At 56.9% G+C, this 57,671-nt stretch carries 50 protein-coding genes, 1 tRNA gene and 1 pseudogene (1 of these 52 only partly in view); 32 read left to right on the top strand and 20 right to left on the bottom strand.

The window, feature by feature from the left end; genetic code table 11:
- Positions 1 to 238 precede the first annotated feature (238 nt).
- The 10 genes from ABIE60_RS14255 to ABIE60_RS14210 all read right to left on the bottom strand — a co-directional run bounded on the left by ABIE60_RS14255 (position 239) and on the right by ABIE60_RS14210 (position 13,763).
- On the bottom strand, positions 239 to 1,891 hold the full coding sequence (locus ABIE60_RS14255) for a TIGR02391 family protein (protein ID WP_354470186.1): 1,653 nt from the start codon (positions 1,889 to 1,891) through the stop codon (positions 239 to 241).
- Positions 1,888 to 2,937: a DNA cytosine methyltransferase gene (locus tag ABIE60_RS14250; protein ID WP_354470185.1), complete on the bottom strand. Its 1,050-nt coding sequence runs from the start codon at positions 2,935 to 2,937 to the stop codon at positions 1,888 to 1,890. Before ABIE60_RS14250 ends, ABIE60_RS14255 begins: the two co-directional genes overlap by 4 nt.
- Positions 2,938 to 3,053: 116 nt before the next feature.
- Positions 3,054 to 3,695: a restriction endonuclease subunit S gene (locus ABIE60_RS14245; RefSeq protein ID WP_354470184.1), complete on the bottom strand. Its 642-nt coding sequence runs from the start codon at positions 3,693 to 3,695 to the stop codon at positions 3,054 to 3,056.
- A 264-nt stretch (positions 3,696 to 3,959) separates the two neighbouring features.
- Positions 3,960 to 4,835: an SDR family NAD(P)-dependent oxidoreductase gene (locus tag ABIE60_RS14240; RefSeq protein ID WP_354470183.1), complete on the bottom strand. Its 876-nt coding sequence runs from the start codon at positions 4,833 to 4,835 to the stop codon at positions 3,960 to 3,962.
- A 121-nt stretch (positions 4,836 to 4,956) separates the two neighbouring features.
- Positions 4,957 to 6,564 (bottom strand): FadD3 family acyl-CoA ligase, encoded by a 1,608-nt coding sequence (locus tag ABIE60_RS14235; protein ID WP_354470182.1) that lies wholly within the window; start codon positions 6,562 to 6,564, stop codon positions 4,957 to 4,959.
- 1 nt (position 6,565) lies between these two features.
- The gene (locus ABIE60_RS14230; RefSeq protein WP_354470181.1) at positions 6,566 to 7,324 is read right to left on the bottom strand and encodes an SDR family oxidoreductase; all 759 of its coding nucleotides are present in this window, start codon (positions 7,322 to 7,324) and stop codon (positions 6,566 to 6,568) included.
- Between the two features lie 11 nt (positions 7,325 to 7,335).
- Positions 7,336 to 9,021 (bottom strand): FAD-binding protein, encoded by a 1,686-nt coding sequence (locus ABIE60_RS14225; protein WP_354470180.1) that lies wholly within the window; start codon positions 9,019 to 9,021, stop codon positions 7,336 to 7,338.
- On the bottom strand, positions 9,018 to 10,751 hold the full coding sequence (locus ABIE60_RS14220; protein ID WP_354470179.1) for an FAD-dependent oxidoreductase: 1,734 nt from the start codon (positions 10,749 to 10,751) through the stop codon (positions 9,018 to 9,020). Before ABIE60_RS14220 ends, ABIE60_RS14225 begins: the two co-directional genes overlap by 4 nt.
- A 206-nt stretch (positions 10,752 to 10,957) precedes the next feature.
- The gene (locus ABIE60_RS14215; RefSeq protein WP_354470178.1) at positions 10,958 to 12,652 is read right to left on the bottom strand and encodes a class I adenylate-forming enzyme family protein; all 1,695 of its coding nucleotides are present in this window, start codon (positions 12,650 to 12,652) and stop codon (positions 10,958 to 10,960) included.
- Positions 12,653 to 12,686: 34 nt separating this feature from the next.
- Positions 12,687 to 13,763 carry an MBL fold metallo-hydrolase gene (locus ABIE60_RS14210; protein WP_354470177.1) on the bottom strand — a complete coding sequence of 359 codons (1,077 nt, stop codon included), beginning with the start codon at positions 13,761 to 13,763 and terminating at the stop codon, positions 12,687 to 12,689.
- A gap of 166 nt (positions 13,764 to 13,929) precedes the next feature.
- Here ABIE60_RS14210 and ABIE60_RS14205 point away from each other — a divergent pair.
- The 5 genes and pseudogenes from ABIE60_RS14205 (at position 13,930) to bktB (ending at position 20,896) form a co-directional block, all read left to right on the top strand.
- Positions 13,930 to 15,261: pseudogene (locus tag ABIE60_RS14205) on the top strand (spinster family MFS transporter).
- Between the two features lie 146 nt (positions 15,262 to 15,407).
- The gene (locus tag ABIE60_RS14200; protein ID WP_354470176.1) at positions 15,408 to 16,502 is read left to right on the top strand and encodes an aromatic ring-hydroxylating dioxygenase subunit alpha; all 1,095 of its coding nucleotides are present in this window, start codon (positions 15,408 to 15,410) and stop codon (positions 16,500 to 16,502) included.
- A gap of 215 nt (positions 16,503 to 16,717) precedes the next feature.
- On the top strand, positions 16,718 to 18,109 hold the full coding sequence (locus tag ABIE60_RS14195; protein WP_354470175.1) for a DUF1329 domain-containing protein: 1,392 nt from the start codon (positions 16,718 to 16,720) through the stop codon (positions 18,107 to 18,109).
- 18 nt (positions 18,110 to 18,127) lie between these two features.
- The gene (locus ABIE60_RS14190; protein ID WP_354470174.1) at positions 18,128 to 19,630 is read left to right on the top strand and encodes a DUF1302 domain-containing protein; all 1,503 of its coding nucleotides are present in this window, start codon (positions 18,128 to 18,130) and stop codon (positions 19,628 to 19,630) included.
- Between the two features lie 87 nt (positions 19,631 to 19,717).
- Positions 19,718 to 20,896: a beta-ketothiolase BktB gene (gene bktB / locus ABIE60_RS14185; RefSeq protein ID WP_354470173.1), complete on the top strand. Its 1,179-nt coding sequence runs from the start codon at positions 19,718 to 19,720 to the stop codon at positions 20,894 to 20,896.
- Between the two features lie 97 nt (positions 20,897 to 20,993).
- On the opposite strand, the gene ABIE60_RS14180 is transcribed toward bktB, so the two are convergent.
- Together ABIE60_RS14180 and ABIE60_RS14175 are read right to left on the bottom strand one after the other, a co-directional pair.
- The gene (locus tag ABIE60_RS14180) at positions 20,994 to 21,737 is read right to left on the bottom strand and encodes an enoyl-CoA hydratase-related protein (RefSeq protein WP_354470172.1); all 744 of its coding nucleotides are present in this window, start codon (positions 21,735 to 21,737) and stop codon (positions 20,994 to 20,996) included.
- Positions 21,738 to 21,744: 7 nt separating this feature from the next.
- Complete coding sequence (locus ABIE60_RS14175; protein WP_354470171.1) at positions 21,745 to 23,190, bottom strand: coniferyl aldehyde dehydrogenase; 1,446 nt, start codon at positions 23,188 to 23,190, stop codon at positions 21,745 to 21,747.
- Positions 23,191 to 23,393: 203 nt separating this feature from the next.
- On the opposite strand from ABIE60_RS14175, the gene ABIE60_RS14170 reads away from it, so the two are divergent.
- The 8 genes from ABIE60_RS14170 to ABIE60_RS14135 all read left to right on the top strand — a co-directional run bounded on the left by ABIE60_RS14170 (position 23,394) and on the right by ABIE60_RS14135 (position 31,550).
- Positions 23,394 to 24,362, top strand: a complete 969-nt coding sequence (locus ABIE60_RS14170) for a flavin reductase (protein ID WP_354470170.1) — start codon at positions 23,394 to 23,396, stop codon at positions 24,360 to 24,362.
- Positions 24,363 to 24,408: 46 nt separating this feature from the next.
- Positions 24,409 to 25,179: a glucose 1-dehydrogenase gene (locus tag ABIE60_RS14165; RefSeq protein ID WP_354470169.1), complete on the top strand. Its 771-nt coding sequence runs from the start codon at positions 24,409 to 24,411 to the stop codon at positions 25,177 to 25,179.
- A gap of 10 nt (positions 25,180 to 25,189) precedes the next feature.
- Positions 25,190 to 25,981 carry a fumarylacetoacetate hydrolase family protein gene (locus tag ABIE60_RS14160; protein WP_354470168.1) on the top strand — a complete coding sequence of 264 codons (792 nt, stop codon included), beginning with the start codon at positions 25,190 to 25,192 and terminating at the stop codon, positions 25,979 to 25,981.
- Between the two features lie 34 nt (positions 25,982 to 26,015).
- Positions 26,016 to 26,927, top strand: coding sequence for an acetaldehyde dehydrogenase (acetylating) (locus ABIE60_RS14155; protein WP_354470167.1), 912 nt, complete (start codon positions 26,016 to 26,018; stop codon positions 26,925 to 26,927).
- 14 nt (positions 26,928 to 26,941) lie between these two features.
- Positions 26,942 to 27,970 (top strand): 4-hydroxy-2-oxovalerate aldolase, encoded by a 1,029-nt coding sequence (dmpG, locus tag ABIE60_RS14150; RefSeq protein WP_354470166.1) that lies wholly within the window; start codon positions 26,942 to 26,944, stop codon positions 27,968 to 27,970.
- A gap of 37 nt (positions 27,971 to 28,007) precedes the next feature.
- The gene (locus ABIE60_RS14145) at positions 28,008 to 29,306 is read left to right on the top strand and encodes a spinster family MFS transporter (RefSeq protein ID WP_354470165.1); all 1,299 of its coding nucleotides are present in this window, start codon (positions 28,008 to 28,010) and stop codon (positions 29,304 to 29,306) included.
- 94 nt (positions 29,307 to 29,400) lie between these two features.
- Positions 29,401 to 30,168 carry an SDR family oxidoreductase gene (locus tag ABIE60_RS14140; RefSeq protein WP_354470164.1) on the top strand — a complete coding sequence of 256 codons (768 nt, stop codon included), beginning with the start codon at positions 29,401 to 29,403 and terminating at the stop codon, positions 30,166 to 30,168.
- Between the two features lie 26 nt (positions 30,169 to 30,194).
- Complete coding sequence (locus tag ABIE60_RS14135) at positions 30,195 to 31,550, top strand: serine hydrolase domain-containing protein (protein WP_354470163.1); 1,356 nt, start codon at positions 30,195 to 30,197, stop codon at positions 31,548 to 31,550.
- A gap of 110 nt (positions 31,551 to 31,660) precedes the next feature.
- Here ABIE60_RS14135 and ABIE60_RS14130 read toward each other — a convergent pair whose 3' ends face one another.
- Both ABIE60_RS14130 and ABIE60_RS14125 read right to left on the bottom strand, forming a co-directional pair.
- The gene (locus ABIE60_RS14130) at positions 31,661 to 33,730 is read right to left on the bottom strand and encodes a putative bifunctional diguanylate cyclase/phosphodiesterase (RefSeq protein ID WP_354470162.1); all 2,070 of its coding nucleotides are present in this window, start codon (positions 33,728 to 33,730) and stop codon (positions 31,661 to 31,663) included.
- A 22-nt stretch (positions 33,731 to 33,752) separates the two neighbouring features.
- A complete protein-coding gene (locus ABIE60_RS14125) occupies positions 33,753 to 35,330 on the bottom strand; it encodes a methyl-accepting chemotaxis protein (RefSeq protein WP_354470161.1) in 1,578 nt (525 codons plus the stop codon).
- Between the two features lie 343 nt (positions 35,331 to 35,673).
- Here ABIE60_RS14125 and ABIE60_RS14120 point away from each other — a divergent pair, with 343 nt between their 5' ends.
- From ABIE60_RS14120 to ABIE60_RS14100, 5 genes are all read left to right on the top strand, one after another.
- Positions 35,674 to 36,309, top strand: coding sequence for a TorF family putative porin (locus ABIE60_RS14120; RefSeq protein WP_354470160.1), 636 nt, complete (start codon positions 35,674 to 35,676; stop codon positions 36,307 to 36,309).
- A 144-nt stretch (positions 36,310 to 36,453) separates the two neighbouring features.
- Positions 36,454 to 37,275 (top strand): symmetrical bis(5'-nucleosyl)-tetraphosphatase, encoded by an 822-nt coding sequence (locus ABIE60_RS14115; protein WP_354470159.1) that lies wholly within the window; start codon positions 36,454 to 36,456, stop codon positions 37,273 to 37,275.
- Positions 37,276 to 37,278: 3 nt separating this feature from the next.
- The gene (gene glpE / locus ABIE60_RS14110) at positions 37,279 to 37,596 is read left to right on the top strand and encodes a thiosulfate sulfurtransferase GlpE (RefSeq protein WP_354470158.1); all 318 of its coding nucleotides are present in this window, start codon (positions 37,279 to 37,281) and stop codon (positions 37,594 to 37,596) included.
- Complete coding sequence (locus tag ABIE60_RS14105) at positions 37,596 to 38,717, top strand: tRNA nucleotidyltransferase/poly(A) polymerase-related protein (protein ID WP_502914968.1); 1,122 nt, start codon at positions 37,596 to 37,598, stop codon at positions 38,715 to 38,717. The genes glpE and ABIE60_RS14105 overlap by 1 nt, the downstream gene beginning before the upstream one ends.
- A 4-nt stretch (positions 38,718 to 38,721) precedes the next feature.
- Positions 38,722 to 39,459: a pteridine reductase gene (locus ABIE60_RS14100; protein ID WP_354470156.1), complete on the top strand. Its 738-nt coding sequence runs from the start codon at positions 38,722 to 38,724 to the stop codon at positions 39,457 to 39,459.
- Here ABIE60_RS14100 and folK read toward each other — a convergent pair.
- Both folK and folB read right to left on the bottom strand, forming a co-directional pair.
- Positions 39,445 to 39,969, bottom strand: coding sequence for a 2-amino-4-hydroxy-6-hydroxymethyldihydropteridine diphosphokinase (gene folK / locus ABIE60_RS14095; protein ID WP_354470155.1), 525 nt, complete (start codon positions 39,967 to 39,969; stop codon positions 39,445 to 39,447). The genes ABIE60_RS14100 and folK overlap by 15 nt on opposite strands.
- Positions 39,969 to 40,325 carry a dihydroneopterin aldolase gene (folB, locus tag ABIE60_RS14090; protein WP_091822198.1) on the bottom strand — a complete coding sequence of 119 codons (357 nt, stop codon included), beginning with the start codon at positions 40,323 to 40,325 and terminating at the stop codon, positions 39,969 to 39,971. The genes folK and folB overlap by 1 nt, the downstream gene beginning before the upstream one ends.
- Before the next feature lie 144 nt (positions 40,326 to 40,469).
- Here folB and plsY point away from each other — a divergent pair, with 144 nt between their 5' ends.
- On the top strand, positions 40,470 to 41,042 hold the full coding sequence (gene plsY / locus ABIE60_RS14085) for a glycerol-3-phosphate 1-O-acyltransferase PlsY (RefSeq protein ID WP_354470154.1): 573 nt from the start codon (positions 40,470 to 40,472) through the stop codon (positions 41,040 to 41,042).
- Here the strand turns inward: plsY and tsaD are convergent.
- A complete protein-coding gene (tsaD, locus tag ABIE60_RS14080; protein ID WP_354470153.1) occupies positions 41,039 to 42,067 on the bottom strand; it encodes a tRNA (adenosine(37)-N6)-threonylcarbamoyltransferase complex transferase subunit TsaD in 1,029 nt (342 codons plus the stop codon). The two genes, plsY and tsaD, sit on opposite strands and share 4 nt — an antisense overlap.
- 183 nt (positions 42,068 to 42,250) lie before the next feature.
- Between tsaD and rpsU the strand changes: the two genes are divergently transcribed.
- The 13 genes from rpsU to ABIE60_RS14015 all read left to right on the top strand — a co-directional run bounded on the left by rpsU (position 42,251) and on the right by ABIE60_RS14015 (position 55,721).
- Complete coding sequence (gene rpsU / locus ABIE60_RS14075) at positions 42,251 to 42,466, top strand: 30S ribosomal protein S21 (protein ID WP_091822206.1); 216 nt, start codon at positions 42,251 to 42,253, stop codon at positions 42,464 to 42,466.
- A 46-nt stretch (positions 42,467 to 42,512) separates the two neighbouring features.
- A complete protein-coding gene (locus tag ABIE60_RS14070; protein WP_091822209.1) occupies positions 42,513 to 42,956 on the top strand; it encodes a GatB/YqeY domain-containing protein in 444 nt (147 codons plus the stop codon).
- 37 nt (positions 42,957 to 42,993) lie between these two features.
- Positions 42,994 to 44,835, top strand: coding sequence for a DNA primase (gene dnaG, locus ABIE60_RS14065; RefSeq protein ID WP_354470152.1), 1,842 nt, complete (start codon positions 42,994 to 42,996; stop codon positions 44,833 to 44,835).
- A gap of 177 nt (positions 44,836 to 45,012) precedes the next feature.
- Positions 45,013 to 46,866, top strand: coding sequence for an RNA polymerase sigma factor RpoD (gene rpoD / locus ABIE60_RS14060; RefSeq protein WP_354470151.1), 1,854 nt, complete (start codon positions 45,013 to 45,015; stop codon positions 46,864 to 46,866).
- Between the two features lie 61 nt (positions 46,867 to 46,927).
- Positions 46,928 to 47,004 (top strand) — tRNA-Ile (locus tag ABIE60_RS14055).
- 246 nt (positions 47,005 to 47,250) lie between these two features.
- Positions 47,251 to 50,046: a monovalent cation/H+ antiporter subunit A gene (locus ABIE60_RS14050; protein ID WP_354470150.1), complete on the top strand. Its 2,796-nt coding sequence runs from the start codon at positions 47,251 to 47,253 to the stop codon at positions 50,044 to 50,046.
- Complete coding sequence (locus ABIE60_RS14045) at positions 50,046 to 50,411, top strand: Na+/H+ antiporter subunit C (RefSeq protein WP_354470149.1); 366 nt, start codon at positions 50,046 to 50,048, stop codon at positions 50,409 to 50,411. Before ABIE60_RS14050 ends, ABIE60_RS14045 begins: the two co-directional genes overlap by 1 nt.
- The gene (locus tag ABIE60_RS14040; protein ID WP_354470148.1) at positions 50,408 to 51,916 is read left to right on the top strand and encodes a monovalent cation/H+ antiporter subunit D; all 1,509 of its coding nucleotides are present in this window, start codon (positions 50,408 to 50,410) and stop codon (positions 51,914 to 51,916) included. Before ABIE60_RS14045 ends, ABIE60_RS14040 begins: the two co-directional genes overlap by 4 nt.
- On the top strand, positions 51,913 to 52,407 hold the full coding sequence (locus tag ABIE60_RS14035; protein WP_354470147.1) for a Na+/H+ antiporter subunit E: 495 nt from the start codon (positions 51,913 to 51,915) through the stop codon (positions 52,405 to 52,407). Before ABIE60_RS14040 ends, ABIE60_RS14035 begins: the two co-directional genes overlap by 4 nt.
- On the top strand, positions 52,401 to 52,670 hold the full coding sequence (locus ABIE60_RS14030) for a K+/H+ antiporter subunit F (protein ID WP_354470146.1): 270 nt from the start codon (positions 52,401 to 52,403) through the stop codon (positions 52,668 to 52,670). Before ABIE60_RS14035 ends, ABIE60_RS14030 begins: the two co-directional genes overlap by 7 nt.
- 8 nt (positions 52,671 to 52,678) lie before the next feature.
- The gene (locus ABIE60_RS14025; RefSeq protein ID WP_354470145.1) at positions 52,679 to 53,056 is read left to right on the top strand and encodes a Na+/H+ antiporter subunit G; all 378 of its coding nucleotides are present in this window, start codon (positions 52,679 to 52,681) and stop codon (positions 53,054 to 53,056) included.
- A complete protein-coding gene (gene mnmC, locus ABIE60_RS14020; protein WP_354470144.1) occupies positions 53,049 to 55,019 on the top strand; it encodes a bifunctional tRNA (5-methylaminomethyl-2-thiouridine)(34)-methyltransferase MnmC2/FAD-dependent 5-carboxymethylaminomethyl-2-thiouridine(34) oxidoreductase MnmC1 in 1,971 nt (656 codons plus the stop codon). The genes ABIE60_RS14025 and mnmC overlap by 8 nt, the downstream gene beginning before the upstream one ends.
- 42 nt (positions 55,020 to 55,061) lie before the next feature.
- A complete protein-coding gene (locus ABIE60_RS14015) occupies positions 55,062 to 55,721 on the top strand; it encodes a CBS domain-containing protein (RefSeq protein WP_354470143.1) in 660 nt (219 codons plus the stop codon).
- Here ABIE60_RS14015 and ABIE60_RS14010 read toward each other — a convergent pair whose 3' ends face one another.
- The 3 genes in view from ABIE60_RS14010 to ligA are tightly spaced (at most 24 nt apart) and all read right to left on the bottom strand, a layout consistent with a single transcriptional unit that may run on beyond the window.
- Positions 55,722 to 56,426 (bottom strand): DUF4126 domain-containing protein, encoded by a 705-nt coding sequence (locus ABIE60_RS14010; RefSeq protein ID WP_354470142.1) that lies wholly within the window; start codon positions 56,424 to 56,426, stop codon positions 55,722 to 55,724. It lies immediately after the preceding gene.
- A gap of 24 nt (positions 56,427 to 56,450) precedes the next feature.
- Entirely contained in the window at positions 56,451 to 56,678 is a 228-nt protein-coding gene (locus ABIE60_RS14005) for a YheU family protein (protein WP_354470141.1), read from the bottom strand.
- A protein-coding gene (ligA, locus tag ABIE60_RS14000) for an NAD-dependent DNA ligase LigA (RefSeq protein WP_354470140.1) crosses the window boundary here: on the bottom strand, positions 56,675 to 57,671 show its final stretch. 1,364 nt of this gene lie beyond the right edge of the window; 997 of the gene's 2,361 nt are visible here — the last part of the coding sequence; its start codon lies beyond the right edge, outside the window — the gene reads right to left on this strand; its stop codon occupies positions 56,675 to 56,677. Before ligA ends, ABIE60_RS14005 begins: the two co-directional genes overlap by 4 nt.

Below are 57,671 nucleotides of genomic sequence, written 5' to 3'. Positions count from 1 at the left end.
TGGGAATGAAACAAGAAATCGAGCATTGTCCCGACTCATCAACTTCTCTTTAGCATGGATAACCTTCACCACAATACACCGAACTATCCACACAGACTGGAAAAGTTAGATTGGTATAAACGCAAATACCGTATTTCACCACCACTGGCGATTACAGCTAGCTTCTGTGTTTCACACGCCCGCTTTAATTTGTGCGTTAGTACATAAACTATATTTAGGTCTATTGAAAGCTTTCAAGTCATTCAATATCTTCAAAGTCTTCCTTTTTTTCTATATTTACATAATCTAGCCGAGTTGTTAAATACGAGATGAGGCTAAGGATATTCAAGCAATCTAAGCGCGAAAAAGTACCAGGAACAAGGATATCAAAGGGCTGATGATTCATCGGATTCCTGAATCCAGCCATAAGTCCTCGCGTCATATGACCTTGGCCTTCTTGTATATTCCATCCACTATCTGTACTTATATCTGCAATCTGAATACAGGGAGTGGAGGGATTTTGTCTACTACCTGCTGAAAAAACCTGTGCTAAAGCAGTACCATCTTCCAGTTTACCACTAAGTTCACGAAGAACCTGTGCGTAAATTTTTGTTCCTTGGTCTGCTGCTTCTGCAAATTGTTCGTTCTCATAATATACCTTAATTCTTTCTCTAATTTTATCATGCAGGTGCCGCCAATGAAGCTCTGGGTACTCTGGTATAATATCATGAAGAGCCAAAACAACAGGATTGAATGACTCATCCACCCCTTCGTCTTTACTTAAGGTGCTAATGATTTTTTCTGCAGCACCTTTGATGTCAGAAGGAAGAGTAGACATCCACTTTTCTTTATCTATTCCAGTTCTGTCTTCAAAGTCTTTATCTTTTTTATCCTTTCTTTTTTTACTCCAATCTGATTTTACCTTGGCAATCAAATCCTGAAGCCATTCTCTAAACACAAGCATTTCTTCATGTTCCCAGTTCAGAGATTGCCTGTTAGTAGAAATAACATCTTCGTCCAAAAGGTCAATAAAATCAGCTTTAATCCAACCAGTGAGGTACTGAAAAACATGGCTAGACGTGCTATCTGAGAAAAACTCAGGAGCGTTAACAAGCTTTCCTCTTGAGAAAATAGTTATCCCACGGAGCCCCGAGTTTGGTTTTATTGGCTTCTCACTTGTAATAAATTGGAATTCAACATCATCAGAATGCTCGTATTCACTAATTTCCAAGTCATCCTTGTTCCAAAAGAACTGTTTATCTATCTGACCATAGCGGCGACCACTATCAACATCGATGACTTCATTTCCCACTCCTCCCGTTTTAACCAACCGTATTTTAAAATCATCCTCTGTAATAAAAATTCTCGCCAAACCATCAGCTATCGAATCGATATCAAATTTAGATTTCCTTTTCAGCCCTTTTAACTTAATAATCGTCCCGACACCCCGATCGGTAATCTCATTAGAAATTTCGACCCTAGGATTATATTGGCCTTCAGATGAATATAAAGTATCCCAGTCTAAAATAAAACGATTTCTCTTACCGTCTTTGACAGTATCGATGGTGATTTCTTTAGCAATACCAAAGAGAGCGAGTTTTCCCAGCCCTTTTTTTCCCGTAGGGAGTCTGCCATATTTAGGTGAGGGTATATCACCATCCTTTTCTCTTCGATCCCGTCCAATGGAAAGAAACTTATTCTGAATATCCTCAAAGCTCATCCCACAACCATTATCCTTAACGGTAATTGAAATCGGAGTTCCATTTTGCTCGTGGAATCCCACATCAACTTCGCTTGCGTCAGCATCGTAAGAATTTGAAATAAGCTCCGCCAATGCAGGAGGAAGTGTTGAATACATCTTGACACCCAGATGCTCAATAGTTTTTGGCTCAAATTTTAAAACCAATGTCATTTTTTACACCCCATTTCCTTCAAGTGTTTAACTAGCATGGCTGCCTGACTTTTGATAAAAACAGGCGGTAATGCATTTCCAATCATCAGGGCAATTGCATCCTTGCCTTTCGATGTTGAAAATTTATAATTTTTTGGAAATGTTTGAAGTATCGCTGCCTCTCTCAGAGTGATTGCACGATTAAGTTCAGGATGCACGAACCGTCCCTTTGACGGATTGTGGCACCCGCCTGTAATGGTTGGAGCAACATCATCCCATGACATTCGGCCATATACATCTTTGTAACTTTTCGGATTTCTTTTGTGACAATCCAACCAATACTCTTCTGGTATATCAGAGCGGGAACCACCATTTTTAGGAACTAGAGAAATTATTTCCTGCACCTTTTCACTTCGTTTTGTTACCCAATCATGAAGAATATCACCACTTTTTCCAACTTCCGGCAGGCCCTCAAGAGCGTCCCTTACCTTTTTGACGGAACTTGTTTTCTTAGGCTCATCAATAGAGCCGAGCCTTGATGCCATCATTATCATTCGACTTCTTCTTTGAGGAACTCCGTAATCGGCGGCATTCCGGACAGCCAGAGAGTGATCCTCAAAAATATATCCCATAACTTTCAGACTCGCGATAACTTTTTGAATTCTTTCATCTTTATAAAGACCTGGAACATTCTCCATCATAATAGTCTTTGGCAACATTCCCTCAACAAACCGTACGAATTCAAAAACTAGGTCATTCCTGTCGTCCTCCACAGCAACACTTTTATTTCTTGTTCGATGTGTGGAGAAGCCTTGGCATGGTGGGCACCCTGCCAACAAATCCAGCTCACCTTTTTTAATACCCAAGTCCTGCATGATATTTTCGGGTGACAGGCTCCTAATATCGCTCTCATAGAGCAGGTGATTTTTATGGTTAAGCATATAGGTCTCGACAGCAACAGGATTTAGCTCAACCCCGGCAATGACTGCAAACCCGGCTTTCTTAAGTCCTACTGTCAGACCGCCAGCACCGCAAAACAAGTCAATAGCTTTGAATTTATTCGTCATATTTTATCCGTACCCAGGAAAATACTTCCCCAGTTGCAATACCAAATAAAAGGCTCAAAAAAGGTTTATTAAAACTTAATTTCTTTTTGATTTCGACCATTATGATTAATCATGCGTCACTTCCAGACCAGGAAATTCTGCCGCATCAGTTCTTTTCTTGGGGCCTTTAAAGTATAAAATTTCCCCGTGCGCGCGGTGATTAATGCATCGAGGGAAAATAAGCATTCGGTGATTTTTTTCTTAAGAATCTGGAAAAAAACCAAGGGCTTTGAAATACCACCTTTCATAAAGCCTGTTATGGCTACGCTTTGTCCAAGACATGCGAGTGCATATGAGTTTTCCTTCAGAAGGAGGCTTAGGAATTCAAGGTCATCATTGCAAGGGATTAGATTAGTTAAATTCTGACTGGTAAAAACCACTGTTTTTGTTATAGTAAGCTTCCCCACCACTAGACGATAAACGAGAAGGATACTACCTTCAGGTACCAATTCTTGGTCTAAGCTTTTTGTCGCCTCCTCAGTGATGAACCAGCTGATCATTAGTTCGTATATAGAGTCTTCTGATATCCCTGAACTGAAAACCCAAGGAACGCTGCCCTTCCAAAAAGAGTCGTTGCTTTTGGTTGATGTACCAACACCTGTCAATTCCCCCAGCTCTCCAAGCCGAGTCTCGCGCCACTCCCCCGCATTCCGAAACTCGGAAAACCACAACTTTGACATCAATCCTTTGCCCTTATTTTCGTGTCTTTCGTGGTTCATCATTCATCCTTGAATAAATCTGTATCCGCTAGTCCGAAAGATGCGCCTCAGAGCTCTGAAGGTGAGACATCGCTTCTCCATCTCCCTTCCATTGAAAATGAGCTGCTCATGAGTAGAGTTTTGTGTGCACCTCGGTACACTCGAAATCCATTAAGGCTTAATCCTGTCCTAATGCTGCCTATTTTTCCAGAGCTTCATGACCATTTTTGCGCAGAAAAACCCGGTACTATCGCCGGTCGTTCGAGTTTCACTCATGGCGGGCTGTTATTTCACGCAGGCAGGATGCCATTGCTGCGGTGCTCCCAGCATCTGCCGATAGCTGAGAGGCTGGCGATTACCATCGGTCACGCCGTAATCCTGCGCCAATTCGGCACTGATCAAGGTCTTGCCGGAATACGCCTCAAGCTGGGGGTCCTGCAGCAGCGCCAGAATCACCCTCCCGTTGAATTCGGGGCTTTCACCGATCTCCATGATGTCGCCGTAGGAATCCGGCCTGGCGACGGCAGCGACCGCCGAGCGTTCGGTCTTTTGCGGTCCCAGCCACAGGGAAACACAGCTGACGCCAGTCCCTTCAAAGTCCACCGCCATATCGGCCGCCATCTTGTCGCCACCGGCCTTTTGCGCACCATACGCAGGACCGTGCATGTAACAGGCACCGCCATAGGAGGAGGTAAAGACAATCAGCGCCTGCTCACTTTTCAGCAGCAGCGGCGCGGCGTAGTAACTGGCGACATAGGAGGAGCGCAATCCCACATCGATCAGGTTGACCAGCTCTGGCGGCTTTTCCCAGAAGGGGCCTGGGTCTATCAGGTTGTCATGCAGGGCGATGGCATTGTTGACCAGCAGATCGAGCCGCCCCTGCTCACACTCCACCTGATCAAACAGCGCCTTGACCTGCTGATCATCGGCATGATCACAGGCAACCGCGATACCCTGCCCTCCGGCACGCGTAACTTCTTCTGCGGTTTCCAGCAGCGTACCGGACAGCACCTGTCCCTTGACTGACGCCCGACTCTCGGTGACAGAGCGCCCGGTAACATATACCGTCATGCCTGCCGAGCCCAGGGCTATAGCGATGCCCTTGCCGACGCCACGACTGGCTCCGGTGACCACCGCCACGCCTTTCGTTGTATCCGTCATATGCTTTTTCCCTTTAATCTCGATCTTCGAACGGGCGACCGCTGAAACCAAAAGGGCCGGTGAGAGTTCCACCAGCCCTTGTCTTACTCAGTCTCACCCGGTTAGTGCCAGGCTCACAGGCTCAGGCCCCCTCAAAGTCACGCTTGAGCGCCAGCTTGTCGACCTTGTTGGACGCATTCACCGGCAGGGCCGACACAAAGCGCACCATGCGCGGCACCTTGTAGTTGGCCATGTGGTCTCGGGACCACTGGATCAGGTTTTTTTCATCCAGCCGGCTGCCATGACGGCGTACGATAAAGGCGCAGCCCACCTCGCCCATGCGCTCGTCCGGTACGCCGATCACGGCCGCTTGAGCCACTTCGGGGTGCTCCACCAACGCCGCTTCGATCTCCGCCGGATAGCAGTTGAACCCGCCGACGATGAACATGTCCTTCAGGCGACCGGTGATACGCAGGTAGCCGTTCTCGTCCAGCGAGCCCACATCACCAGTGTGCAGCCAGTTGTCAGCATCGATCGCTTCGTCCGTTGCCTCCTTGTTCCGGTAGTAGCCCAGCATGATGTTGGGGCTGCGGATGCAGATCTCGCCATCCTCGTTGGGGCCCAGCTGCTGGCCGTCCTGGTCGAAGATCACCACTTCGGTGCCGGCTATGGCTTTGCCACTGGTTCCGGCGATCACTTCGGCGGGATCATCAGGATCACAAATGGTGGCTATGCCACTGCACTCGGTCAGGCCATAGGCGGTGGTCACTACCTTGAAGCCCAACTCGTTGCGCATCCGCTCGATCAGGATGGGCGGGATGGATGAGGAACCGGTGGATGCCGCACGCAGGCTGCTCAGGTCTTTCTGCGCCAGCTGCGGGTGGGCCAGCAGCGACAGGTAGAGCGTCGGCGGCCCCGGCAGAACCGATACCTTGTCGCGCTCGATCCGCTCCAGCACCTCATCGGCATCGAACACCGGGTGCGGCAGAATGGTGACACCGCACATCAGACTGCACAGCCATCCCGCCTTGTAGCCGAAGGTGTGGAAAAACGGATTCACGATCAGGAAACGGTCACCCGGAACCAAACCCAAAATCCTGGCAAACTCGGCAAAAGCACGCAGGCCCGCGCCATGGGCACTCATGACGCCCTTGGGCTTGCCCGTTGTACCGGAGGTAAACATCAGATCGGACAGGCTGTCGGCGGTGAGTTCTACGGCACGTACCCGTGCGGCGGATTCACTGACCACCTGTCCCTGCTGGATAAACTCATCCCACTCCAGACTGTTAGCCAATGGAGTGCCACTGCGCGGGCTCATGACGATGGTCATGTCGAGCAGGTCGGCATATCGCTCGCTCAATTGAGCCGGATAGTCGATACCGAGAAAATCACCTACCGAGAACAGAATACGGCTGCCGCTGCGACTGATGATGTCCTGGGCTTCAGCGGCTTTCATGCGCGTATTGATCGGTACCAATACTGCTCCGGCCATCTGCAGACCGAGGGTTGCCAGTATCCAGCGGGCGCAGTTCGGAGCCCAGACCGCTACCCGATCTCCCGGTTTGACCCCCAATCGCATTAAACCGCGCGCGACCTCCAGTACACGGCTGGAGAGATCGGCATAATCGATCTTCTCGTCGTGGTCTTCGATGGCAACCCTGCCTGCAAACTGCCTCGAGGCCTGAAAAACCAGTTCCGGCGTGGTCTGTGCCATCAGGGGTATGTTCAGTTTTGTGTGCATGCTGGTCATATCAAATACTCATGATGAATTGGCCGCTGTCTATCCGCAGCTCGATACCGTTGATCGCCCGCGCCTCGTCCGATGCCAGGAACGCCACCGCAGCGGCCACGTCTTCCGGCTGACACATGCGGTTCATCGGGTCCTTGTCGATGGTGAAGTTGTTCGGATCGATGCCTTCCGGATAGGAAGCACGGGTCATTGGCGTCAACACGCCATCGGGGTGTACCGAGTTGCAGCGCACCCGGTATTTTTCACGTCGGCAATGCGCGGCCACTACGCGTGTCATGGCTGCAACAGAACCTTTGGATGCGCTGTAGGCCAGATAATCAGGCCGCCCCGCCAGAGCCGCGATGGAGGACACATTGATGATCGAACCTCCCTGCACCTTTAATAACTCCAGCCCTTTCTGGCAGCCCAGAAACACGCTGTCCGAGTTGATGCGGTGCAGCAGTTTCCAGTCGTCATAAGAGGTGGTTTCAATGCTGCCGGGCTTGAGAATAGCGGCGTTGTTGACCAGCACATCCAGCCTGCCTTCCTGCTCACGGATGCTGCCCAATACGCTGTCCCAGTCATCGGGATCAGCCACATCCATGGTCATGAAGCGCACATGTTTGCCCAGCGCTTCGGCTTCCGCTCGGCCACGGCTTTCCTGCAGATCGGTCATGATGACGCGAACACCCGCTGCAACCAGCGCATGTGTCACGGCCAGACCCACACCGCTGGCGGCACCGGTCACCAGTGCTATCTTGTTGTCCATTGAGTTGTTCATGTATGAAATCCTTAAGCTGTTGCCAGTGACTCGGTGCCCGTTGCTGCATGTTGTTCAGCTGCGGCAGCTGCACCGGCACGACGGCCTGAAAACACGCAGTCCGCCAGTGAAAGCCCACTGATATAAAGATTGGAAGGAATGCCCACAGCCGTGCGGCCCGCCGCATACAGACCCTGAATAGGGGAGGCATTGGCATCCAGTACCTGACCGCTGTTTTCGTCCACTTTAAGCCCGCCCAGTGTCAGCGCTCCCAGCGGCAGAACCCCGGAGCTGACGGAGATATCCAGTGCATAAAACGGCCCCTGGCGCAGGGCCTGACAGGACTCGGCGGACTTGCCCAAGGGATCAGTCTGGCCGCTGCTGATCGCCTGGTTGTAGGCACTCAAAGAAGCCTCAAGCGCAGTGGTGTCCATGCCGGTTTTGCGTGCCAGCGCGGCTGGAGTTGCTCCTTTTTTGGCAGCGAGTAACATCATGACCAGTGCCGGCACCGACTGGAACCACCAGTATCTGCCAAACAGGGCCTGTCGAATCGACTGTCGACGCAGTGGCTTATCGAGGATCAGCCAGGCCTTGCCGTTTTGCTCTTCACAGATCGCATGCCCCAGGGTGGCGCCGTACACCTCTTCATTGCAGAAGCGTTCGCCTCGAGCATTCACGGCAATACCTTTGGGCCATTTCTGCGGCGGATTGATAAAGCGCCAGGCGGATACGGTATCCAGCCTGTCCGCCGCCGCACCCACCGACAGTCCAAGCCGCAGGCCACTGCCGTCACAGCCGGTCGCGCCAATCTTGAAGTTGCGCCGATATTTGGGTGCAACCTCTTTAATCAGCTCTTTATTGAAAATAAAGCCGCCCGTACTGAGGACCACCCCCTTATGCGCCCTTACCAGCGCGGGGCAGGCGTATTTGAACTCCAATGCCGCCAGCTTTTGCCTTAAGCGGTTACAGTAGCCGGGGGCCAGGTTCTGCAGTTTTTCGGCCCTTTGGGCCCAGCGCGCATGCAGACTTGCCGCCTTGGTGTCGGCGGGGATCGTCCAAACCTCGGCACCGATGACCTGATTTTCACCATTCACCACGAGCCGACGCACCGACGACTGGGTCAGACTGCGGATGCCGCGCTGACGACAGGCCGCCTGCAGATGGGAGTACAGCACCACGCCACCATGTCCCTTGCCGACAGTACGGTGTCCTCGCGGTGGCGGCGGCAATTCGCCGCGATAGGCAGGCACCAGCTCATTGCCGGAGTAGTAGAGGTAGTAGCCATCCTGGGGATAGGAGGTTTTGCCACCGGGCGGCATGGTATGGCTATAGGGTGTCCCCATCGCCTCGAGCCATTTCAGGTTGGGAACGCTCGCATCGCAGAAGCGTTTAAGATTGGCGTCACTGACGACCCCCTGAGTTTCGTGTTTGAGGTAGTCAAACATCGCCTCGGGGCTATCGGCAAAACCGGCGCGCTGCTGCTGGTCAGTACCACCTCCGGCGTAGACGACACCTCCGCTCTTGGCGCTGGCACCGCCCCCCTGGAAACGGTCCACCACAATGACATCTGCACCCTTGTCATGGGCCTCAATGGCAGCACAGGCACCGGCTGCGCCCCACCCCACGACCAACACATCACACTCTTGTGCCCAGCGTTGCTGTTCGGGTTCCAGTAAGCGCAGTGGTGCGCTGATTTGAGTTATGCTGGCTGCACTCATGCCGGTACCTTTTGCTTCGCTTTCTGCTGAACCAGATCGTTGACGGCAATATAGGCAAAGGTCATGGCCGGTCCCAGCGTTGCACCCGCTCCCGGATAGGACGTTCCCATCACCGAAGCGGAACAGTTGCCGATAGCGTAAAGCCCCCGGATTTCGCCACCGTCCTCACGCACAACACAGCCCTTCTCATTGGTCAGCAGGCCGCCCTTGGTACCGATATCCCCGGCATCCAGACGCATGGCGTAAAAGGGACCTTTCTTGATCGGTGCGAGGCAGGGGTTGGGCTTGACGTTGCTGTCGCCGTAGTAACGATCGAACACGTTGCCGCCGCGCTGGAAATCCTCATCATTGCCGGTGGCCGCGAAGCTATTGACCCGTTCGACGGTATGCTTGAGGCCTTTCGCATCCACTCCAATTTCAGCCGCCAGCGTCTCAAGGCTGTCAGCCTTCCAGTACACGTTTTTATGCCAGGACTTGGGCATACGGCTATCAGGCATAACCTGCGAAGGCATCAACGGTCCCATGGCATAGTTGAAGCGGAAATGGGCATCGAAAATGACCCAGGCCGGTACGGTCTTGCCGTTGGTCTTGATGTTGTCCTTGTACATTTCGTCAACAAACTCAAGGTAGCCCACCGCCTCGTTGACGAAGCGTTTGCCTTCGCCGTTGACCACAATGGCACCCGGGAAGGCACGCTCGGCAAACACGCCACGCGCCTTTTCTTCCTTCGGTACGCTGATGGTCGGGGCCCACCAGGCCCAATCCAGCATGGCGGTCGCGGCCCCTATCGCCTGACCGGCCTCAAGCGCAGCACCTGTGTTACGACCCGGCGGTGTGGCGCTCCACTCTACCCTGGTCGGTTTGGGCAGATACTTGTCACGCAGCGCCTGATTCTGCTCGAAACCGCCAGAGCCCAGAATCACACCCTGACGCACATTGATCAGTTGCTCCTGTCCGTTACGCTTGACGATCAGGCCAGTGACGCGACCGCTGTCATTTTGTACCAGTTCGCGGAAATCGGTGTTGAGCCAGAGCGGAACGTCCCGGTCCATCAGCGAAGCACGCAGCGAGGCGATCAGGGCGTTACCCAGTGCCGCACGACGGTCACGTTTGGTTTTGCGGCGCTGTTTGAAGTCCAGCTTGTAGCGCAGCATCAACCAGATCAGCAGCAGTCGCCAGCCACGCTCACGCGCCATCGCCTTGTGCGCATGACGGGCGGTCCAGGCGATCTTGCCCATCAACAGTGTTGTCGGTGAAGCCGGCTGCAGGTTCTCGACCTCATCACCCAGCGCACTGGTGTCGAAGAGTTCCGGGTCAAGTGTACGCCCACCCGGTGCCGCGCCAAGCAGGTGCTGATAGTAGTCCGGGTAGCGCTCGGCCACGGTGTAGTTCAGGCGGGTGTTTTCCTGCAGGTAGTGCATCATCTCGGGAGCGTTATCAAGGTAGGCCCGCTGGCGTGTCTCATCAACCTGATCACCCACCGATGCTTTCAGATAGGTCAGTGCCTTTTCGTAGCTGTCATTGCCCCCTTTGGCCTTGAAATAGTGGTTATTGGGAACCCAAATACCGCCACCTGACAGCGCTGATGTACCGCCGTACTTGTCGCTTTTTTCGACAATCAGCACACTCATTCCCTTGTCGGCGGCAAAGATCGCCGCCGTCAGTGCACCGGCACCGGACCCTACCACCACTACATCATAGGTATCGGTGACTTTAGCCTGTGAAGTCATCTGCTATCTCCATTTTATTATTTTCAATCCGGGGCAGCCGACCGACTGCGACCTGATGCCAACGCCATTGGCACTCATGCACCATCATGCGCAAGGGCCACAGGGTCAGGCATCGTCAAAGCGGACTAAGCGAAAATGGCGTACAGGCCAACATGAAAATGCGGATACCCGAAGGCATCCGCACTGAAGGAAGAAAGGAAGTAGATTTAGAGGAAAAGCTGTTTCTTGATCTGTTGCTTGAGCAGTTTGCCGGCCGGATTGCGTGGCAGTTTCTCCTGCTGCACGGAGATCATGGACGGCACCTTGTAGGCGGCCAGGTGCTCAGCGACAAAGGCCTGCAGTTCAGCTTCTTCCAGCTCTTCGCCCGGCTGAATCGCGACAACGGCGACAACAGCTTCACCGGTTTCTTCATCGGGGACACCCAGCACAGCGGCCTCTCGTACCAGCGGGTGACGCATCAGACAGGACTCGACCTCTGCAGCGGCTACATTTTCACCGGCGCGGTTGATCACATCCTTGAGACGGTCAACGATGTAGATGAATCCGTCATCATCCAGATGCCCCAAATCACCGGTATGCAGCCAGCCACCTCTCAGGGCTTCTCGCGTGGCTGACTCGTTGCCGAGATAGCCATCCATCAGGGTAATGGAGCGCAAACAGATCTCGCCATCCTGATCCAGCGGCAGCTCAGTGCCATCCGGCGCCATCACTTTCACTTCCATAAGAGGCGAGACAAGACCTGATGCCGTTGGCTGCAGCCGGAACAGATCGCCGGATATCGCAGAGCCGACGCCATTGGTCTCTGTCATGCCGTAACCGATACCCACCAGCTGATCCGGCAGCGCATCCAGCACCTCATCAATCAGCCCCTGTGGCAAACCTGCACCACCGAACCCAAGGCCCGCCAAGCCCCCCTTGACACTCTCGGTGTGGAATTCAGGCTCACGCAACAGCTGCATTACCATGGAAGGCGCACCATTGAACTGGGTAACCTGCTCTGCACGCATCAGCTCGATGGCCGCCCCTGCCTCCCACTTGTGCATGAACGCCAAGCGGCGTCCAGTTCGCACCGCCGTCAATAGCTGCGCATGCAGGCCACTGACATGAAACAGGGGGACCGCTGTCAGAATCACGGGGGCACGCGCCATTTTCTGAATGCGTGCCAGTGCCTCCGGCGAGGTCATCGCCGACATCGCACTGATGTAATCAATATTGAACAGCGCCTGACAGACCGCCCGCTGACTGGATACCACGGCCTTGGCATGGCTGGTGGCACCGGAGGTGAAAAGAATCAGCGCAGGATCTTCAGGCTCAGGGCTAACCTCAGGCAACTCGCCAACAGGCCGTGCAATCACCTCATCGTACCCCAGCGTCTGTGCACCGGCCTGATCAAGGGCGGGGCCAACCAGTACGACCGGCATGGATGCCGTAAGATAAGCGGGATCAATGCGCTGCAGCCGGTCCGTGTCGCAGACCAGAACATCCGCCTGCAGATCGTCCAGCGCCGCACGTAGCTCCTCACCCAGACCGAAGCTGTTCAGGGGCGCAGGCACCGCACCGAGGCGCGCCGCCGCGATGAATGCCACCACCCACTCGGGACGATTGCGCATCGCAATCGCTACGCGGTCTCCCGCCTTGATCCCCTTGCAGTACATCCAGGAAGCAAATGCATCCACATGAGCGTAAAAGCGCTGATAGCTCCAGCGATCGCCTTGATAGACCATGAAGCAGCCATCATCTTCTCGACGCGACTGCTGTATAACGTCTACCAGACTGGCCGGGGCATTTTTATATACCCGAAAGCACCCTCTGGAGGTATCAACAGACATCAGCTCGAAAGGCGCTCCTTCCGCGGTCAGCTGTGCCCGAACGGCAGCAGCCTGCTGCGTAATGGCATTCATGGAATATTCCTCTTATTGTTGTGAAGGCATTCAATCATTGTGCACGGTAGCGGTCCAGCCCTGCGCTGTCGCGATGGCGATCCAGCCGGTCTGTACGGCACAGATAACTCAAATGTGCCAGCGTCTCGCCCAGCGCAAGCATGAGTTCGATCGACTTGAGTTCACGCGGGAACAGCCAGCTCATTGCCTCCCATGCGGTGAACTGCTCTCCCTTGCGGGCAGGCCCCATCAACACCTCCAGCTGTCGCTGATGATGGGCGTGCAACTGATCCACTCGCGTATGTAACCCCTTGAATACAAGCCCATGGGCTGGCAGTACCAGTGCGTCTGCCGACAGAGTTCGCAGGCGATCGAGTGATTTAAGCCAAAGGCTCAGCGGGTCCGCTTCTGGCTCAACATCACTGACCAGCACATTCGAGCTGATACCGGGCAGAACCTGGTCGCCGGCCAGCAGGATTCGATCACTTTCACAGTACAGACAGGCATGTTCGGGGGAGTGTCCCTCGCCGATCACGACCTGCCATTGGCGTCCTCCAACAGTGAGGCTGTCACCATCGCGCAGACGAATGAAGCTGGGCGGAAACTCAGGCATGAACGGATCGCGCCGATGTGAGTTCAGCATTTTCTGGAAGCGATCTTCTGGCATGCCGGTGTGCTGGAAGAATGCTCGCTGAGCATCTTCCTTGATGGTGGTATTAGCGCTGGCCAGCGCACGCATGGTGAAGTATTCACCGTGAGTCATATACAGGGGCGCGTTAAACTCTTTCATCAACCAGCTGGCCAGACCTGCATGATCATAATGAAAGTGGGTACAAATAATCCCCTTGAGGGGTTGCTGCGGGAAATACCGCTGTGCCAGCGTGCGCCAGCAATGACGTGACTCATCCGTATTCAATCCGGTATCAACCAGATACCAGCCATCATCATCCGCCAGCAGATACACGTTGATGTGATCCAGTGCCATCGGCATGGGAATGCGTGTCCAGAAAACGCCTGCAGCCACTTCAATCGCCTCACCGGGGATTGCAGGATCGAGGTATGGATACTCCAATGCATCCCGCTCTGCCGCCTTGCGCTGGCGGGTCTGAGCATCGGTTTCACGTTCTGGCATAGCCCTCTCCTTGTATCCGACGCAGAGTCGGCCTGATGGTGGTATGTTCGCAAGGTTGTCATCTGACGCGATTAACACCCCCCTCACTACGTCCAAAAGGACGATGTTCGGACTGGTCACTCAGGTAACTTGTCACCAACAACAATAAATCCATTGGAGCCCTGAGATGTCGATCATGCCGCCCAAAGTGACCTCCCGGAGTCACTTCACTCTGGTCCTGCTGGCCCTGGTCTATGTGTTCTCATTTATCGACCGCAACGTTATTGCGATCGTTATAGAGCCAATCAAACAGGAGTTTGGCGCGTCCGATACCATGATGGGCCTGTTGACCGGGCTCGCCTTTGCCGTACTGTACGGGGTTTTGGGCATCCCCCTGGGCCGTATGGTCGACCGGGGTGCCGATCGCCGCAAAATGATATCCATCTGCTGCGGTCTGTGAAGCATGGCAACCATGGCCTGTGGCCTGGCCACAAGCTTCTGGCAGTTGCTAATGGCGCGCATGACTGTAGCCATCGGTGAGGCCGGCGGCATGGCCCCTTCCGTCTCCATGGTGGCAGACCTTTACCCCAAGGCGCGCCGCTCAATGGCGATGAGCATTTTCATGCTGGGACCACAGCTTGGCATTCTGATTGCCATGGTTGTCGGCGGCTATATTGCACAGACCTACGGTTGGCGTACCACTTTCATCGCCTTCGGCATCCCCGGGGTACTGATCGCGGCAACGCTGTGGTTCTTCACGCGTGATCCGGGCCGGGGCGTGTTTGACAGCGAAGAGGAGCGTCGACAGGCCGCTCTGGCCCGTGATATCAAGATTGCGCCACAAATCAAAAGCATCTTTGCAGTGCGTGCGTTTGTCCTGCTCTGCATGGGCGTGGCCCTCACAGGTGTCGTCGGTTACGGCTTCGGCATCTGGGCACCCACTTTCTTGCTGCGCACCTACGAAATGTCACTGGCTCAGGCCGGCCTACTGTTCGGCCTGTCCAGCGGACTGTTTGCGGTATTGGGTACATTGTTCTGCGGCTGGCTTTGCGATCGACTGATCGTACGTGACACCCGCTGGCAGATTGCGCTACCGATGCTGGGCATTCTGATCAGTCTGCCCATGGGCATCGCCTTTTTGCTGTGGCCCAAAACCTCCACTTTTGATGTGGCAGGCTATGATATTCCCTTCGCCATGCTGTTCTGTGCCGGTTTTGCTTTCTTTCAAAGCTGGTGGCCCACGCTGACCTTTGCCGCCGTGAGCCATCTGTTGACCAGCTCTCAGCGCGCCATGGGGGCAGCGTTCGTCAACCTGTTCATGACGCTTGTAGGCGCCGGCCTCGGCCCCTTCCTGTCAGGCACGCTGAGTGACTTTTATACCCGCAACATGGGGCCAGACGGCCTGCGCTGGGCGCTCGCAACCGTACTTTGCCTGCTGCTGGTCACTGCGCTGCTCTATGCCCTGGCAATCAAACCCTACCAGCGCCGTCTCGTAGAACTTGATGCACAGATCGCCTGACCTTCTTTAAAGCCTCTGCCTGAGCGGGTCACTCTTTTGACGCAGATCAGGCACAGCAACTCATATCGTCCAAACAGGGTATGTCCCGCACTCGACCGATATTCAGAATCGGTCGAGTGATAACAACAAGATCAAGGAGTTTCCCCATGGCAACATCCCAGGACTACCGGCTCGGTGATTTTACCTTTCCCCGCGGCTGGTTCATGATCGCCACCGCCGATCAGATCAACACCCACAAGCCGCTGGCCGTTCGTTTTTTCGGCCGCGATTTTGCACTCTATCGTGGCCGCGCTACCGGCAAGGTCGTGCTGCTTGATGCCTACTGCCCGCACATGAAGACGCACCTGGCCGCGCCCAACGATACTTCTTATGTCATCATTGATGGCGGCGGCACCAATATTGAAGGCGACAGCATTCGCTGCCCTTATCACGCCTGGCGCTTTGGCCCTGATGGCGAGTGCGATGACATTCCTTACCATGAAGGCCCGATTCCAAAGGCGGCCTGCGTCAAATCCTGGACCGTCAAGGAAAGCCTGGGCGCCATTTGGGTTTGGCATGATCCTGAAGGCGGCGAGCCCGAATGGGAGCATCCTTCATTGCCCGAGTGGGACGATCCGTCCTGGGTGCAGTGGAAATTTGACGACCTGGGCATTCTTGAGCAACACCCGCAGGAAGTGGTCGATAACATCTGCGACTACGGCCACCTGAGCCCGATTCATGGTTCTACCGTGCAGCGCTATGAGAACGAATTCAAGGGCCACTATGCGATCCAGCGCCAGTGCGGCCCGCACCGCACTCTGGTAGGCGAAGACGGGCATAGTCCGATCCTGCACACCATCACCACCTACAACGGCCCGGGCGTGCTGATCTCTTACCTGACCGGGTATTATGAATCAATCCTGATGATCAACCACACACCGGTTGAGGATGGCAGCGTCCACGTCTGGCACTCTCTGCTGGTGAAGTCACCCAACGGCAATGACAAGGTTACCGTGGAAGATGAGATTGCGGCACGCCAGTTCCAGGAAGCCAGCCGCCTGGCGTTCGCTCAGGACTTTGAGGTGTGGACCAACAAGGCGCCCTGCCTGAACGGCATGTTCATTCCCAGTGACGGCCCGTTCATGAAAGCTCGCATCTGGTACAAACAGTTCTTCAATCCGCGGGACCGCAAGGCCGAATTCCTGGACAAGGTTGAAGGCGTGTACGTTCCCAACGGCATCCCTCCGTATACCGACAGATAATCACTTAACGTCTGTTAGCGACAAAAAACGGCCTGAAGAGCGATTTTCAGGCCGTTTTCATTGAAGATTTAAAACACAAAACCAACCCGCCTAGTCTTTTCAGACGATTTTTTAGACAGCCAACTCCTCAACAATCAGCGGACAACAACAATAAAACCCACTGCAAACCCGCCACAGGAACAGGTCCTGTCATCGGGTTCACATCTGGAGGCAAGATGAGAAAGCAGCATTTGTGGAAGCCGCTCGCGGCTTCAATAGCACTGGCCCTGTCCGCATCCGCTTACGCCAAGGTTTCACCCGAGGAAGCCGCCAAGCTGGGTAACGAGCTTACCTGCATGGGCGCTGTCGCAGCCGGTAACGAAGCAGGAACCATTCCCCCGTTCTCCGGCAAATGGCTCGGCACACCGCCCGGTATCGATTACACCCCTAATGTGGGGCAGCACCCGATAGATCCTTATCCCGATGACAAACCCAAGTTCCAGATCACCGGGCAAAACTGGGAACAGTACCGAGACAACCTGACCGAAGGTCAGATCACTTTGCTGCAGCGCTTCCCGGATACCTTCCGCATTCCTGTTTACGAAGGACGTCGCGATTTCCGTTATCCCGATGAAATTTGTGAAATCGCCAAGAAAAATGCGGTAGAAGCCGAGCTGATTGACGGTGGCATGGGTTACACCGGCTATCAAGGCCCTGTTCCATTCCCGATCCCTTCCGGTGAAAACCAGGCAATGCAGGTGCTGGCAAACCATAACTATCCGTATCGTGCCTTTACGGAGCGGATGGAACAGCGAGACTTGGCCGATGTAAACTCCAACGGTTCTATCACCTGGGGTCGCACACACAACGCTGCGCTCAACGTTATCACACTGCCTGATGAGATCGGCAAACCTGTCGGTGACATCATGGCTTACAGTGATACCGGCACCATCCTGCCAACACGTGATCAGGGCAAACGAACCGTTTCAATCGAACCGATGAATTTTGCCAAGGGCCAGCGCCTGGCCTGGACCTACAACCCCGGTACACGGCGTGTACGCCAGTTGCCCGAGTATGGCTTCGATACCCCGGCTGCCGGCACTTCAGGCAAAATGGTGATTGACCAGGACCGACTCATGAACGGCTCGCCGGAACGCTTCGACTGGGAGCTGAAGGGCAAGCGTGAGATTTTCGTTCCTGCCAATACCTACAAGTTGCATGAAAAGAGTGTCGCTTATGATGACCTGCTGACACCCAACCACGCCAACCCTGATTTCATGCGCTACGAACTGCGCCGTGTGTGGGTACTCGAAGGCAGCCTCAAAAGCACCCACCGCCACAAGTATGGCAAGCGTGTGCTGTTCATTGATGAAGACACCTGGCACGGCGTGATGAGTGATTTCTATGACACCCGTGGTGAGCTGGTCAACCATGCCTTCCTGAATTACTACTACGCCTACGACATGAACGCCTGGCAGGCCGGCAGCAGCTTCTATCACGACCTCGCGACAGGTGGCTATGTGGCCTACAACCTGTTCCAGGATCTGGATAAAGGCCCGATCCTGAACGCAGGCGGCCTGACACCGGAAATGTTCACCCCGGCGGCTCTGCGTCGTAAAGCCCACTAAAACAGCGAGGAGATGATCATGACAGCATTTAAACCCAAAGTTTTGGCCCTCGCCATCATCAGTGCAGGCATCACATCCCATGCCCAGGCCGGCGAGACGATTGATCTTGGCAATGACCTGAAGCTGGATTGGAAGGGCACCTTGACCTACAGCGCAGCTGCACGGCTGGAAGATCAGGACCCGGCCCTCACCAGCAGCGGCAACCGTAACTTTGATCAGGGCGACCTGACCAACAACCGTCTGTCACTGCTGATGGAAGGCCGTCTGCACAAGGGCAGCAGCGGTCTGGTATTCTCAGCCAGTACCTTCTACGACGACGTATACCAGGACAACAGCAAATTCTCGGATGAGGCCGAAAAATATCACGGCGGCTACACTCGGCTGCTGGATCTGTACGGCTACACCAGTTTTGCTCTGGGTGAGCAGAGCCATCTGGATCTTCGCCTCGGCAAGCACGTTGTTGCCTGGGGTGAGGCCCTCTTCATGCCGAGCATTTCACTGGCCCAGGGACCGTCTGACGCCACCAAGGCCGGTACCCCCGGGGTAGAAGTCAAAGACATCCTGCTGCCGGAAGATCAGATCTCTGCCCAGCTGGAAATCAACCCGAACTGGTCTCTGTTGGCGCATGCTCAATATAACTGGCATCCGACGCAGGTTCCCGAACCCGGCTCTTTTTTGAGCACCGGTGAGGCAGTTGGCGAGGGTGCAAGCTGTTTGACTGCCGCCCCCGGTCAACCCTGTGGATTCGGTAATCGCGGCAACGATATCGAGCCCGACGAATTTGGCCAGTGGGGTGTGGGTACCCGTTTCCGTACCAGTCTTGAAACCGAGTGGGGCCTCTACTACCTCAGATACCATGACCGTATACCGCTGCCTGAAGTCAGCGCTATGACGAACTCCTACCGTGTACGATATTTTGATGATGTCGAGTTGTATGGTGCCACCGTCTCTACTTCCTTCGGAATGGCATCTGTTGCCGGTGAGATCTCCTACAAGAAGGGAGCGCCTGTACTGCTGAATACACCGGTTGTTGCAGGCACCCCGACTCGTGCCGACATCATGCAAACCAACGTAAACGCCATTTTCAACTTCGGTCGCTCATGGCTGGCTGATACTGCAACCCTGACGACCGAACTGTCTTACGTTGATATCCTTGACGTGGAAAAGCGCGGCGCTATCGGCATACCGGGAACTGAAACAGATGAACTGCTTTACAGTGACCATGGTCTGGCGTTCAGCAGCAGCCTGACGTTGAGTTACCCCGGCTTTACCGAAGACTGGAGTCTGAACGTGCCCATCGCCTACTCTCGTCAAATCAGCGGTCGCACCTTGACCGGCGGCGTGGGCGGCGAAGGTGACCACCGCTTCAGCATCGGTACTGATTTTACCCACCGCTCAGGCGTTCAGGTGGGCCTGAATTATCTGACCTATATGGGTGATGCTGATATGGCGACCCCGGCCGAACAGAAACCTCTGACTGACCGCGACAACATTTCACTGTCGGTGAAATACGCCTTCTAACCCAAGGCCGCTTTAACATTTTTCTTCATTCATTTTCCGGCCTCTTTTGAGGCCGTTTTTTTTGAGCAACTCGAAGGAGTAACACCCATGCAAGACGTTGTGTTTATTAACGGCCTGCGAACTGCAATTGGTGGTTTTGGCGGGTCACTCGCACAACAGCGCCCTACTGATCTCGCCGGTGATGTCGTCAGGCAGCTGCTGCAACGCACTGGCTGCGCCTCTGAGCGGGTCGGTCAGGCTGTGTTCGGCAATGTGATTCACAGCGAAAACGCCGACATGTATCTGTCTCGCGTGGCCGCAATCAAGGGCGGCCTGCCCGAGACTACGACGGCACTCACGCTCAACCGTCTGTGCGGCAGCGGTCTGCAGGCGATCATTACCGCAGCCCAGCAGATCCAGCTGGGCATCTGTGATGCCGTGATTGCAGGCGGCGCGGAGTCGATGTCGCGTGCGCCCTACCACCTGCCCAGCGCGCGCTTCGGTCAACGCATGGGCGACAGCCAGATGGTCGATCCGATGACCGGCGTACTCACCTGCCCGTTCAATCTCTATCACATGGGAGTAACTGCGGAGAATGTGGCCGAGCGTTTTAACGTCAGCCGTGAAGATCAGGACGCTCTGGCTCTGAGCAGCCATCAACGTGCGCAAAAGGCGATTGAGGATGGTCGCTTTGATTCACAGATCGTGCCGATCGAGGTGGGCAAGCGCGGCAAGTCCGAACAGTTCAGCCGCGACGAACATGTACGCTTTGACTGCAAGCTGGAGCAGCTCAGCACAATGCGCCCCGTGTTCAAGAAGGACGGCAGCGTAACCGCCGGTAACGCCTCGGGCATCAACGATGCCGCCGCCGCGGTGCTGATGACCAGCGCCGCCGAAGCCGAACGCCAGGGGCTGAAGCCCATGGCCAGGCTGGTGGACTATCATCTGGTCGGCGTTGATCCGCAGATCATGGGCATCGGCCCGGTGCCGGCCATTCGGGAACTGCTGCAGCGCCACCAACTGACGGTCGATGATATCGACCTGTTTGAAGTCAACGAAGCCTTTGCCGCTCAGGCGCTGGCGGTACAGCGTGAGCTGAGCCTGCCCGCCGATCGCCTGAACCCCAACGGCAGCGGCATTTCCCTTGGGCATCCGATCGGTGCTACCGGCAGTATCATCATGGTGAAAGCTCTACATGAGCTACAGCGCATTGGCGGCCGTTATGCGGTTATCGCGCTCTGCATCGGCGGTGGCCAGGGTATTGCAGCGCTGATTGAGCGCTGCTGAGCCAGCAGGTAAGCGCTTTAAAACGAAGAAGGCTGCACAACGGGCAGCCTTCTTCGATAATCACGTGAGTTGGGGCTTCTCACTATCGCGTTACGGCTCAGCGACTCACAAAGGCATTCAAGGCCTGCTGTGCCGCTTCGCCTTCCAGCAGTGACTCGAACAGGTCCATTTCCGCCTGCATCAGTACATCCAGCTGCTTACCGGCAGCCAACTGTAAGCGGCGACGGGAGTTCTGCACCGCCTGAGGATCCAGCGCCGCCAGCCTTGTCACAACATTGGTGACCTGGGCTTCAAGCTGTTCAACGGGCAATACCGCATTGATCAGTCCACACTGAGCCGCCTCCCTTGCCGAGCAGGACTGCCCCAGCACCAGCCATTCAAAGGCTTTCACATGACCAGCCAACTGCGGGATCAGCTGAGTGCTGCCGCCTTCAGGACAGAGCCCCAGCGCCACAAAGGGGAACACAAGGGCCGACTCATCACTGGCATAGACCAGATCGCAGTGCAGCAACAGCGTTGCGCCTATGCCCACCGCCTTGCCATGGACCTGTGCAACAATTGGCTTGCGACAGGCACGCAATGTCTGCAACAGCTTCAAGGGCGGATCGGTACGCCGCCCCTGTTCCGGCTCGGCCAGAAAATCAGCAATATCGTTGCCCGCACTGAAACAACCACCTTCGGCCATTAACCGAATGACACGCACCTCGGGATCAATGTCACCCGCCTGAATGGCTTCGGTCAGTGCTGCATACAGCTCACGATCGAACGCATTGCGTTTGTCAGCTCGGTTCAGAGTGAGCTGAAGTACCCTTTCATCCAGGGTTTGTAAAAGTGTTGTCATGCTCACCTCAGTCCCTGGTCACCTGGGCACGCATTATCGATTCAAACTGGTCATGATGCGGCGGCAGCATGCCCCACTCCCCACGAGGATCATATTGGGGGGTACGGAAAACGGTGCGTGCGTGGCTGAATTCAAGGAACCCCTCATAGCCGTGATAATGCCCCATGCCGGAGGCACCCACACCACCAAAAGGCGCTTCATGCATGGCGGCATGCATCAATAGATCATTTACGGTCACGCCACCCGACAGGGTATGGCTCAACAGTTGCTGCTCTTCATCGGCATCCCAGCCGAAGTAGTACAACGCCAATGGGCGACCCCGACTGTGGATATCGTCAATGACCTCATTCAGTTGGCCGTAAGGCTTGATCACCAGTGCCGAGCCAAAGATCTCTTCCTGCATGATCAGGCTGTCAGCCGGCGGGTTGATCACCAGCCTCAGCGGACGCTTGCGGGTTTCACCGCTGGCTTCAGGGTGAGTGGACTCGATACGTACGCCACGCTCACGCGCATCCGCCAGATAGCTTTCCACGCGCTGCAGGTGCTGTTCATTAACAGCTGCAACGAGGTCCGGATTGCCGTCCACATTTGGGTAGAAGTTGCGGAAGTGCTCCTTCAGAGCCGAAACCGCATTTTCAAGCTGCTCGGAAGGAACATAGAGAATATCGGGGCAGATACAGATCTGGCCGCCGTTGGTACCCTTGGCAATGGCCAGGCGACGACAGGCGTCATCGAGATCTGCACTGCGCCCCATGACAACGGGCGACTTGCCACCCAGTTCCAGCGTGACCGGCACCAGATTTTCGGCCGCTGCACGCATGATCTTGCGCCCAACAGTCGTACTGCCGGTGAACACCAGATGATTGAACGAAGATGCAGCAAACGCCGCGCCCACTGTGGCGTCACCCGTAACGACGCCCACCACTTCAGGATCAAGGTGAGCACTGACCAGTTCGGCCACCAGCGCAGCAGTTTGCGGCACCACTTCAGAAGGTTTGAGAATGGCGCGGTTGCCGGCGGCCAGTGCAGAGGCCAGCGGGCTGAACAGGGTGAACAGCGGTGCATTCCATGTGCCGATGATGCCCACACTGCCCTTTGGCTGGTGCATGACTTCGGCTTGGGCACCCAGCTGGTCATAGGGCGAAAAAGGTGTGCGAGGATCAGCCTGCAGCCATTGCTCCAGATGATCACGGGCATGCTTAAGCGAGCCCAGCGATCCCAGAATATCATTCATGATCGAAAAGGCTCGCGGACGTCCACCGGCCGTACCTTCACCAAAATCGGCTCCCATGGCATCAGCAAGGGCGTCACAATGATCAACCAGCAGATCGATCACTTGTTGAATACGTGCCTTGCGGGTTTCAGCAGTCACACTGCCTGCACGATTGAATGCGTTCTGTTGGCGCTGCAGCAAGGCGCCAATGGCCTCTGGGTTCGTAACGGCATCAGCCATCGGTTGTCTCCTCGTTTACACCGGCAGTTGCGGGTAACCACCTGTTTATATTTATTTCAATCACATTACTACCCACAAAAGACGCTGAATACCTCGTCCAGACGGACGACTGCACGCCTGAACTGTTAGTCCATAAAGACGATGAACACCCCCGTGCCCGCTGTAATACTCGACACAGACTCACCGGCCAGCAGAGGCAGACCATGACCAATAACAACTTCGACACCAAAGCCTTCCGTACCGCGCTGGGCACATTTACCACCGGTGTCACCATCATCACCACAACCGCAGCTGATGGCACGCCTGTTGGGATTACTGCCAACAGTTTCAACTCCGTATCGCTTGATCCACCACTGGTGCTCTGGAGTCTCGCCAAAACGGCCAATAGCCTGCCGATATTTTCCGAGTCCAAGTCCTGGAACGTGCATGTACTGTCAGTCGATCAGGAAGGCTTGTCCGGGCGCTTTGCCTCCCGAGGTGAAGACAAGTTTGCGGGCCTTCAGTTGGATGATGGGCTGACCGATGCCCCGCTGCTGCCGGACTGTACAGCACGATTCCAGTGCCGCACGGCCTTCATGCATGATGGCGGCGACCACATTATATTCATTGGCGAGGTTCTGCGATTCGATCAGAGCACATTGCCTCCTCTGGTGTTCCAGAGCGGACAGTACGCCTTGACTGCCCGCAAGCCAAGGGAAGAGGTACGCCTTACTCAGGCAGAACCGCCACCCGAGTGCAGCTATACCGAAGACTTGCTCGGCTACCTGCTGGGCCGTGCCCATTTCCAGATGGTTAACCGTCTGCAGGGGCTGCTTGAGGAACAGCATCTGGAACAGGCACAGTTTTTCATTCTTTCAGTATTGTGCATACGCGACCGACTGACGCTGGATGAGATCAACGATTATATCGCCTATACCGGTTATACGGTCGATCAAGCCGATATGAATGTCTTGATCAGAGGGGGACATGTTGTGGTTGAACATGACCACTATTGCCTCACGGCCGACGGTCGAGAAGCGTCACTGCATCAAATTGCACAGGCCAAGGCGATTGAAGAAGAACTTGTTGAAGCACTGGGACCGGGGGATGCGATGGCACTCAAACTGTTGCTCAAACGCCTGATCGAACGTACAGACCCAGGGTTGCCTGATCTTTGGGCCGTTTCAGCCTGACGTTCAATGACTCGATCATAACGCTCAATAATAACAAGGAGTTGTCATGTCCATTTTGAACAGGTTCAACCTGGAAGGTCAGGTTGCCGTGATTACCGGGGCAGGACGTGGTTTGGGCCGTGCCATCGCACTGGCCTATGCCGAAGCCGGAGCCGATATCGTGTGCTCCGCACGTACGCTTTCTGATGTTGAGGCAGTTGCCGATGAAGTCCGCGCGCTGGGTCGCCGTGCTCTGGCCGTCAGCTGCGATGTGAATGATCAACTGCAGCGTGAGGCGCTGGTCGCTTCGGCCATCGAAGGGATGGGCACGATTACGCATCTGGTCAACAATGCCGGCGGCTCGGGCCCCAACGATCCACTGAAAATGACCCCGGCAGACTTTGCGGCCGTACTTGAGTTTAATGTCACCTCCGCCTATTCACTGACCCAGCTGTGTGTGCCTCACATGCGCAACGCCGGTGGCGGCAATGTGATCAACATCACCTCGGGCGCGGCGCGCTATATCCAGAAACATTTCAGTGCCTACGGCACCGCCAAGGCGGCACTCACCCACCTGACCAAACTGCTGGCACAGGACTTTGCGCCGCATGTTCGTGTCAATGCCATTGCACCGGGTCCCATTCGCACCGCAGCGCTGGAAAATGCCGCTCCAGCCGCCATGCTGGAAAAGATGGCACAGAACACACCCTTGCAGCGCATTGGTGAACCGGAGGATATCGCTGCCGCCGCGCTCTATTTTGCGACCCCCGCCTCCAGCTGGGTGACCGGCAAGGTGATTGAGGTGGATGGTGGCGCTGAAGGCAGTGTCTGGGGCTGAGGAGAACAGCATGAGCAAGGAACTTCGCGAGCGGCTCGGACACGAGTTGTATCTGGCCCTGAAAGAGCGCCGAACCCTGCCGCCACTGGTTGAACGTTACCCCGACCTGAGCATCGACGATGCCTACCATATCTCGCTGCACACGCTGAAACTGCGTGAGGCCAATGGTGAACGGGTGATCGGCAAGAAAATCGGCGTCACGTCCAAAGCGGTGCAAGAGATGCTCAATGTGCACCAGCCCGACTTCGGTTTCCTGACCGATCAGATGCAGTTCGAGGATGGTGCAGAGGTCAGCCTGGCAGAGACCGGTCTCATACAGCCACGCGCCGAGGGCGAGATCGCCTTCTGCCTGAAAGCGGACCTGACCGGCCCCGGCATTACGGCTGAAGATGTTCTCGCCGCTACCGCATGGGTGGCGCCCTGTTTTGAAATTGTTGACTCCCGCATAGACGATTGGCGTATCAGCATCGTGGATACGGTAGCCGACAACGCATCCTGTGGCGTGTTTGTCATTGGTCAGATCCACACTGACCCTTCTTGCCTCGATTTGGCCGCTGTGGAAATGCAAATCAACAAAAACGGTGAGTCCGCCGGTACAGGCCTGGGCTCAGCCGTTCAGGGACATCCGGCTGCAGCCGTTGCCTGGCTTGCGAACACACTGGGTGAGTACGGCATTCCCTTCCGCAAGGGCGAGATCATTCTGTCCGGGGCTCTGGCGCCCTTGATACCGGCTGCCGCCGGCGATCACTTCAACCTGACCGCCAAAGGGCTTGGAAGCTGCTCGATCCATTTTGCTCCCTGATTGACTACCGAATACGACTAGCTGGAATTAAACCATGTCCCAAAAACTGAAAGCGGTCATCATTGGCCCGGGTAACATCGGCACCGACCTGCTGATGAAAATGCAGCGCTCCGAGTGGATCGAGCCGGTCTGGATGGTGGGGATCGACCCCGAGTCCGAAGGCCTCAAGCGCGCTGCCGAAATGGGCATCAAGACCTGCGCCACCGGCGTGGACGGCATCCTGCCGCACATCCTTGAAGACGATATCCGTGTCGCCTTCGACGCCACCTCGGCCTATGTCCATGCCGAGAACAGCCGCAAGCTGAATGAACTGGGCGTGATCATGGTCGATCTGACCCCCGCCGCCATCGGCCCGTTCTGTGTTCCGCCGGTGAACCTGGCGGACCATGCCAAGAACCTGGAGATGAACGTCAACATGGTCACCTGCGGTGGCCAGGCGACCATCCCGATGGTCGCAGCAGTAAGCCGCGTGCAGCCGGTTGAATACGGCGAGATCATCGCCACCGTCTCCTCCCGCTCCGTCGGGCCGGGTACCCGCCAGAACATCGACGAATTCACCCGCACCACCGCCGGTGCGGTTGAAAAAGTCGGTGGAGCCAAAGAGGGCAAGGCGATCATCATCATCAACCCGGCCGAACCGCCGCTGATGATGCGTGACACCATCCACTGCCTGACCGAAAGCGAGCCGGATCAGGCCGCCATCACCGAATCCGTCCACGCCATGGTGAAAGAGGTACAGAAGTACGTACCGGGTTACACCCTGGTCAACGGTCCTGTGTTTGATGGCAACAAGGTCTCCTGCTTCATGCAGGTGGAAGGCCTGGGCGACTTCCTGCCCAAGTACGCCGGCAATCTGGACATCATGACGGCTGCCGGTCTGCGCACCGCCGAGATGTTTGCTGAAGAAGCGGCCAACGGCACCATCACACTGCCGGCACGCGGCTAAGGGGAGAACAGAACATGAACCTGAACGGCAAGACAGTAACCCTGCACGACATGAGCCTGCGCGATGGCATGCATGCCAAGCGCCACCAGATCAGCCTCGACGAGATGGTCAGCATCGCCACCGGCATGGACGAAGCGGGCATGCCGCTGATCGAAGTCACTCACGGTGACGGTCTGGGCGGTCGCTCACTGAACTACGGTTTCCCGGCCCACAGCGACGAGGAATACCTCAGCGCCGTGGTACCGAAAATGAAAAACGCCAAAATCTCCGCCCTGCTGCTGCCGGGGATCGGTACCGTTGACCATCTGAAAATGGCCAAGGACTGCGGCGTATCCACTATCCGTGTGGCCACCCACTGCACCGAAGCGGATGTGTCCGAACAGCACATCGGCATGGCCGCCAAGATGGAAATGGACACCGTTGGCTTTTTGATGATGGCGCATATGGTCAGCCCGGAGAAGATCCTGGAGCAGGCCAAACTGATGGTGAACTACGGTGCCAACTGCATCTACGCCACCGACTCCGCCGGCTACATGCTGCCGGATGACGTCACCGCCCGCATCGGCCTGCTGCGTGACGAACTGCCGAAAGAGATCGAGATCGGCTTCCACGGCCACCACAACATGGGCATGGCGATCGCCAACTCTCTGGCGGCGATTGAAGCCGGTGCTTCGCGCATCGACGGCTCCGTTGCGGGCCTGGGTGCCGGTGCCGGCAACACCCCGCTGGAAGTGTTCTGCGCCGTACTGGATCGCATGGGCGTCGAGACCGGCATCGATCTGTACAAGATCATGGACGTGGCCGAAGACCTGATCGTGCCGATCATGGACCAGCCGATCCGCGTGGACCGCAACGCCCTGACGCTGGGCTACGCCGGTGTGTACTCGTCGTTCCTGCTGTTCGCGGAGCGAGCGGAGAAGAAGTACGGCATCTCGGCGCGCGACATTCTGGTCGAGCTGGGCCGTCGCGGCACCGTCGGCGGGCAGGAAGACATGATTGAAGACCTGGCACTGACCATGGCGAAAGAGAAGGGGTTGATCTGAGCCCCCTGACAGCCTGTCGTTGACAAGGAGAGCAGCCGTGGTGACAAACGATTCCCCCAGTCCTGTGCCCGCTTGGCGTCGCCACGGATTATTGTTCCTGCTGGCCTTGCTGTACACCGATACCTTCATTGGTCGTCAGATCATGGCGGTCATGATCGAGCCGATCAAACAGGAGTTCAATGCCAGTGACACCGCCATGGGGCTGGTGTCCGGACTGGCATTTGCGGGTGTCTACGCCCTTTTCGGTTTGGGGGCGGGGCGCCTTGCCGACCGCTTCCCACGCACTCGTGTTCTGGCTGCAAGTGCCCTGATCTGGAGCGCGACGACTGTTCTCTGTGGTTTCGCTACCGGGTTTGCGGTACTGGTCATGGCAAGAATGCTGGTCGCCATCGGTGAATCAGCGGTCACACCCTGCTCGATTTCAATGATCGCGGACCTCTACCCGGCCAATCGTCGAGCGTTCGCCATCAGTTGCTACAGTACCGCTCCGACTCTGGCCGCCATTATCGCCATGAGTGTGGGCGCCTGGCTGGTGGAGGCCTATGGCTGGCGAACCGCATTTATTGTGGTGGGTATTCCGGCCAGTCTAATCGCGTTTGTCATGCTATTGATACGTGAACCGATACGCGGCACCTGGGATCATCCACCCACGGAGCCACGTGCTCCTTTGTCACTTCTGGCAACACTCAGGTCTCTGTGGGCGATAAGGCCCTATCGTTACCTGGTTCTGGCCGCAGGCATGAGTACCTTGGGTGCCAACGCCTACGGCATGTGGAATGCCACCTTTCTGGTGCGCTCGCACGGGTTGGATCTGCAGCAGGCCGGTATATTGGCCGGGTTTGTTGGCGGAGGCTCGGCAGCGATCGGCATGTTGTTCAGTGGCTGGTTTACCGACCGACTGATCAGCGCCAACCCGCGTTGGCAACTCCTGATACCCCAGTTTGGTCACGGCGTCGGTATTGTTGCCATGGCAACCTATCTGCTCTGGCCCGCCGACAGTACCATGATGCTGTTCGGCCATTCGATACCAACGGCCATGGTCTGGTGTGCGCTGAACGGTTTCTTTGCCGTCTGGTGGGTAGGCCCCTGTTTCAGCATGATCACCCGTCTGGTGTCACCTGACAGTCGCGCCGTTGCCATGGCCTGCCAGACCGTACTGGTTACGCTGTTCGGCGTCGGTATAGGTCCATTGGCAGTCGGTGCATTCAGTGACTTGATGACACCCGTGCTCGCACTGGAGTCATTGCGCTACTCATTGCTGCTGGGTTGCATCAGTACCGCTGCCGCCATGGTGTGCCTGCATTGGGTACACAGCGCACAACAGACGAGCGCATGATGGCTGCCGAAGCTATAGTCTGAACGGACGAAGCTGTGGCGGGACTGTGACTTGCATAGTTGAATATAAAACCGATAACAACGAGGTAAACCCCATGTCCATTATCGCCGTCACCGGTGCCGCATCCGGCATCGGAGCAGCCGTTTGCAACCACCTTGAAGCTGCAGGCCACACACTGATCCGCGTTGATCGCGCCAATGCCGATGTAAACGCCGATCTTTCCACATCCGACGGCCGTCGTGCTGCGGTCGAACAAACATTGGCCGCCTGCAACAATCAGCTGGATGCCGTGGTCGCCTGTGCTGGTGTAGGTGTTACCGCGCCCAGCATCAGCCTGATTGTGGGCGTCAACTATTTCGGTGTAACCGAATACATCGATGGCCTTGAAGAGGCTTTGGCTGCCAGCGGCAAGGGTAAAGCGGTCATCATCGGCTCGGTTGCCGGCAGCCATCAGGTTGAGGCTCCGCACGCCATGGCCGATGCCATGCTGAACAATGATGAAGCCGAGGCCTGCCGCATCGCCGAGGCAAGTCAGGAACCGCATACAACCTATGCCGCGTCCAAGTATGCGGTTACGGTATATGGCCGCCGCAAATCCATCGCCTGGGGCAAACGGGGCATGCGCCTTAATATCATTGCACCCGGTGCCGTTGAAACCCCGCTGCATCAGGCATCAAAGGACGATCCCCGTTTTGGCGAGGCCGTGAAAAACTTCGTTGCCCCCATGGGCCGTTCAGGCGTACCCGATGAAATCGCCGATGGCGTGGATTTTCTGCTGTCTGATCAGTCAGCTTTTGTGAATGGATCGGTACTGTTTATCGATGGCGGCATGGATGCCATGGTGCGCAGTACCCGGTTCTAACCCGATTCCCATACGTGGAGACACAGATGACGACCCCGAACAACCTGACGCAAAAAATCGGCCTGTGCTCCACTGCTCTGGCCGTACTCCTGACAGGCCAGACATGGGCTGCAGTGTGCGCACCAATGGACCAAGGACATACCTTTTTGTCTTCGCAGGAATCCAGTTTTGACCAACAGGGCTGGATGAAGGGGAGCCCTCCCCCCCCCGAGAAAACCATACGCCTTGCTGATGGCTCCTTCTGGAGTTTCCCTGCACTGCGTTACAGCGTTGCCCATATGAGCGAGTTTCTGCCGACCACGCTGGTGAATCGCCGCAATACGGCTTCCACTCCTCTTGATTACGCCGCAGGTGCTCCTATTGAATCGATCACCTTTACTCCCTGGGGATATGAAAAGCCCATTCCATGGAGCGCTGGCCTGCTCGAAACCTATACGGACGGCATTGTTGTGCTGCACAGGGGCAAGGTCATTTACGAGCGCTACCTGGGAGGATTCAAGGACTACCACCGACACGCACTGATGTCGGTGACCAAATCCATCACCGGCACGCTGGCTCTGGATCTGGTTCACAGAGGCTTGCTGGACGAGTCCAAACCGGTCAGTCATTACATCCCCGAGCTGGCCAACTCGGGCTTTGGTGATGCCAAGGTGCGTGATGTACTTAACATGACCACTGGCATTGATTTTGACGAGGACTATACCGACCCTGAATCCGAGATCTGGACCTTTTCAGCCGCAGGCAACCCCCTGCCCAAGCCTGCCGGATACAAAGGGCCGACTGGTTATTACGAGTACCTCCCCAGTGTGAAAAAAAGTGGCGAGCATGGCCAGGCGTTTGGCTACAGGACAGCCAACACCGAAGTGGCCGGCTGGCTGGTCGCCCGAGTGACCGGCATGTCTTTAGCTGATCATTTTGAAGAGCAGGTCTGGAGCAAGCTGGGTGTCGAGCGTGATGCTTTTTTCCAGGTGGATGAAAAAGGTACGCCCTTTGCCGGAGGCGGCCTCAACATGAGTTTGCGTGACATGGCCCGCTTTGGTGAGCTGCTGCGCAATGCAGGCACTCATAACGGGCAGCAGATTCTGCACCCGGATACTCTGAAAGATATTATGGCCGGTGGTGAACACCCCGCCTTCACTCAGCCACAGCATGAGGATATGGAGAGTTGGTCATACCGTTCCATGTGGTGGGTGACCGGCAACCCAAGCGGCGCATTCATTGCCCGTGGTGTTCACGGCCAGAACCTGTATATCGACCCTGAAAATGAGCTTGTGATCGCACGCTTTGCTTCGCACCCGGTAGCGGCAAACAGTGCCAATGACTGCTTTACGCTGCCGGCGTATCAGGCCTTTACTGAATTCATTCAGAAAACTCAACAGTAAGCCTGAAATCGATCATTGAGGACAGGCAGGATAAAGAACATCACCAGCAACAGGCAGACCAACATCATGCAGGCGGTATACCCGTCCGCCCGCTGATAGCGCATCAACGCTCAGTGGCCGAAGCCCGTGCCGGCCTCAATATACAACTGTATGAACTCGCTCGCCGGCATGGGCCGATAAAACAGGAAGCCCTGCCCGGTCTTGCAGCCTATTCCCTGCAACAACCGAGCCTGCTCATCGGTTTCGATCCCTTCGGCCACCACTCCGAACTCAAGCTCGGAAAGGAGCTGGATCATACCTTTGAGCAGGGTAGCGGCACGGGCATCGGTACACAGGTCCGCCACAAAGCTGCGGTCAATTTTCACCACATCCAGAGGCAGGCGCCTCAGATAGGTCAAGCTGGAGTAGCCGGTCCCGAAGTCATCCAGTGCCAGACTGAAGCCGGCTTCACGCAATCCGGCAAGCTGTCGCAACACATCGTCCGCCAGGTTGATAAACGCAGTCTCGGTCACTTCCAGCTCCAGCTGTTGTGCTTCCAGCCCGTATTGGGCGATGGTATGCAGACACCAATCAACCAGATCCGGCTCCTGCAGCTGCCGTGCCGACAGGTTGACACTCAGCCTTGGCAGTCCGGGAAGCAGACTTTGCCATTGCTGCAGCAGAGCACAGCTTTGACTGAACACCCAGCGGTCCAGCGCCACAATCAAACGGCTTTCTTCGGCAAGTGGGATAAACTCGCCCGGCGAAATCATCCCCTTCTCCGGATGTTGCCAACGCAGCAGAACCTCTGCCCCCACCAGCGCACGGTCGATGATGTTCACCTTCGGCTGCAGATAGAGCTCAAGCCCCAGACCGGTTTCATGCTGGATCGCCAGCCGCAGCTGCTGCTCCAGCATCAGCCTTTGACGCAGTTCGTTACTCAGGGCTTCGTCATAGAAACGGTAGCTGTCACGCCCGGCCTGTTTGGCCGCGATCATGGCGGTCTGGGCGCAGGCCAGCAGAGTATCGGCATCATCGCCATCCTTGGGGAAAACGGCCAGCCCCGCGGAAGGACTCAAGCGTATTGCTTCACCTTCAAGGTACAACGGCACCTGTAACTGACCGATACACTCATTGGCATAACGCGCCATTCCGGTCAGGTCATGGGTGTCATTGAGAATGGCTACCAGCTCATCACCGGTCAGACGAAAGAAACTGAGCCTGTCACCAAGATGCTGCTGCAGCCGCTCGGCCTGAAGCTTGATCAGCTGGTCACCGCCACGCATGCCAAAGCGATCGTTGATCGGTGACAACTGACCGATATCGATGCACATGAGGGCAATCAGGGCTGAATCCCTGGAGGTTTTCCGGTCCCGTCTCAACAACTGGGCAAGGGTCTGCATCAGCTTGTAGCGATTACCCATTCCGGTGAGCGGGTCGGTAAATGCCAACTCCTCGATTTGCGCCTCTTTTGCGCGCATTTCGGTAAGATCATGGAAGATCGAAACAAAATTGGTTACGGCACCGTTATCATCCTTCAGCGCGCTGACCGACATCCATTGCAGGTAAACTTCGCCGCTCTTGCGCCGATTCCAGACTTCTCCCTGCCAGCTGCCGTGACGTCGCAGCGAGGCATTCATGGCATCGTAAAAGGGCTGCTCGTGGTGGTTGGAACGCAGCAGTTTGGGTGTCTGTCCGAGCACTTCTGCTGCGGTATAACCGGTAATTTGAGTAAACGCCGGGTTAACCCGCTCAATACGGGCGCCGGCATCGGTGACGATAATACCTTCTATGGTACTGTCCAGAATGCGCTCTGCCATCGCTTCCTGGGTTTGAAAGGCACGTTTCAAGCGCTGATCCTGGCCGATACCGGTCAGACCGGTCACCTGACCCTGCTCATCCAGATGGGGCAGGATGCGAAGGCTGACAGGCACCTCATCTCCCGGCAGGGTACGGAAATTCACCACCCCCGACCAATAGCCGCACTCCAGTACCTGTGGAAAAATTTCGCGGGACAGCTGCTGCCAGGTGCTCTCGGTATGAAAGTCACTGACGTGCAGCGGCAAGACGCTCAGGTCATGCTCCTGATCGATTCCCAGCAGCTCGCGGCCAGAACGGTTAATGAACTCGATCCGGTAATGCTTGTCGACGCTGGCGATAAAATCGCCCGTCAGGTCCAGAAACTGCTGTTGTCTATCCATCGCTCAATCCAGTTATATCCCGTCAGGCACGACCGCGCTGCCAGAACTGTGCTGCAAGCGCGTTAAAGTCCGTTGCCACTCGCAATACATGTCGCCCGGCCTCTGCACTCCGATCAGCCGCCTCCAGATTCTGCTCTGACATCAGGTTGATTGCATTGATACTGCGATCGATCTCCTGTGCCACACTGCTCTGCTGCTCAACGGCCGAAGCGGTTTGTACATTCATGTCACTGATGCGCCGGATCGCAGCCAGTACCTGATCCAGGGCTGCCACGGTTTCATCACTCAACTGGACGCTCTGATCCGCCTGCTTCTGGCCTCGTTGCATCGCCTCAACCGCATCGCGGGCACTGTCCTGCAGTTGGCTGATCATCTTTCGAATCTCTTCAGTGGAGCTTTGGGTACGTGTTGATAATGAACGCACCTCGTCTGCCACCACCGCAAACCCCCGACCGGCTTCACCGGCACGTGCCGCCTCGATGGCCGCGTTCAGCGCCAGCAGGTTGGTCTGCTCCGATATATCTCCGATCACGTTGAGAATACCGGCAATGTTCTGACTGCGCTGATCCAGCTGTGCAATAACCTCAACGGCATGGGCAATGAGGTCTTTCAGCTGATGCACCGAATCCGTGGTTGCATCCACACTGCGCTTGCCGTGGTTAACTTCTTCAAGTGCCTGCGCGGCCGCTGCGGAGCTGTGCTGAGCATTGGCGGCAACTTCCTGTACGCTGACTGACATTTCACTGATGGCGGCCGCGGACTGCTCCATCTCTGCCAGCTGACTCTGTACTCCGCGGCGTGATTGATCCACCGCTGCACTGAGTGATGCCGCCTCATCCTGCAGCTGGTATGCAGAGTCGGCAATGCGCCCGACCAGTCCGTCACGCTCCGAGCGCAGCATTTTCATCACCAATTGTACCTGACCGATCCCATCATTGCGCCCGGTGTAGATATAACGCGCCACGGGGTCATCAATTGACGCCTGCGCCTCGGCGGCAAGCTCTCGCCAGGGCTGCATGGTCCAGACTATCAGCAGGGCCGACACCAACAGCGCCCCTGCCCCAAGCGGCAGCTGCAACGCAGGCCAGAACAGTGCCAGCAAGGCGGCTGTGAGGCCCGGTATCAGCAATGACAGCAGCAGCCTGGCGGTAAGCCCAAGCCGGGTTGAACGCAGCTGACGCAGACGTGTCTTGCCGGCCAGCAGCTGCGGATAAATGTGCTCTGCGCGCTCAACGCAGGCACGTGCCGGTTTCTTGCGGATGGATTGATATTCAGCCACGGAGCCGTTTTTCTCAATCGGCGTGACAAAAGCATCAACCCAGTAATGGTTACCGTTTTTGCAGCGGTTCTTGACCAGCCCCATCCATGACTGGCCCGATCTGGCGCGGCGCCAAAGTTCAGCAAAGGCGGCCGGCGGCATGTCGGGGTGACGCACCATATTGTGATTGCGCCCCTGCAGCTCAGCTTCAGTGAAGCCGCTGACTTTGATGAAGTCGGGATTAACGTAGGTGATCGCGCCCTTGAGGTCGGTAGTAGAAAGGATGTTGGCGCTGTCTGAAAACGTTTCTTCTTGTTGTGTAACCGGCGTATTGATCTTCAATTGAGATCTCCTGCTGGACATACATTGACTTACTGAGAATGAAGCCGAGAGAAGACACTACTTTAGTACTACACACTAAGCAATAACCCCTCAGGTTGTGCTGAATTATTCGTAATACATTTTTAACTGGATCACCTGCCCACACAATTGCCAGCGGCTGCACACTCCTGGAGCCAAGTGCCTTATTTTGGCGCACAAAACAACAGCACAACATTGTCAAATCCATGTAACACATTGTAAATATTTGTATTTATCAACACTGGCACAGCTTTCGCTTTGACTGAATCAACAAGCGGCATTCGATGCCCGACTTGCTATTCCAAGAGACTGTAAGGGGAAAATGATGAAAAAGCTGACCAAATCTCTGATCGCTGCCGGCCTGCTGACTGCATCCGCTGCAGCAACTGCCGACCTGTCTGTCAATGTCGGTGCCATGAGCAGCTATTACTTCCGTGGCGTTGATCAGGGTGTCAGTGGTGCCAGCCTGATGGCGGGTGCCGACTACGCCTTCGACAACGGCTTTTATGTAGGAACCTGGGGAGCACAGCTGAACGACAGCGAGCTGGAGTATGACCTCTACGGCGGCTATGAAGGTGAGTACAACGGTTTCACTTATGGCCTGGGATACGCTGGCTACTTCTACACCGAAAGTGGTGCCACTGACTTCCACGAGCTGATCCTGAGCGCAGGCTACAGCTTCCTGAGTGCTGAATTTGTATTCGGCACCGAAGATGCCTCTTCCGGTCCGGAAGCGGACTACACCTATTTTGGCCTGACCGGTGAGTACGAAGGTGCTTATCTGACCTATGGCTCCTTCGGCAAGGACTATGACGGCGACTACCTGGAAGCTGGCTATGGCATGAACGTTCAGGGCGTGGACCTGGGATTGGCCTATGTTAACCAGCTGGACGACCTGAACGGTGATGGCAAAAAAGACAAGCAGTTCGTCTTCACCATCAGCAAAACTTTCGATCTCTGACCAGACATCTCCTCTGCGTTACTGAACATACTAAGGTTGTTTTGAGGCCCTTCGGGGCCTCTTTTTTGTTCAGCCATCGGCGGGTTTCAGATCAACGCCCGCTTCCGTTATCATGCCCGCCTGTATCACTGTTTTGGAGCCTCCATGGCGACCTATGCAATTGGTGATCTGCAGGGCTGCCATAACGAGCTGATGCAGCTTCTGACGCAGATCAACTTCAACGAACAGGATCAACTCTGGTTTACCGGTGATCTGGTCAATCGCGGTCCCGGCTCATTGCAATGCCTGCGTTTTGTCAAAAGCCTGGGGGATCGCGCCGTCTGCGTGCTGGGCAACCACGACCTGCACCTGCTGGCGCTGCACCACGGCAGCGGAAAGAAAGTACACCCCACACTGGAACCGATTCTGGCAGCCCCCGACCGGGGTGAACTGATGCATTGGCTACAGACACGCCCACTGTTGCACGATGACAAGACGCTGGGCTATGTCATGACCCACGCCGGCATCCCTCATATCTGGAGCCTGAAAATCGCCCGCAAGCTGGCCGCCGAACTGGAAACCGTACTGCGAAGCGACAAGGCCGAGCGTTTTTTTGCCAACATGTATGGCAACCAGCCCGATCTTTGGCAGGATGACCTCAAGGGGCAGGAGCGCCTGCGCGCCATCACCAATTATCTGACCCGGATGCGTTTCATCACAGCTGAAGGACAGCTGGAATTCAGCGCCAGTGGCCCGCCGGAAGAGGCACCGGATGGTTTTCGTCCCTGGTTTGAACTGCCGCCGGCGAAACCACTCAAACGCATACAACTGCACGGCCATTGGGCAGCACTGGGCCATCATCGCAATGAGCGTATCATCTCGCTCGATACCGGCTGCATATGGGGCAACGCCCTGAGTGCGCTGCGACTGGATGATGGCCAGCTGTTCAGCCAACCCTGCACTGACCACCCGACACCCGGAGACTGACCTGTGAGCGAGTACCGCTGCATCAACATCATCGAAGCCTGTGACCTGATCGATCAGGGCGCGCAGGTGGTCGACATTCGTGATGAAACCAGCTTCAACGAGCTGCATATCCGTAACGCCACCAATCTCAGTAACCACAATCTGCCGGAGTATCTGGCGCAGGCAGACTTTGACCAGCCCTTGATTGTCTGCTGTTATCACGGCATCAGCAGCCAGTCGGCGGCGGCCCACCTGGCACATCAGGGGTTTGAACAGGTATGCAGCCTGGACGGCGGTTTTGAAGCCTGGCGCGCACAGTGCCCGGATCGCTGCAGCCGCTGATGCGGATCTATCTGGTCGGCGGCGCAGTCAGGGATCGACTGCTGGGCCTTGAGGTCAAGGACAGAGACTGGGTCGTGGTAGGTGCTACGCCCAATGAAATGCTGGACCGGGGTTTCAAACCGGTCGGACGTGACTTTCCCGTGTTTCTGCATCCGGATACCGGTGAGGAATACGCTCTGGCCCGTACCGAACGCAAAAGCGGCAAGGGCTATACTGGCTTCCAGTTCCACACCAGCCCGGATGTAACGCTCGAAGAAGATCTTCGCCGCCGCGACCTGACCATCAACGCCATTGCTGAAGCTGAAGACGGTACTTTGCACGACCCTTGGCAGGGCCAGGATGACCTTGATGCACGGATACTGCGCCACGTATCACCGGCGTTCAGCGAAGACCCATTGCGTGTGTTGCGAGTGGCGCGCTTCTATGCCCGCTTCGCCGATCTCGGCTTTCAGGTTGCTGACGAAACGCTGACACTGATGCGCGAACTCAGCGCCGGGGATGAGCTTGCCCACCTGACGCCCGAGCGGGTCTGGCAAGAGACGGAGCGCGCGCTGGCCACCTCCAGCCCGGCACATTACTTCGCCCTGCTGCGCAAGGCGGGGGCGCTGGACAGACTCTTTCCCCTGCTGGAGGGACTCGACACCGATCGTCTGGCTCAGCGTCTGTCCGACGTGACTGACTCGAAAGAACGACCGGCACAGGCACTGGCCCTGCTGCTGTACCAGGCCACCGAGTCGCTAACGCCCGAACAGGCCTGCAGCGCCATCGGCGATTTTTGCAGCCAACAGCGGGTACCCAACCGGATGCGTGACCTGGCCCTTAAACTGCGTACGGGTGCGGACGGTCTGAGCCGGTTTGATCAGCTTGACGGCTGCGCGCGCATCCAGTTGCTGAAACAGCTGGACCTGATCAGGCGCCCTGCTCACCTGTCCACACTGCTGCAGATGGCCAGTCGTATCCACGCCATACCGGCACGGCGGGAAGCCGCACTGCAGCGACTGCTGATGCAGTTATCTGAAGTGGATACCCGCACGCTGATTGAACAGGGCTTCAGCGGTAAGGCTCTGGGGGAGGCGCTGGCCCGACAGCAGGCCGAAATCTGTGCACAGTACAAGGAGTAATGCCATGAGCACACGCCCTCTGGCGCTGGTGACCGGTGCCGCACTAAGGATCGGCGCAACCATCAGTGAACGTCTGCATGATGCAGGCTACGATCTGTTGCTGCATTACCGCCATTCGGCCGAAGCTGCTGCAGCACTGTCCGAACAGCTCAATCAGCGCCGCGGCGACAGCTGTCGACTATTGCAGTGCGATCTGGCCAATCTCGATGAGCTGCAGGGAATGATCGACGCACTCGGCACGGAGACCCGTTTGGACCTGCTGGTCAACAATGCCTCCAGCTTTTACCCCACCCCGGTGGATCAGGTGACTCAGCACGACTGGGATCAATTGATTAACAGTAACCTGCGCGCACCCTTTTTCCTGAGCACGGTTCTGGCACCGCAGTTGAAACAGAACAGCGGCGCTATCATCAATCTGGTGGACATACATGCCGAACGCGGTCTGATCGGTTACCCGATCTATTCCATTGCCAAGGCTGGTCTGAAAATGATGACTCGCTCTCTGGCAAAGGAGCTGGCCCCTGAAGTGCGAGTCAACGGTATCGCACCGGGCCCCATTCTGTGGCCCGAGGCTGAGGCCGCATTGAGTGATGCGGCACGAGAGCAGGTGCTCGCCAAGACACTGTTGCGCCGCACCGGTTCGCCCGAAGACATCGCTCAGGCCGTGCTCTACCTCGCGCAGGCCGTTTATGTTACCGGACAGGTGCTGGCCGTGGACGGCGGGCGCTCACTCTACAGCTGAATCGGTCCGCGAGATGACTCGCCCACGCCAGCTGAAATCGATCGGCCAAAGTTTCTGCGCCCGATCATAGGTCTGCCAGAGCTCGGCATAGGGACGCTTGAGCACCGGGTGCAGGTCATCCGGTGCAATTTCGGCCAACGGCAGCAGCACAAAGGCGTTATTGAGGATCTCGTCACGCGGCAGCTGCACCCCGGCCACCGGCTCAGTCAATTCATCGTAGGTCAGGATATCAATATCGAGCGTACGGCCACTGAAGCGGGGGCCACTGCGCTCGCGGCCGTTATCGTCTTCAATCCGTTTGAGGCTGGTTGAAAGCGCGGCCACATCCAGATCGGTTTCAATCCCGACCACCAGGTTATAGAAGTTATCGCCCTTGAAGCCTACCGCTTCACTTTCATACACCGACGAAATCTGCAAATGACCAAACAGGCGGCTCAGCGCATCGAGCGCAGCGCGAATGTAGTGCTCACGCTCGATGTTGCTGCCCAGACTGAGGTAAACCCGGTGCATCAGCCCCGCTCTCCTCGCTCGATGATCACCCCCACATCACGTGCACCGCGTACGGCGCCGGGTTTGCTCAGACGCAGCCGCAGCCAGGGTACGTTAAACTCTTCCTGCACGATCTGAGCGATCTCTTCGGCCATGGTCTCGACCAGCAGGAATTCACTCTGGCCGATAAACGCAATCAGCCGTTTGGCTACAGTCTTGTAGTTGAGCGTGCTGTCGATATCTTCAGTGGCGGCGGCGGCGCGAATATCCGTCCCCATCTCCAGATCGAGACTGACCGTCTGGCGAACTTCACGTTCCCAATCGTAAATACCGATCACGGTTTCAACCTGCAGTTCTCGAATGTAGACGATATCCATCTGTACTCCCGTCGGTACGGCACATGTCAGAGCTGCATTGTAGCTGACACCCGCCTTGTATATGCTTGATTTGAGGCAGTTGTTAATTTATCACGCTGGCTGACGCTCCGCGAAGGAACGATGCCGGCCCGTCTGGAATCCTGCATGCTCGAATTCTGGCTGCTGTTGTGCGCCTACCTGCTCGGCTCTTTTTCAAGCGCCGTGCTGGTCTGTCGTGCAATGGGGCTGCCAGACCCTCGCCTGAGCGGCTCCGGCAACCCCGGTGCCACCAACGTGCTTCGAACCGGTGGCCGAGAGGCCGCCATCCTGACGCTGGCGGGCGACCTAGGCAAGGGCGCACTGGCCGTGCTGCTGGCTCTGCTGTCCGGTGCCGCACTGCACCTGCAGGGCTGGTGTTTGCTGGCTGCGGTCTGTGGCCATCTGTTTCCCTTTTTCAGCAGCCTGCGCGGCGGCAAGGGTGTCGCCACCACGCTCGGGGCCATGCTGGTACTGCACTGGCCCCTGGCACTGATTCAGCTGGCATCCTGGGGACTCCTTTTTGTGCTGAGCCGCATTTCGTCACTGGCATCCATCGCCACGGCTCTGCTCACCCCCCTGTTCTGTCTGCTGCTGTTGCCTGAGCTGATCTGGCCGATCGGCATCACCTGCCTGCTGTTGTTGCTGCGCCACAGCAGCAACATCCGCAAGTTATTGAGCGGTCGCGAACACCGTTTTTAGATCGACTCAAGCGTATCCAGCGGCCAGCGGGGGCGGCACTGAATGGTCAGGTCAGCCTGCTGTCCCGCCAGCAGCCGCTGACAACCGGCGTACGCGATCATCGCACCGTTGTCGGTACAGAATTCGGGGCGGGCGTAAAAAAGCTCGGCACGTTCCTTTTTCACCATGGCACCCAGTTTTTCACGCAGATGCTGATTGGCGCTGACCCCACCGGCAATGACCAGCTGTTTCAGGCCGGTTTGCTGCAGGGCCCGCTTGCATTTGATCGCCAGCGTATCCACTACTGCATCCTCAAATGCACAGGCAATATCCGCCAGTGTCTGCGGGTCGATCCGGCCCTGCTCATCGCGTGCGGCATTGGCCGTATTCAGTGTAAACGTCTTGAGTCCCGAGAAACTGAATTCCAGCCCGGGGCGATCGGTCATTGGCCGCGGAAAACGGTAGCGACTGCGATCACCCTGCTGAGCCAGCCTGGCGATCAAGGGGCCGCCCGGATAATCCAGGCCCAGCATCTTGGCCGCCTTGTCGAACGCCTCACCGGCGGCATCATCCAAGGACTCACCCAACAGTTCGTATCGACCGATACCGTCCACACGTACCAGCTGTGTGTGACCACCCGACACCAGCAGTGCCACAAAGGGGAAGGCCGGCGGCTGTTCTTCCAGCATAGGCGCCAACAGATGGCCTTCCATATGGTGCACCCCGATCGCGGGCACACCCAGCCCAAGCGCCAGCGCACGACCGGTCGAAGCACCCACCATTAGCGCACCGATCAGCCCAGGGCCAGAGGTGTAGGCTACGCCGTCCAGATCGGCCAGCGTCAAATCCGCCTTCGCCATCACTTCGCGGATCAGCGGCAGCAGTTTGCGCACATGGTCACGAGACGCCAGCTCAGGCACAACACCACCATATTCGGCGTGCATTTTGACCTGGCTGTACAGCGCATCCGACAGCAATCCCTGTTTGCTGTCATACACCGCCACACCGGTTTCATCACAGGATGTCTCAATTCCCAGCACTCGCATAACAGCCTCTTCGACAACGCAGTTACAATATGGACGGCATTATCCTTCAGATAGAGGCAAAATTCACGGGTCTTTGCTTTACACCATCGCCAGAGCTTAATAAAATATGCGGCCTTCTTGCCATGGATCCGTGATCCGTGCGAGGAGAAAATCCAACTTCCTTACAGATTCAGGAGACTCTGAATGCCTCAGGTTAAAGTAAAAGACAACGAGCCGTTCGACGTTGCTCTGCGTCGCTTCAAGCGTTCTTGCGAAAAAGCCGGCATCCTGGCTGAAGTACGTCGTCGCGAATGCTACGAAAAGCCCACTTCCGTTCGCAAGCGCAAGGCTGCTGCTGCCGTCAAGCGTCACGCCAAGAAGCTGCAGCGCGAAACTTCACGTCGCGTACGTCTGTACTGATTTGACGTTTTGAGCATCTGAACTCACTGCCACCGGAGCCTCTTGAATGTCTGATCTGAAAAGCACACTGACAGAACAGATGAAAGATGCCATGCGCGCAAAGGACAAGGTTCGCCTTGGTACGATCCGCATGATTCAGGCCGAGATTCAGCGTGTCGAAGTCGATGAGCGCGTTGAGCTCAACGATGAACGCATTCTGGCCGTGATGGACAAGATGCAGAAGCAGAGAAAAGACTCCATTACCCAGTACCTGGCGGCTGAGCGCCCGGAGCTGGCAGAAAAGGAGCAGCAGGAGCTGGAGGTGATTAAAACTTTCCTGCCGCAGCCACTCAGTGATACTGAGATCGCTCAGATTATTGATGACGCCATCGCCGCATCCGGCGCAAGCTCGATGCAGGATATGGGCAAAGTGATGGCACTCGTCAAACCCCAGGTTCAAGGTCGCGCCGACATGGGCAGCATCTCAGGCCTGGTGAAGCAGAAACTCTAAGGTCCGCATACGCTGACCTGTCCGCAGCGGAGCGAACATGGCAGGTCGAATACCCCAGCACTTCATCGACGACCTCCTCGCACGCGTCAACATCGTTGACGTGATAGACGGCCGCGTGAAACTCAAACGCGCAGGCAAGAATTACTCAGGCCTCTGTCCTTTCCACAAGGAAAAAAGCCCCTCCTTTTCGGTAAGCCCCGACAAGCAGTTCTATTACTGTTTCGGCTGCGGCGCCGGCGGCAACGCGCTCGGCTTCCTGATGGAATATGATCGCCTCAACTTCCCCGAGGCAGTAGACGAACTGGCCAAGCTCGCGGGTGTTGACGTTCCCCGAGATGAAGGCCGCCCTGCCGATCATCAGCGCGAGCAGGAGATAAAGCGCCAGTTTGAAGCACTGGAGCACTCCAACCGTTACTTTCAGGACATGCTGCGCAGCTCCTCCGAGCGCGAGCGCGCCATCGGTTACCTGAAGCAGCGAGGCCTCAGCGGCCAGATCGCCGCGGCATTCGGCATCGGCTACGCCCCTCCGGGCTGGGACAACCTGTTGCAACACTTTGCTCATCTGGAGAATGCCGCCCCCCTGCTGGAGCAGTCCGGCATGGTGATCCACAACGAAGACAAGCAACGCTACTACGACCGCTTCCGGGACCGCATCATGTTTCCAATCCGGGATGTACGCGGGCGTGTACTCGGTTTCGGCGGACGCGTTCTGGGTGACGACAAGCCAAAATACCTGAACTCACCGGAAACACCGACCTTCCACAAGGGGCGTGAACTCTACGGCCTGTATGAGGCCCGCAAGCACAGCAATCAACTGGATCGCCTGCTGATTGTCGAAGGCTACATGGATGTGGTGAGCCTGGCCCAGCACGGCATCCACTGGTCCGTCGCCACACTGGGTACCGCAACCACTGCGCAACACCTTGAACGCCTGTTCAAGCTGGTACCCGAGGTGATTTTCTGCTTCGACGGCGATGCAGCCGGACGCCAGGCCGCCCAACGCGCGCTGGGCGTTACACTGCCCGTGATTCGCGATGGCCAGGAAGCTCGCTTCCTGTTTCTGCCCGATGGCGAAGACCCCGATACACTGGTCCGCCGCGAAGGCGAAGCCGCGTTCTCCGAGCGGGTCACACAGGCACTGCCACTGAGTGAGTTCTTTTTCCGCCAGCTGTCCGAAGAAGCCGACCTGAGCAGCATGGATGGCCGCGCCCGCTTCAGCAATCAGGCCCTCCCGCTCATCCAGTCGATGCAGCCCAGCCTGCTGAAACAGATGATGCTGGATCGCATCTGTGAAATCACCGGGTTGTCACTGGAACAGATCAGCAGCGTGATCGACCTGCACCAGGCAACCAGCACACCTGCCGCTCCCACTGCAGAAACCGCCTCACAACCGGCACCCACTCTCAACCCCTACCAACAGGCAAGACCGGCCCCCGCACGCAACAAGCCGACACAGAGTGGGCATCGCAATCTGGTCAATCAGGCCATCTCCATCCTGTTGCACCGACCGGACCTGGCACGATCCACACCACCGGCAGCCGACTTCGCCAGCATCAGTGAAACTAACATCGGCGTACTGATCCGATTGCTGCACTACCTGCAGCAAGAGCCTGAAGGCTCTCTCGGTACGCTGCTGGTTGACTGGCAGGACGATCCTGACCACCGCGCCGACCTGATGCTGCTCAACGAGATCTCACATCTGGATCCGGTCATGGGGGATGTGGATGCAACACGCCTGCTTGAGGATACCCTCAACCGCCTATTGGGACGGCGTCATGAGACTTTGCTTGACCAGCTCTTGAAAAAATCGCGTCAGGCCCCATTAACCGATGATGAGAAACGCGAATTGCAGCTGCTGCTGCAAAGCCGCCAGCCATAAAGGTTTTTTGCTTTTTTCTGCAAGCGTCTGATTTCTGGTCTATTCTCATACCAGCTCAGGCACATGCCTGCAGTGCAGTAAAGACCAGCTGTAGCCGTAACGTCGGCAAACAGGTATAATACTGCGCTTATTTTTCCGCCATCCGTCACACCAGCATTCATTCGTTGCAGGGGCTCTATGTCAGACAAATCCCAACAGCAGTCTCGTCTAAAGGAACTGATCGCCCGGGGTAAAGAGCAGGGCTATCTCACCTATGCCGAGGTTAACGATCACCTGCCGGAAGATATCGCCGACCCGGATCAGGTCGAAGACATCATTCGCATGATCAACGACATGGGTATCCGCGTTGCCGAAGTTGCACCGGATGCCGAGGATCTTCTGCTGACAGGCGGTGACTCCGCCGATGACGCCGATGAAGAAGCCGTTGCTGCCCTGGCCGCCGTGGAGTCGGACGCCGGCCGCACCACGGACCCCGTGCGCATGTACATGCGCGAGATGGGTACGGTTGAGCTGCTGACGCGTGAAGGCGAAATCGACATTGCCAAGCGGATCGAAGAAGGTATCCGTGAGGTCATGATGGCCCTGTCCCGCTTCCCGGGCAGCGTCGACATCATTCTCAATGCCTATAACCAGGTATTGCAGGAAGAAGGCCGCCTGAGTGACATCTTCAGTGGCTATATCGACCCCGATGCCGAAGTGCCTGAAGATGAAACCGATGCGCCGGTCGATATCGATGACGACGAAGATGATCGCAGCGACGACGATGATGACGACGATGACAGCGACAGCAGTGATTCCAGCACTGACGAAAAAGAACGCGGCCCGGATCCCGAGGAAGCCCGTCAGCGCTTTGGCCTCATTCAGGAGTGCCTGGACAACCTGAACGCCGCGCGCGAGCGCAATGCCAGCAAGGATGAAATCTCCGAAGCGGTAATGGCACTGTGCAACGCCTTTGCACCGATCAAACTGTCACCTCGCTACTATGAACTGCTGGTTGAACGCGTGCGCAACTGCATCGAAGGCATCCGCAAGCAGGAGCGCAGCATCATGCGCATCTGCACCCAGAAAGCCAAGATGCCACGCCCCGCGTTCATCAAAAGTTTCCCGGGCAATGAAACCAGCAGCGAGTGGCTCGAATCACTGGCCAACGGCAACAAGCCCTATGCTGCCGCCATCAACCGCAACCTGTACGACCTGCAGCGCGCGCAGCGCAAACTGATTCAGATTGAAGAAACCATTGGCCTGAGCCTGGCTGACATCAAGGAAGTCAATCGCGCCATGTCCATTGGCGAAGCACATGCCCGCCGCGCCAAGAAAGAGATGGTTGAAGCCAACCTGCGTCTGGTTATTTCCATCGCCAAGAAATATACCAACCGTGGCCTGCAGTTCCTCGACCTGATTCAGGAAGGCAACATCGGCCTGATGAAGGCGGTGGACAAGTTCGAATACCGTCGTGGCTACAAGTTCTCCACCTACGCCACCTGGTGGATTCGTCAGGCGATCACCCGCTCCATCGCCGACCAGGCCCGCACCATCCGTATTCCGGTACACATGATCGAAACGATCAACAAGCTCAACCGTATCTCCCGCCAGATGCTTCAGGAGATGGGACGCGAAGCAACCCCGGAAGAGCTGGCCGAACGCATGGAGATGCCGGAAGACAAGATCCGCAAAGTGCTGAAGATCGCCAAGGAACCGATCTCCATGGAAACGCCGATCGGCGACGACGAAGACTCCAGCTTGGGGGACTTCATCGAGGACACCACCCTGTCCTCCCCGGTCGACACAGCTACCGGCGAAGGCCTGCGCGAAGCCACCAAGGAGATCCTTTCGGGGCTGACCGCACGTGAAGCCAAGGTACTGCGCATGCGCTTCGGTATCGACATGAACACCGACCACACCCTTGAGGAAGTGGGCAAGCAGTTCGACGTGACCCGTGAGCGTATCCGCCAGATCGAAGCCAAGGCCCTGCGCAAGCTGCGCCACCCGAGCCGCTCCGATCACCTGCGCACCTTCATCGACGAAGGCTAAGTACTTCATTTCAATCATATTGCGCCAATGACCGGAAGTGGTATCATTGGCGCTTCTTTTTGGGCCTATAGCTCAGTTGGTCAGAGCAGCGGACTCATAATCCGTTGGTCCCAGGTTCAAGTCCTGGTGGGCCCACCAACTACAAGACTTCTCCCTTATCTGCAGGCAGGGCCACGGCCCGGCGATACTGCACACTCCAGTTCACGGCGCCCTTTCGCGTTTTCACCCTGACTGGCACATATGTTGCTGTAAAGCGTACCCTGATGGACCGCATTTGGTGGACTCTGAAGCCGTCAAAAGGTATAAATTACTCTCATTCAGCGCATATTTCATCGACCGCTAATACATGAATTCACCCGCTACTGACCGGAGCACGCCCAGCAGATGAGCCTATTCTGGATTCCGTTATTACCCCTGATCGGCACCCTGGTCCCCCTGTTCACCGAACGCTTCGGTCGCAGCGCCTGTGCATGGTTCACCGCCATGTTGCCGGCACTGTCGCTGTTTCTGGTATTACAGGCCGTGCCGCAGATCTTTGCCGGCGAAACCCTGCAGCAAACGTTCAGCTGGATACCGGAGCTGGGGCTGGAGCTGTCGTTCCGGCTCGATGGCCTTGCGCTGCTGTTTCTGCTGCTGATTCTCGGCATTGGCCTGCTGATCATTTTGTATGCCCGCTATTACCTCTCGCCCCAGGACTCCATGGCGCGCTTCTATGCCTACCTGATCCTGTTCATGACATCGATGGTCGGCATTGTGACATCCAACAACCTGCTGCAGCTGTGGATGTTCTGGGAGCTGACCAGTATCAGCTCCTTTCTGCTGATCAGTTTCTGGCACCACAAGAGCGAGGCACGCAAGGGCGCCCGCATGGCGCTGACGGTTACGGGTGCCGGGGGGCTTGCCCTGCTCGCAGGCCTGCTGCTGGTCGCCCATATTGTCGGCAGCTACGATCTCAGCGTGGTACTGGCCAGTGGCGATACCCTGCGCGAGCATGCGGCCTACCCGGTTGCATTAATTCTGGTTCTGCTCGGTGCATTCACCAAGTCGGCCCAGTTTCCATTTCACTTCTGGCTGCCGCATGCCATGTCGGCCCCCACACCCGTCAGTGCCTACCTGCACTCGGCTACCATGGTCAAGGCAGGCATCTTCCTGCTGGCTCGCTTCTATCCGGTTTTGTCCGGTACCGAGCTCTGGTTCCTGACCGTCAGCTTGACCGGCCTGGCTACCCTGCTCTTGGGTGCCTATATCGCTCTGTTCAAGCATGACCTGAAAGGTCTGCTGGCCTACTCCACCGTCAGCCACCTGGGCCTGATCACGCTGTTGTTGGGCATGGACACCGAACTGGCCGCCGTGGCAGCCGTGTTTCATATCATTAACCATGCCACATTCAAGGCATCGCTGTTCATGGCCGCCGGGATCATTGATCACGAATCCGGCTCACGCGACATGCGCAAGCTGAACGGACTGTGGCATTACATGCCGCATACTGCCACGCTGGCGATGGTGGCGGCGGCGTCCATGGCCGGTGTGCCGTTACTGAATGGCTTTCTGTCGAAGGAGATGTTCTTCGCCGAGACTCTGCATCAGGTGGCGCTGGGTTCGCTGTCCTGGATGGTACCGGTACTGGCAACACTGGCGGGTATTTTTGCAGTCGCCTACTCGATGCGCTTTATCCATGACGTGTTTTTTAACGGCGAGCCGATCGACCTGCCCAAGACACCGCATGAACCTCCGCGCTACATGAAAATACCGGTCGAGATTCTGGTGACACTGTGTCTTCTGCTTGGCATTTTCCCCGGCTTCATTGTGGGCGGCCTGCTGGAGTCCGCATCATCTGCCGTGCTGGCCGGCAATGTGCCGGAGTACAGCCTGTCGATCTGGCACGGTTTCAACCTGCCATTGCTGATGAGCATCATCGCGCTGGCTGGCGGCCTGATGATCTACTACAACCGCCGCCACCTGTATCTGTTTCAGGCCCAGTTCCCGGAAACCGATGCCAAGCTGGTGTTTGAGCGTATCGTTCAACAGATGGTGCGCACGGCTCGCAGTATCCACGATTTCCTCGAAAACGGCTCTCTGCAGCGCTATATGTTCCTGTTGCTGCTGTTTGCGCTGGTTTTGATGGCAGGTCCTCTGATGGATCTGAACACGACAGCCGGCCTGCGCCCTCACCTTCCGATTGATGCAGTTGAAATCACGGCGGCCGTACTGCTTTGCCTCAGCGCACTGGCGACGGTGGTGTGGCACCGCAAACGTATGATTTCACTGCTAACCCTATCGGTGGTCGGGCTGATCGTGTCCATTACCTTTGCCCGCTTCTCGGCACCGGATCTGGCGCTGACCCAGCTTTCGGTCGAGGTGGTTACCGTGATTCTGCTGATGCTGGCACTGTTCTTCCTGCCACAGAAAACGCCCAAGGAATCCTCACCCAAACGAGTAGTACGCGACCTTGGCATTGCCGCCATGCTCGGCGGCATCATTGGCACCATCAACTATGCGTTGATGACCCGACCGCTGCACAGCATCTCTGACTTTTTCCTGGCCAACAGCAAAACCGGTGGCGGTGGCACCAACGTGGTCAACGTGATTCTGGTGGATTTCCGTGGTTTCGATACCCTGGGTGAAATTACGGTACTGGGTATCGCGGCTCTGGGTATCTACAAGCTGATCGTACGCATGCGACTGTACATGCCCGCCGGGGACGAGAGTGGCCGTGCCTGGGCCAGTGATCGTCACCCCATGATGCTGGCTGTCATTTCGCAGAGCCTGCTGCCACTGGCGCTGCTGGTGTCGGTTTACATTTTCCTGCGTGGCCATAACCTGCCCGGCGGCGGCTTCATTGCCGGTCTTGTCACCTCGGTCGCCCTGATCCAGCAGTATGTCGCACACGGTGTCGACTGGATCAAGGAGCGCCTGAAGGTCAATTACCAGTGGCTGATTGCCAGCGGTGTACTGATCGCCACGCTGACCGGAATGGGCAGCTGGATCTTCGGGCGCCCGTTCCTGACCTCCTGGTTCGACTACTTCAGTCTGCCCTGGATCGGCGAATTCGAGCTGGCCAGCGCCATGCTGTTTGATCTCGGGGTTTACCTCACCGTTGTGGGTGCCACCCTGTTGATCCTGGCCAACCTGGGCAAACTGACCACCAACCATCGCCCCACTTTGCCGGAGTCTGAATAATGGAAGCCGTATACGCGACCTGTGTCGGCCTGCTGACCTTTTCAGGGATTTTTCTTTGCCTGCGGGGCAGAACCTTCCCGGTGGTGCTCGGCATTACCCTGTTGTCCTACGCCGTCAACCTGTTCCTGTTTTCCAGTGGGCGTCTGAAACTGGATGGCGCCGCCATTCTTGGCACCTCCTACAGCTATGCTGACCCGCTGCCACAGGCACTGGTACTGACGGCCATTGTGATTGGCTTTGCCATGACCGCCTTTATCGTCATTCTGGCCATGCGTGCTCGTGCCGACCTGGGCAATGATCATGTGGACGGCCGCCTGCCTCCGCAGCCGGAAACCAAGACCCGCAGTCGTAAGGAGAAGGCATGACCGCACACCTGCCCATTTTGCCAATCCTGATTCCCATGATTGGCGCCCTGTTGCTGCTGTTGCCCCCGTTATGCGGGAGTCCGGATCGGCAGCGTGCAGCGGCTCTGTTCTTTTCGGCGCTGACACTGCTGGCATCCATCCTGCTGCTTCAGGTTCAGCAGCAGGGGATTCAGCTTTACGTTCTGGGCGACTGGCAGCCCCCTTTCGGTATCGTGCTGGTCGCTGACCGCCTTTCCAGCCTTCTGGTGCTGTTGACCTCGGTGCTGGGACTGGCCTCGATTTTGTACGCCTGTGCCGGCGATGACCGCAGCGGCTCCTACTTCCACCCGCTGGTACTGTTCCAGATCATGGGCATCAATGGTGCATTCCTGACCGGTGACGCCTTTAATCTGTTCGTTTTTTTCGAGGTGCTGCTGATTGCCTCCTACGCCCTGCTGATTCACGGTGGTGGCAAGCAGAAGACTCAGGCCAGCTTTCACTATGTCGCGCTTAACCTGGTGGGCTCAAGCCTGTTCCTGTTCGCTCTTGGTATTCTCTACGGCACACTGGGCACGCTGAACATCGCCGACATGTCGACCAAGATTGCAGCGCTTTCCGGCGGTGAGCAGACCCTTGCCCGTGCCGGTGGTCTGCTGTTGCTGGTGGTGTTCGGTCTGAAGGCCGCGATGCTGCCGCTGCACTTCTGGCTGACACGTACCTATGCTTCGGCCAGCGCCCCCGTTGCGGCACTGTTTGCGATCATGACCAAGGTCGGCATCTACAGCATTTTCCGAATACACACCGTCGTATTCGGCGAAAATGCCGGTGAACTGGCATTCATGGCCCAGCCCTGGATCTGGCCGCTGGCCCTGCTGACCCTGGTGGTTGGCAGTATTGGTGCCCTTGCCAGCCCCAACCTGCGCGAGCTGACGGCCAACCTGGTGGTAATCTCGGTGGGGACACTGCTGGTATCGATCGCGCTGCAGAACGAAGATGCCACCTCAGCCGGTCTTTATTACCTGGTCCACAGTACGCTGGTGTGCGCAGCGCTGTTTCTGATCGCGGATCTGATCGGGCAACAACGCGGCAAGGCCGCTGACCGTTTTGTGGTGTCTCGTCGCGTACGCCAACCGGCGCTATTGGGCGTGCTGTTCTTTGTTGGTGCCATGACAGTGGCCGGCATTCCACCTTTCTCCGGCTTTGTCGGCAAGGTTCTACTGCTGCAGGCAGCCCACGGCACCGCTGAAATACTTTGGGTATGGCCGGTCCTGTTGATCAGCAGCCTGATTGCGATCATCGCCCTGTCACGTGCCGGTACAACGCTGTTCTGGCGTCGCAGCACCGACAAGAGCCAGGGCGAAGTGGCGTCACCCTGGCATGTCGCTGCCGTTACCCTGCTGCTCATGGCGGCTCCAATGATGGTCATTCTGGGTGGCCCAATGACGGAATATACCCGTGAGGCCGCACACCAGCTGCACTCTGTACCGATTCACTTGTCTGTTCTGCTGCCGGGAGGTCCTTCATGAGTCGCTCATTCTGGCTGCCCATGCCGATCCACAGCCTCCTGCTGTTTGTCGTCTGGCTTCTGCTGAACAACACGGTTGCACCCGGACATATTGTACTTGGTGCGTTTCTGTCGCTGGTCATCCCCATCCTGTGCGCTCCACTCAAAACGGAGCAACCTCATGTGAAGCGCCCTTTACTGGCACTGAGGTACATCCTCAAGGTGCTGGGGGATATCGTGGTTGCCAACGTTGAGGTGGCCATTCTGGTACTGGGGCCGGTGCGCCGGCTACAGCCTGCGTTCGTTGCCGTGCCGCTGGACATCAAGGAAGAGTTGCCGATTACACTGCTGGCCAGCACCGTTTCCCTGACACCGGGCACCGTGAGCTCGGAGCTGTCGTCTGACCACAAGTGGCTCTATATTCATGCGCTGCATGTGACCGACGAACAGGCCCTCATCGCCACTATCAAGTCACGCTATGAAGCGCCGCTGAAGGAGATTTTTGCATGCTAGACACGGCACTCATGATCGTCAGCGCTATTCTGTGTGTTGCCCTGATTCTGAACCTGTGGCGACTGCTGCGCGGGCCTGACCTGTCGGATCGAATTCTGGCGCTGGACACCATGTATATCAACAGCATCGCCCTGATTCTGCTGTACGGCATGTACATGCGCACCAGCCTCTACTTTGAAGCGGCTCTGTTGATTGCGATGCTGGGCTTCGTCAGCACCGTGGCCCTGTGCAAATATCTGTTGCGCGGCGACATCATTGAATAGGTTTGCATATGACTTTTTGGGTTGAACTTCTGGTATCCATACTGCTGCTGATCGGCGGCTTCTTTGTGCTGGTAGGCTCGGTCGGCCTGAGTCGGCTGCCCGACTTCTATACCCGCCTGCATGCACCGACCAAGGCGACCACGCTTGGCATGGGCGGAATTCTGATCGCCTCCATGATCCTGATGAGTTATGAACAGGGCTATCTGAGCCTGCATGAGCTGCTGATTACTCTGTTCCTGCTGATCACGGCTCCGGTGACGGCTCACATGCTGGCAAAGACCGCGCTGCACCATGAAAACCGCGCCTTGAAGCGCACCCGCTCGCTGCACCTGATGAAACAGGCCCGCGAGCAACAGGCGCCCTCTGCAGCAAACGAGCATGAGTGACCCTCAAGCACCACTGCAGCAGGCCAACCTGGAGTGGCAGGATGGCGTGCCAACATCCACTCTGTTTGAAGATATCTACTTCAACCGCGCCGGGGGCGTGGCGGAAACGCGCCATGTTTTTCTGGATGCCAACGAGCTTGAGCAGCGATTCAGCGAAGCCAGCGGTGCCCCTTTCGTGGTGGCCGAAACCGGTTTTGGAACCGGGCTGAACTTTCTGTGTTGCCGCGCACTATGGCTGCAACAGGCACCAGCAGAGCAGCAACTGCACTACATCTCCTGTGAAAAATATCCGTTAAGTCCTGCCGATCTCAAACAGGCGCTGTCGGGCTTTGCCGAATTCAGCGATGGGGCCGAGCAGCTTCTCAAAAGTTATCCACAGCCGGTCGCCGGAGCCTATACCCTCGTGTTTGATGCGGGCCGTATTCTGCTGACACTGCTGCTCGGAGATGCGCTGGAGACTCTGCCTCGGCTCGATGCCCGTGTGGATGCCTGGTTTCTGGACGGTTTCGCCCCGGCACGCAACCCTGAACTCTGGAATGAGCAGCTGTTCAGTGAGATTGCCCGCCTCAGCCGACCGGGCAGCAGCTTCGCCACCTTCACCGCAGCCGGAATCGTTCGACGCGGTCTGCAGGAGGTCGGTTTCGAGGTCAACAGACGCCCTGGCTTTGGCCGCAAGCGGGAAATGCTCAGCGGTCGGATGACTCTCGCGCCTTTTGACGCCACACCGGCAGATACTCCGATCTGGTTTCAGCGCCCGGCACCGGCACTCACGGACGATCCGATTCTGGTTATTGGGGCCGGCATCGCCGGTGCTTCCACCGCATACGCACTGGCATCGCAGGGCTACAAGGTCATTGTACTGGAACGTCATGCAGCCCCGGCGATGGAGGGTTCAGGCAACCCTCAAGGGGCTCTGTATGCCAAACTGCCGGCCAGCCCCACCGTACACAGCCGTTTTCATCTCAGCGGCCTGGTTCATACCAGCGCGTTGTTGGCTACGTTGAGCGAGGAGCACCCCGAGTTGGGCCAGTGTTGCGGTGTACTGCAGCTGGCTCTGACCGGTAAGGAAGCCGAACGGCAACAGCAGGTCATCGAACAGGCCGCCTACCCCGACTCTCTGGTGCATGCCGTGGATGCGGCAACCGCCAGTGAGCTGGCAGGCATCAAAACCGGCGAGGGCGGGCTGTTTTTCCCCACCGCAGGCTGGATAGCGCCTGCCCGGCTATGTGAGCTGCTGCTGTCACACCCCAATATTGAGTGCCACTACAACACGCCCGTTGAGACACTTGAGCGTCGTTCCGGACGCTGGCACCTGGGCAACAGCGGATTCAGTGGCGAGCAGGTAGTTGTCTGCTGCGCCAGCCAGGCCGTGAGGTTTGCTCCACTGGCACAGTTGCCGCTCAAACCAATCAGAGGGCAGACCAGTCAGGCTTCTGCACCGGCCCGGCTCCCCCCGTTGAAAACGGTCGTCTGTGGTGAGGGCTATGTCTCCCCCCCGCTGAGCGGTGAGTACTGTTTCGGTGCATCATTTGTACTGCATGACAGCAATGATCAGGTACGACAGGAAGAGCACCGGCACAATCTCGACATTCTGCAGCGGGCGCTGCCAGAACTGGGTCAGGCCCTGCAGCAGCAGTCGCTTGAGGGCAAGGTCGCCTTTCGTTGCAGTACACCCGACTATCTGCCGCTGGCGGGTGCGGTAGCGGACCACGACGCTTTCATCGAGACCTATGCCAAGCTGCGTGATGATGCTCGCTGGCCTTTCACCGCCCGACCTCCGTTGCAGCGCGGACTCTTCGTGAATGTGGGCCATGGATCAAAAGGGCTGCTCAGTGGTCCAATCTGTGGGCAGTTGATCGCGGCACTGATCAGCGGTGCGCCGTTGCCGCTTGCCGCTGATCAGGTCCGGGTCCTTAACCCGGCGCGTTTTATGGTCAAGAATTTGATCCGCAAGACGCTATAATAAGAATGCCGGCATCCTCCGGCACTGGCGGAGTAGCAGTTTATGGCACTTGTCATCTACGATCAGGGGTATCGGATTCAGACGCCGGTCGAATCTCTGTTTCGTCCCCGCGGGGTGGAAGGTCTGACTCAGAGCGTCAACAGTGCTGCCGTACCGGGTTCTGAAGACCAGATTCGTCAGCAGCAGGATCTTGAGCAGCGCATACAGCTATCAAAGGAACGCTTTCAAGTTCCCGGTGAAAGCTCGGGCAAGGCTTCGCACAAGGCCTACCAGGACGCCAGCACTGCCGGTGACAAGCCCAAAAAGCCGCAAGGGCTGAGGGCGGCGCAGATCATGACCAGCCCCGTGCTCACCATTCCGCCGGAAACCAGTCTGCGTCAGGCCTGGGCCCTGATGCAGGAACAAGAGGTCTCACACCTGATGGTGGTGGATGCTGACGAACGGGCACTGGGCATCATATCAATACACGACATCATGCAACGTGGCACCGACTCTCCCATCAGCGTCACCCAGGCCTACCACCGTCAAATGATCGCGGCTTCACCGGATACGGAAGTGTCCAGTATTGCCGCCAGCTTTGTGCGTTACCCCATCGGCGCCATTCCGGTTATCGGACGTGACGAGAAGCTGGAAGGCATTGTGTGTCGCACGGATCTGATCAGAATGCTGATCAATGACGGCCACGTAGAGAGCTGGGCCTGATCAATCCGGCGGCAGCTCAGGCCTGACGCCTGGACGGGGTGCGGACGCACGACGTGCATCACGTTCCAGATCGCGTTCGGGGCCCGGCCTGTCATCTCTCTGGCCACCAAACAGCCTGGCCAGAAACCCGAACACCTTTTTCACCCCACGCCAGAGCTTCGGCAGCAGCCAGATCAGAAGCAGGATAAACAGTATGAGCCCACCCAAAAACCATAACGGGTGGTTAAGTGCCGTCCAGAGCCCTCCGATTACCAGCAGGTCTTCACTGAATGACGCGACCCAATTGCTGACCGGCTCGGGGGAAGTGTTGATCATGACCCGGCTGCCTGCCTTGAGTGCATGACTGCCTGCGGCCACTGAAGCGCCGGTCAGGGCTGCTGCAAGCCCAACAGCTGGGCTCAGCTCACCCACGGCACCTGCCGCCAGAGCGGCTCCTGCAGGGATACGAATAAAGGTGTGCAGGGCATCCCAGCCGGTATCGACCCCGGGCGTCTTGTCAGCGAAAAACTCGACACAGTACATGAAGCCGGCCGCTATCAGCACCAGTGGATCAGACACAATCTCAAGTCCGGGCGGCAGGCTGATATGTCCCATGTTGTTCAGTACACCCAGCATGAGCACCGTGGCATAGAGGTTGATGCCACTGGCCCAGGCCACACCCATCGACAGGGCGATCAGGGTACTGATCTGATCCAGTTGCTCCACTCACCTATCTCCTTGCTGCCCGGTTCAGTGATCGAACTCAGGCAAACGTTCACGTGGGACAATGTTGCACTGACCGGTGCTTTCACTGAACAGCAGCAGAGCTTCACCGCTGATCAGCTTCAGTCGAATCTGGTCTGCCTTTTGTGCCAGACTGAGTTCCTGTTCACCATAGTCGGTGCCGTCACGACTGACAAACTCCTCCAGCAGATTCTGCAGCGTATCCGGGTCAAGTGACTGCCAGGGAACAATCATGCCTTTTCCCAAGTCTGCAGCTGGGTCACAAACGCATCCTCATCCAGTACTTCAACACCCAGCTCTGTTGCCTTGTCCAGCTTGGAGCCGGCCCCCGGACCAGCCACCACACACTGGGTCTTGCCGGAGACGGAGCCACTGACCTTTGCGCCCAGTGCCAACAGGCGCTCCTTGGCTTCGTCCCGCGTCATGGTTTCAAGCGTCCCGGTCAGCACCCAGGTCTGCCCGGCCAGTGGCTGGGTGGAGCCGGTATCAGAGGGACCCTCGCACTGCCAGTGCATGCCAAAGGCCTTGAGCTGCTGCTCCAGTGCCCTTGCCTGCTCACACCAGTCAGGCTCGGCCAACTTCTGTGACAGGCCGCTACGCGCCTTTTTACTCAGCTTGGTAACCGATTCCAGTGTCTCGGCATCTGCCTGCAGAAGAGGCTCCAGTGCCTGGAAGTGATCGGCCAGAGCCGTGGCACCGGTTTTGGCCACTCCCGGTATGTCCAGCCGCTGCAGCAACATTGGCAGGCTGATGGCGCCCTGCAGCGCTGCTGCAATATCGGCCTCCTGATGAAGCTCAATGCCCTGTGCCAGCAATGCATCCATCACCTGCCGATTATGTTCATCCTGCATGAAGTTATGGATTTCATATGCCACTTCCAGCCCGATATCCGGCAGCCAGGTCAGCAGCAGCGGCACTGCCTGACGCAGTCGTTCAAGAGACCCCAGCTGCAGCGCCAGCGTGCGCGCCGTACCTTCCCCCACTTCCGGAATCCCAAGCGCGTAGATGAAGCGGGCCAGCTCCACGCGGCGGCTGGCCGCAATGGCGCTGTACAGTTTTTCGGCTGACACCTGTGCGAAACCTTCGAGCCCGAGCAGGTCTTCCACCTGTAGTCGATACAGGTCAGCCGGAGACTGTACCAGGCCACGTTCAACCAGCTGCTCGATGTTCTTTTCGCCCAGCCCATCGATGTCCATCGCCTTGCGCGAGACAAAATGGATCAGGGCC

This window comes from Marinobacterium sp. MBR-109 (genome assembly GCF_040547565.1).
Taxonomy (GTDB): Bacteria; Pseudomonadota; Gammaproteobacteria; order Pseudomonadales; family Balneatricaceae; genus Marinobacterium.
The sequence above is the reverse complement of the archived record's forward strand: the minus strand, read 5'-3'. Positions and strand labels throughout refer to the sequence as shown.

Excerpts from the sequence above, each read along its gene's own strand:
- ABIE60_RS14015 (WP_354470143.1), top strand. The coding sequence starts at position 55,062 with ATGGCACTTGTCATCTACGATCAGGGGTATCGGATTCAGACGCCGGTC.
- ABIE60_RS14235 (WP_354470182.1), bottom strand. The coding sequence starts at position 6,564 with ATGACCAGCATGCACACAAAACTGAACATACCCCTGATGGCACAGACC.
- ABIE60_RS14220 (WP_354470179.1), bottom strand. The coding sequence starts at position 10,751 with ATGACTTCACAGGCTAAAGTCACCGATACCTATGATGTAGTGGTGGTA.
- ABIE60_RS14135 (WP_354470163.1), top strand. The coding sequence starts at position 30,195 with ATGACGACCCCGAACAACCTGACGCAAAAAATCGGCCTGTGCTCCACT.
- folK (WP_354470155.1), bottom strand. The coding sequence starts at position 39,969 with ATGCACCGGGTTTACCTCAGTCTGGGCAGCAACATCGAGCGTGAGCAC.
- ABIE60_RS14255 (WP_354470186.1), bottom strand. The coding sequence starts at position 1,891 with ATGACATTGGTTTTAAAATTTGAGCCAAAAACTATTGAGCATCTGGGT.
- ABIE60_RS14190 (WP_354470174.1), top strand. The coding sequence starts at position 18,128 with ATGACAGCATTTAAACCCAAAGTTTTGGCCCTCGCCATCATCAGTGCA.
- ABIE60_RS14180 (WP_354470172.1), bottom strand. The coding sequence starts at position 21,737 with ATGACAACACTTTTACAAACCCTGGATGAAAGGGTACTTCAGCTCACT.
- ABIE60_RS14120 (WP_354470160.1), top strand. The coding sequence starts at position 35,674 with ATGAAAAAGCTGACCAAATCTCTGATCGCTGCCGGCCTGCTGACTGCA.
- ABIE60_RS14230 (WP_354470181.1), bottom strand. The coding sequence starts at position 7,324 with ATGAACAACTCAATGGACAACAAGATAGCACTGGTGACCGGTGCCGCC.
- ABIE60_RS14210 (WP_354470177.1), bottom strand. The coding sequence starts at position 13,763 with ATGCCAGAACGTGAAACCGATGCTCAGACCCGCCAGCGCAAGGCGGCA.
- ABIE60_RS14115 (WP_354470159.1), top strand. The coding sequence starts at position 36,454 with ATGGCGACCTATGCAATTGGTGATCTGCAGGGCTGCCATAACGAGCTG.
- rpsU (WP_091822206.1), top strand. The coding sequence starts at position 42,251 with ATGCCTCAGGTTAAAGTAAAAGACAACGAGCCGTTCGACGTTGCTCTG.
- ABIE60_RS14225 (WP_354470180.1), bottom strand. The coding sequence starts at position 9,021 with ATGAGTGCAGCCAGCATAACTCAAATCAGCGCACCACTGCGCTTACTG.
- ABIE60_RS14170 (WP_354470170.1), top strand. The coding sequence starts at position 23,394 with ATGACCAATAACAACTTCGACACCAAAGCCTTCCGTACCGCGCTGGGC.
- tsaD (WP_354470153.1), bottom strand. The coding sequence starts at position 42,067 with ATGCGAGTGCTGGGAATTGAGACATCCTGTGATGAAACCGGTGTGGCG.
- ABIE60_RS14155 (WP_354470167.1), top strand. The coding sequence starts at position 26,016 with ATGTCCCAAAAACTGAAAGCGGTCATCATTGGCCCGGGTAACATCGGC.
- plsY (WP_354470154.1), top strand. The coding sequence starts at position 40,470 with ATGCTCGAATTCTGGCTGCTGTTGTGCGCCTACCTGCTCGGCTCTTTT.
- ABIE60_RS14140 (WP_354470164.1), top strand. The coding sequence starts at position 29,401 with ATGTCCATTATCGCCGTCACCGGTGCCGCATCCGGCATCGGAGCAGCC.
- ABIE60_RS14245 (WP_354470184.1), bottom strand. The coding sequence starts at position 3,695 with ATGAACCACGAAAGACACGAAAATAAGGGCAAAGGATTGATGTCAAAG.
- ABIE60_RS14045 (WP_354470149.1), top strand. The coding sequence starts at position 50,046 with ATGGAAGCCGTATACGCGACCTGTGTCGGCCTGCTGACCTTTTCAGGG.
- ABIE60_RS14165 (WP_354470169.1), top strand. The coding sequence starts at position 24,409 with ATGTCCATTTTGAACAGGTTCAACCTGGAAGGTCAGGTTGCCGTGATT.
- ABIE60_RS14160 (WP_354470168.1), top strand. The coding sequence starts at position 25,190 with ATGAGCAAGGAACTTCGCGAGCGGCTCGGACACGAGTTGTATCTGGCC.
- ABIE60_RS14030 (WP_354470146.1), top strand. The coding sequence starts at position 52,401 with ATGCTAGACACGGCACTCATGATCGTCAGCGCTATTCTGTGTGTTGCC.
- ABIE60_RS14050 (WP_354470150.1), top strand. The coding sequence starts at position 47,251 with ATGAGCCTATTCTGGATTCCGTTATTACCCCTGATCGGCACCCTGGTC.
- folB (WP_091822198.1), bottom strand. The coding sequence starts at position 40,325 with ATGGATATCGTCTACATTCGAGAACTGCAGGTTGAAACCGTGATCGGT.
- ABIE60_RS14250 (WP_354470185.1), bottom strand. The coding sequence starts at position 2,937 with ATGACGAATAAATTCAAAGCTATTGACTTGTTTTGCGGTGCTGGCGGT.
- ABIE60_RS14070 (WP_091822209.1), top strand. The coding sequence starts at position 42,513 with ATGTCTGATCTGAAAAGCACACTGACAGAACAGATGAAAGATGCCATG.
- ABIE60_RS14240 (WP_354470183.1), bottom strand. The coding sequence starts at position 4,835 with ATGACGGATACAACGAAAGGCGTGGCGGTGGTCACCGGAGCCAGTCGT.
- mnmC (WP_354470144.1), top strand. The coding sequence starts at position 53,049 with ATGAGTGACCCTCAAGCACCACTGCAGCAGGCCAACCTGGAGTGGCAG.
- ABIE60_RS14215 (WP_354470178.1), bottom strand. The coding sequence starts at position 12,652 with ATGAATGCCATTACGCAGCAGGCTGCTGCCGTTCGGGCACAGCTGACC.
- dnaG (WP_354470152.1), top strand. The coding sequence starts at position 42,994 with ATGGCAGGTCGAATACCCCAGCACTTCATCGACGACCTCCTCGCACGC.
- ABIE60_RS14130 (WP_354470162.1), bottom strand. The coding sequence starts at position 33,730 with ATGGATAGACAACAGCAGTTTCTGGACCTGACGGGCGATTTTATCGCC.
- bktB (WP_354470173.1), top strand. The coding sequence starts at position 19,718 with ATGCAAGACGTTGTGTTTATTAACGGCCTGCGAACTGCAATTGGTGGT.
- ABIE60_RS14040 (WP_354470148.1), top strand. The coding sequence starts at position 50,408 with ATGACCGCACACCTGCCCATTTTGCCAATCCTGATTCCCATGATTGGC.
- ABIE60_RS14100 (WP_354470156.1), top strand. The coding sequence starts at position 38,722 with ATGAGCACACGCCCTCTGGCGCTGGTGACCGGTGCCGCACTAAGGATC.
- ABIE60_RS14105 (WP_502914968.1), top strand. The coding sequence starts at position 37,596 with ATGCGGATCTATCTGGTCGGCGGCGCAGTCAGGGATCGACTGCTGGGC.
- dmpG (WP_354470166.1), top strand. The coding sequence starts at position 26,942 with ATGAACCTGAACGGCAAGACAGTAACCCTGCACGACATGAGCCTGCGC.
- ABIE60_RS14005 (WP_354470141.1), bottom strand. The coding sequence starts at position 56,678 with ATGATTGTTCCCTGGCAGTCACTTGACCCGGATACGCTGCAGAATCTG.
- ABIE60_RS14035 (WP_354470147.1), top strand. The coding sequence starts at position 51,913 with ATGAGTCGCTCATTCTGGCTGCCCATGCCGATCCACAGCCTCCTGCTG.
- rpoD (WP_354470151.1), top strand. The coding sequence starts at position 45,013 with ATGTCAGACAAATCCCAACAGCAGTCTCGTCTAAAGGAACTGATCGCC.
- ABIE60_RS14195 (WP_354470175.1), top strand. The coding sequence starts at position 16,718 with ATGAGAAAGCAGCATTTGTGGAAGCCGCTCGCGGCTTCAATAGCACTG.
- ABIE60_RS14200 (WP_354470176.1), top strand. The coding sequence starts at position 15,408 with ATGGCAACATCCCAGGACTACCGGCTCGGTGATTTTACCTTTCCCCGC.
- ABIE60_RS14175 (WP_354470171.1), bottom strand. The coding sequence starts at position 23,190 with ATGGCTGATGCCGTTACGAACCCAGAGGCCATTGGCGCCTTGCTGCAG.
- ABIE60_RS14025 (WP_354470145.1), top strand. The coding sequence starts at position 52,679 with ATGACTTTTTGGGTTGAACTTCTGGTATCCATACTGCTGCTGATCGGC.